This window comes from Streptomyces sp. AC558_RSS880 (assembly GCF_019049255.1).
GTDB lineage: Bacteria > Actinomycetota > Actinomycetes > Streptomycetales > Streptomycetaceae > Streptomyces.
In genome coordinates this window covers 341,785-397,274 of sequence record NZ_JAGMUJ010000030.1, presented here as the reverse complement: position 1 = coordinate 397,274, position 55,490 = coordinate 341,785, and the positions used below count along the sequence as shown (strand labels likewise).

The window sequence follows — 55,490 nt, the reverse complement described above, 5'->3', positions numbered from 1 at the left end:
CATCCCCTCGTACTACGAGAAGGCGGGCTCCGACCCGAAGGTGACGGCGAGGCTCCGGGACCGGTGGGAGTGGGTGCTCGACGCGATGGAGGCCGCCGGCGACATCACGGGCGAACAGCGGGCGGCCGCGCGTTTCCCGGCGTTCCGGTTCTATCCGCCGGGTGGGACGGAGGGGCAGCGGCAGTATCTGATCGACGTGGCCGCGCAGGAGGCCGCCGACCGGCTCGGGATCACCGGGGACCAACTGGCGCGCGGCGGTTACACCGTGCACACCACCTTCGACCTGGCGTTGCAGGACGCCACCGCCGAGTCGGTGAAGGACCGGGCGGAGGGCTCCGGCGACGGTGGCGTCCGGGTGCACACGGCGGTGGTGGGGATCGAACCGGGTGACGGGGCGGTGCGGGTGCTGTACGGCGGGGCGGACTACGCCCGGCAGCCGTTCAACGACGCGGTGAGCGGGGCGGTGGAGGCGGGCTCGGTGCTCGATCCGTTCGGCGGCGTACGGCTCGGCGGTCCGCTGCGCGGGCTGCACCGGTCCGCGGCTCCGACGCCGCTGCGGCTGGCCTCGGCGTACGCGGCCGTGGCGGCGGACGGGGTGTACGCGAAGCCCCACACGGTGACCCGGATCACCCGTGAGGGGCGGACCGTGCACACCGCGCGCCCGGAGACCCGGCGGGTACTGGACGGGAAGGGCACGTTCGCGGTGACGGCCCGGGCGCGGCAGGACTTCGGCGGGCAGGCCGTTCCCCTCCTCCCCGCCCGGGCCGGCGGGGAGGAGGGGAACGGCACGTTCCTCACCGCCGGGGCAGGGGGTGGGATCACCCGGCGCACCGTCTGGTCCGTCGGGTACGACTCCCGGCTCACCCTGGCCGTGGCGCTGTTCGCCGACCGGCCGGGCGCGAAGAAGAACACCACCGTGCCCGCGCAGTTGCCGAACGATCCGTCCCCGACGGGATACGCGGGGGAACTGGCGGGGGAGATATGGCGGCTGGCGGGCGGTTCGTGACGTTTTACACACGCGACCCACGGCCGGGCAACTCGTCGGATCCGCGCACGGATTGCCGGATGTGTCTCCCGTCACCCACCTGGTAGAACATGGCAAATCGGACATGCTCCGGATGCGGCCATGGCCCGTTCGCACGTCGTACAGAACACTCGTAACCGCCCTCAGTACGACAGTTCGGATCGAAGAGAGCATGCGCGGCCATGACCCACTCCCCCGAAACGCCTGAAGTACCCATACGCCCGTACGCGGTCACCGCCGCCGAGGTGGTTCCCGGTGATCTGTTCGCCCTGTCCCACGAGGAGGCGGTGCGGCACCGGTGGCACGTGGTGACGCACACACTGCCCGAGGGCCCGGAGGTGATCCGGGTCACGCTGCGGCCACCGCTCGGCGGGGTGGACCACGAGGAGGTGCTGCGCCGCGACCAGCGGGTGACCGTCGCCGGGCGGCGGATGGACGCGGCCGCGGTCCCGCGGGTGAGCTCGCCGTCCCTCGACGGCGTGGAGTTCCGGGACGGGGACCGGGTACGCACCCTGCGCGCCGTCGACCCGCGGGCCGAGGAGGTGACGTACGTCCGCCGCTGGGGCGGCTGGCACGCCGACGGCGAGGGCCCGGCCGGGCCGGTGTCCGACGCCGAGGTGCGCCGGTGGGCCGCCGGGGCCGACCGGGAGGGACACCTCGTACGGCACGAGCCGCGCCCCGTGCGGGCGGCTGAGGCGGCAGGGGCGCGGCGGGTCGTCGTCACCGGGCTCGGTGCCGTCACCCCGCTGGGCGTCGGCGCGGGCGAGTTGTGGCAGGGACTGCTCGACGGGCGGCACGGCATACGGGAGTTGACGGGCGAGGAGTTCGACGGGCTGCCGGTGCGGATCGCCGGGACCGTGCCGGTGGACCCGGCCGGGCTGCTGCCCCGGCAGGCGGCGCGGCGGATGAACCGGGCCGCGCAGTTCGCCGTGCTGGCGGCGCGGGAGGCGTGGGCCGACGCGGGGTACGCGCAGGGTGGCACGCGCGAGAGCGGGCTCGACCCGGAACGGGTCGGGGTGAGCCTCGGCGCCATCCTCGGGGACGCGTCGGTGCTGGTCGGCGGGGACCGCAGGCTGCGGGAGAAGGGGCCGCGCGGTGTCTCACCGCTGACCACGCCCATGACGGTGCCCTCGCAGGCGGCCTCGCAGGTCTCCCTCGACCTGCACATCACCGGTGAGGCGCGCACCGTGACCAGTGCGTGCGCCTCCGGGACCGAGGCGATCGGGCAGGCCGTCGACCGCATCCGGTACGGGCGGGTCGACGTCGCCCTCGCGGGCGGTGCCGAGGCGGTCGTGACGCCGGCGATCATGGCGTCCTTCGCCGCGATGCGGGCGCTGGCCGAGGGGGACCCGTCCGGGGGCTCGCCGTCACGCCCGTTCGCCGAGGACCGTGACGGGTTCGTCAACGGGGAGGGGGCGGGGGTGCTCGTCCTGGAGTCCGAGGAGCACGCACGCGCCCGCGGGGCCCGTGTCTACTGCGAGGCCGCCGGATGGGGACTGTCCGCCGACGCCCACCACGTCGCGGCGCCGGATCCGTCCGGCGACGGCATCGCGCTCGCGCTGCGGCGGGCCGTGCGGGACGCGGGGGGCCGGGTGGCGGACGTGGTCCACGTCAACGCGCACGCCACCGCGACGGTCGACGGCGATCTCGCGGAGGCCCGGGCGCTGCGGAGCGTGCTCGGACGGCGGGAGGTGCCGGTCACGGCCCTGAAGGGGCACCTGGGGCACCTCCAGGGGGCCGCGGGCGGAGTGGAGGCGGTCGCCGCGGTGCTCACGCTGCACCACGGGGTGATGCCGCCGACGGTGGGCTGCGGGGAGGTCGACGGCGCGATCGACCTGGACGTGGTGCGGGGGGAACCGCGGATGCTGCCGGACACCGGTGACCTGGTGCTGAGCAACTCGTTCGGGTTCGGGGGGCACAACGCGGTGCTGGCGCTGAGGCGGGTGGCGTAGGCGGGGACGGTGGCCCGCGCGCCGGCGCCACGAGCGCGGCGTGCGGGCGGTCCCCGCGGCGGGTCAGGCCGAGCGCTTGCGGGACGCCGCCGTCTTCTTCGCCTTCGCCGGGGTCTTCTCCGCGGGTGCCTTCCCGGCCGTGCCCTTGGCCGTGCTCTTGACTGTGCTCTTGGCCGTGTCCCCTGCCGTGCTCTTCGCCGTCGTCCTCTTCTCGGCCCGGCTCGTCCTCGACGTCGACTTCCGTGCCGGGGACGCCGTCTTCTTCTCCGCCGTCGACGTGGACTTCCTGCCGCCGGTCTCCTTGGGGGACGAGCGGGACGTCCCGCGCCGCGGCGACCGCTCGGCCCCGGCCTCCTCCGGCTCACCGCGGGCCGCGCGGACGCTCCGTTCCAGGGCCGTCGTCAGGTCCAGGATCTCGACGCCGCGCTCCGGTTCGGGCACCTCGGGCAGGGCCTCACCCGAGATCTTGGCGGCGACGACCTCCTCCACCGCCTCGCGGTACTCGTCGCGCAGGTCCTCCAGGCCGACCTCGCCGAGGGCGTCCATCAGGGCGTCCGCGAGGTTCAGCTCCTTGTCGTGGAGGGTGACGTCCGCGGCGGGGGCGATCCCTTCGGGGGCCCGGACCTCGTCCGGCCAGAGCAGGCCGTGCAGGGCGATCGCCTCGCCGACCACGCGGAGCATGCCCAGGCGCTCCCTGCCCCGCAGCGCGAACTTCGCGATGGCCACCCTGTTGCCGCGCTTCAGGGCCTCCCGCAGGAGCGTGTACGGCCTGGCGGCCGGCGCCCTGCCCGCCGCCAGGTAGTACGCGGCGCCCAGCTGGAGCGGATCGATCCGCTCCTCGGGAACGAAGGTGACGATCTCGATCGTCCTGGCGGTGGGGATCGGCAGGTGGGCCAGGTCCTCGTCGGTGATCGGGATGATCGTGCCGTCCGCCTCCTCGTAGCCCCTGCTGATCTCCTGGGCGGTGACCTCGCGGTCCTCCAGCTCGCAGAACTTGCGGTGCCGGATCCGGCCGCCGTCCTCCGTGTGGATCTCGCGGAAGGGGACCGCGTGGCTCTCGGTGGCGTTCACGAGCTTGATCGGGATTCTGACCAGGCCGAACGAGATCACGCCGTTCCAGATGGATCTCATGTGCGACACCTCTCCGGTCGCCCGCCGATCACAGTCGGGGAATTTGTCGCATTTTGCGCGAGATTTCCATCCTATGATGCCCGCCACCGGGACGGGGGGCGACGGCTCGCGCCCAGCGGTCCGGAGAAAGTGCCGCACCGGCCGGCCCGGGGTCCGCGGCCCCGGTCACTCCGTGACGCCACGAGAAGCCGCCCCACGGCCCCGGCCGGTCACAGCCGGGCCCAGGTGTTCCGGTCCCGGGCCATCGCGTGCAGGGCCTCCACGTCGGCCGGTTTCAGGACTCCGCCCGTGCGGGTCAGGGACTCCACGTCGGCGTCCGTCAGGACGCGCACCTCGCGGGGCGGGGCCGGGATCGTCACGGCCGACGCGCCGACCAGGACGAGCACCGGGCGGACCTCGGCCGTCAGGGCGTAGGAGGCACGGTCGGCGTCGGCCCGGACCCGGCGCAGCAGAGGGCGCGGTTCGTGCCGGCCCAGGCCGACCCGGGGGTCGGCGACCGTCACCCGCTGCCGGTGGGCGTACAGGGCGTGGACGGCGTACAGACCGCCGGGACCGATCAGCAGGTGGTGGATGCGGTCGCCGCCGGGGAGCGGAACCGAGTGCAGGGCGTGCCAGCCGGCGCCGTCCGTGCGGTCCAGGGCCTCGCCCACCGTCCGCTCCGCCGTGAGCGCCCTGCGGCGCGGGTCGGGGCGGAGGCGGCGGGCCGGGCCGGGGTTACGGTCGAGATCGATCAGCAGGGCCTCACCGGGGCGGTTCGGCGCGAGGTCGTCGTCGGGGTGCAGGGACAGACGTGCCAGCTCGGCGGGGGTGGGAACCGGGGGCGGGCCGACCGAGACCGGGCCGGTGAGGAAGGGGCCCAGCGCGGTGAGCACGTCCTCCTCGTGGTCCTCGCCGAGCAGGTTCACCCTGGCCGTCTCACGGTCGTACCAGGCGACGTTCCTGCCGTCCGGGAGGCAGACGTACAGCCTTTCGCGGCCGTACCGCCAGGTCGGTATGACGCGCAGTCGCTCCATGCACCATCACCCCATGTCCATGGGAACAGGCGGGGTGCTCCAGGGGCAAGAAGCCGGTTACCTTTGAGAGGAGTTGGGCGGTGAGGGTGGGGAGGCGCCGTTGCGTACCCGCAGGAGGCAACCCGACATACCGGCTCCGGACAGTCCGTGGAACGAGATCGTGCCCGGTCTGTGGATGGGCGGGCACGAGTTCCGGGGCCTTTCCGGCCGGCTGGAGTTCGCTGTGGTGAACCGGCAGTTCGATCTTGTGCAGACGCTGTTGCGGCTGCCCGGACACGGCCCGGACCCCGGGGTCGAACACCATGTGTGGCCGATCCCCGACGGGCCGCTGGACGGGACACAGCTCGCGGGCGTGATCCGGCTGGCCGAGGCGGCGTGCGAGGCACTGGACGGCGGCCGTACGGTCCTCGTGCGCTGTTACCACGGGTACAACCGCTCGGGCCTGGTGACCGCGCACGCGCTGATGCGGCAGGGCAGGACCGCCGAGGCGGCGATCCGGCTGATCCGCTCCCGCCGCTCGCCCTGGGCCCTGCACAACGACCTGTTCGTCGACTACCTCCGCGCCGGGCTGCCCACGGCACGGCTGCTGGAGGAGCTGACGGAGTAGGCGGGGCGGGCGGCACCGTCTCCGATGGCGCAGCAGGGCGGGCGGGCACGGAGGGTCGCTCCTAGTGTGGCGATAAGTCTCCTTCGACCCGTTTCACCGCATGTGGAGGTACTGTCATGTCCCTGCGCCCCCCGCGCCCCCCGCTCACCCGCCGTCTGCCCATAGCTCTCGCCGCCGGGGCCCTCGCGGCCGCGACCGCCGTCACCCCCGCCGTCGCCGCCGACGACCCGAACCAGGGCGGCGGCCAGTGGAACTGGAGTCAGCAGGGCGGCAACGGAAACTTCAACAACCAGGCCGGCGGCAACGGCTACCAGCAAGGCGGTAACGGCAACGGCAACCAACAGGGCGGCGGCAACCAGCAAGGCGGCAACGGCAACCAGCAAGGTGGCAACGGCTACCAGCAAGCCGGCAACGCGAACCAACAGGGCGGCAACGGCAACTTCAACAACCAGGCCGGCGGCAACGGCTACCAGCAAGGCGGTAACGGCAACGGCAACGGCAACCAACAGGGCGGCGGCAACCAGCAAGGCGGCAACGGCAACCAACAGGGTGGCAACGGCTACCAGCAAGCCGGCAACGCGAACCAACAGGGCGGCAACGGCAACTTCAACAACCAGGCCGGCGGTAACGGCAACTTCAACCAACAGGCCGGCGGCAACAACCACCAGCAGGGTGACAACGGAAACCAGCAAGGTGGCAACGGCAACGGCAACCAGCAGGGCGGCAACGGCAACTTCGACAACCCGGCCGGCGGCAACCACGGCGACCAGGGCGAGTACAAGGGTGTCGTCACGGCGGGGTCCCTGCCCCTGCGCAGCGCCCCGAACCGGGGTTCGCAGATCATCCGGTACGTCCACAAGGGCGACGTCGTCTCGATCTTCTGCAAGGTCCCGGGCGACAAGGTGGAGGGCAACCCGCTCTGGTACCTCCTCACGGACGGCACCTGGGCGTGGGGCCCGGCCGCCCACATCGACAACATCGGCCCCGCGCCACGCTGGTGCTGACGAGCGAAGCACGCAAGGCGCCCCATTCGGTTAAGTTCCGGACATGAGCAAGGCCGGTATCACCCTGGCGACGGCGGATCCGCCCGCGCCCGCCGTCCGCCTCACCGGGCGCCGTGGCGTCGAACTCGCCCTGATCGTCCTGGCCGTCCTGCTGTCGGTGTACGGCTACTGCGCCGTCGGCCTCGCCAGGAACGGCACCGTCCCGCCCGGCGCCGCCGGTTACGGCGCCGGGCTCGGCGCGCTCGCGCTGGTCGCCCATCTGGCGGTGCGCCGGCGCGCCCCGCGCGCCGACCCGGTGCTGCTCCCCATCGGGGTGCTGCTCAACGGCCTCGGCCTGGTGCTGATCTACCGGCTCGACCTGGAGACGCCGGGCGATCCGGCGGCCCCGACCCAGCTGGTCTGGTCGACGCTGGGCGTGGCGCTGTTCACCACGGTCGTCCTGGTGCTGCGCGACCACCGGGTGCTGCAGAACTACACCTACGTCTGCGTCACCACCGCGCTGGTCCTGCTGACGGTCCCGATCCTCTTCCCGGCGGTGAACGGGGCCCGGATCTGGATCCGGGTCGCCGGCTTCTCCATCCAGCCCGGCGAGTTCGCGAAGGTGCTGCTGGCGGTCTTCTTCGCCGCGTACCTCGCCGCGAACCGGGGCGCCCTCGCCTACGCCGGCCGCCGCGCCCGGTGGCTGCGGCTGCCCACCGGGCGGGTGCTCGGCCCGATCGTCGCCGTCTGGCTGGTCAGCGTGGGCGTGCTGGTGCTGGAGCGGGACCTCGGCACCTCGCTGCTGTTCTTCGGTCTGTTCGTGGTCCTGCTGTACGTCGCCACCGGCCGGACGGGCTGGATCGGGGTGGGGCTGCTGCTGGCCTCGCTGGGGGCGGTGGCGGTGGGCCGGCTGGAACCGCACGTGCACCACAGGATCGAGACCTGGCTGCACCCGTTCGGCTCCATCGAGGCGGGTGAGGGCCCGAACCAGATCGCCCAGTCCCTGTTCGCCTTCGCGGAGGGCGGGACGCTCGGCACCGGGCTCGGGCTCGGACACTCGGTGCTCATCGGCTTCGCGGTCAAGTCCGACTTCATCCTGGCGACGGCCGGTGAGGAGCTGGGCCTGGCCGGGCTGTCCGCGATCTTCCTGCTCTACGGGCTGTTGGTGGAGCGCGGCTACCGGGCGGGGCTGGCCCTGCGCGACCCCTTCGGACAGCTGCTCGCGGTGGGGCTCGCCTCGCTCGTGGCGCTCCAGGTGTTCGTGATCGCGGGCGGGGTGACCGGGCTGATCCCGCTGACCGGGATGGCGATGCCGTTCCTGGCGCAGGGCGGCTCGTCGGTGGTGACCAACTGGGCGATCGTGGCGCTGCTGGTCCGGCTGAGCGACTCCGCGCGGCGGCAGGACGGCGGGGGTGCCGTCCGATGAGCCGCCGCGTCCGGCGCGGCGGCGGGGGTGCGCCCCGGTGACCCGGCACATCCGGCATGCCGCGCTGTTCTGCGCCCTGCTGTTGGTGGCGCTGCTGGTGAACGCCGCCCGCGTCCAGGTCCTGCGGGCCGACGCCTACGACGACAACCCGGCCAACCGCCGGGACGCCATCGCCCGCTACCAGCAGCCGCGCGGCGACATCCTGGTCGGCGGGCGGCCGGTCACCGGCTCCCGGGACACCGGGGAGCACCTGCGCTACGAACGGACGTACCGCGACGGGCCGTTGTACGCCCCGGTGACCGGCTTCGCCTCGCAGGAGTACGGGACGACGCTGCTGGAGCACACGGAGGACGAGCTGCTGTCCGGGGCCGCCCCGGTCCTCGCGCCGCTGCCGCTGTGGAACGAGTTCACGCGCTCCCGCAACGCGGGCGGCCACGTGGTGACGACGATCGATCCGGCGGCGCAGCGGGCGGCGTACGAGGGGCTGCGTTCCCGGAAGGGCGCGGTGGCGGCGGTGGAGCCGTCGACCGGGCGGATCCTGGCGCTGGTGTCGGTCCCGTCGTACGACCCCGCGCTGCTGTCCGGGAACGGCAGGGCGGCGCGGGACGCCTGGGCGCGGCTGAACGCCGACCCGGACCGGCCGATGCTGAACCGGGCGGTGCAGCGGACGTATCCGCCGGGTTCGACGTTCAAGGTGGTCACCGCTGCGGCGGCGCTGGACGCGGGCGTGGTCGAGGACCTGGACGCGCCGACCCGCTCCCCCGACCCGTACACCCTGCCGGGGACGAGGACCCGGCTGACCAACGGGTCCGAGGGCTGCGAGAACGCCTCGGTGCGGAAGGCGTTCGTCTGGTCCTGCAACACGGTGTTCGCCAAGCTGGGGGTGACCACGGGAGTGGCGGAAATAAAGACGACGGCCGAGAACTTCGGCTTCAACGACTCCGACATGCGCGTTCCGTTCCAGGTGGCGCGCAGCACCTTCGACACCACGGTGGACCGGGCGCAGCTCGCGCTGTCGTCGATCGGGCAGTACAACACCCGGGCGACACCGCTGCAGATGGCGATGGTCGCGGCGGCCGTCGCGGGCGGCGGGCAGATGCGGGAGCCTTACCTGGTGGAGCGCACCACGCGGGCGGGCGGTGGCACGGTGTCGACGGCCGGTTCCCGTCCGGTGCGGCGGGTCATGCATCCGGCGACGGCGATGCGGATGCGGGAGCTGATGCGGGGGGTGGTGGAGGACGGCACCGGCACGAAGGCGGCGATCCCCGGCGCGATCGTCGGTGGCAAGACCGGCACCGCCCAGCACGGACTGGGCAACTCCGGTACGCCGTACGCCTGGTTCATCTCCTGGGCGCAGGGCGGTGCGGACATGGAGGCGAAGGTGGCGGTCGCGGTGGTGGTCGAGGACGCGGCGGCGAACCGGCGGGAGATCAGCGGCGGCGGGACGGCGGCACCGATCGCGCGGGCGGTGATGGAGGCGGTGTTGAAGTCGTAGGCGTCACGGACCACTTGGTGAGACAGGGGTGTCGGAGCGCCGCGCTCCCGACCTAACGTTCGGTACATGACCGAGACCGCGTACGAACTCGCCCAGGTGAACATCGCCCGTCTCAAGGCCCCGCTGGACTCCCCGCAGCTGAAGGACTTCGTCGACGGCCTCGACCCGGTGAACGCGGACGCCGACGCCGCCGACGGTTTCGTCTGGCGCCTGCAGAGCGAGGGGGGCGACGCGACGGACATCGCCGTCTTCGGCGACTCCTGGCTGATCATCAACATGTCGGTGTGGCGGAACACCGACGCCCTGACGGCGTTCATGTACCAGGGCCGCCACCGCGAGATGCTGGCGCGGCGCCGGGAGTGGTTCGAGCGCGTCGAGGAGGCGATGGCGGCGCTGTGGTGGGTCCCCGCGGGCCACCGCCCGACGGTCGCGGAGGCCGAGTCCCGCCTCCTCCACCTCCGCACCAACGGCCCGACCCCGTACGCGTTCACCCTGCGCACGTCGTTCCCGCCCGGCGGCGCGCAGCCGCTGATCGGGGAGGTGCCGGAAGGGCTGGGCTGCTCGGTCTAGCGGCGGCGGTCGACGGCGGTGAGGTCGATGTCGACGGGGAACGGAACGGTCGGCTTGAGCCGGTTGTGGAAGATGCCCACGGGTACGTACGACTTGGCCATGGGGTCCAGTTCGTGGACGTAGACCACGGGGAGTCCGTTCAGCCCGGCAAGCGCACCCAGAGCAACAGACAGGATCCGCCGTCAACAAGTCCCGCCCGAGGGATTGACGACCTTGCTGACAGGCAGTCTCATAAGTGGGTGACCCGCCGGTAACCCGAGACGCCCCCGAGGTGGAACCGTCATGACGCCCCTGTCGGAAGCCGACGCGCTCGATGGTCTGCGGGACGCGCTCGGGCTGCTCAAGAACCGGGAGCAGGTGGCCCAGCGGCTGCTCGAGTCGTCCGCCAGGCACTCCTTCGACCCGGACAAGGAGCTGGACTGGGAGGCCCCCTTCGAGGAGGGCAAGTGGTTCTGGCCGCCGGAGCTGGTGTCGCTGTACGGCACCCCGATGTGGAAGCGGATGAGCGAGGAGCAGCGCCTCCTGCTCTCGCGGCACGAGGCCGCCGCGCTCGCCTCGCTCGGCATCTGGTTCGAGCTGATCCTGATGCAGCTGCTGGTGCGGCACATCTACGACAAGGCCGCCACGAGCGCGCACGTGCGCTACGCGCTCACCGAGATCGAGGACGAGTGCCGGCACTCCAAGATGTTCGCCCGGGTGATCACCCGCGGCGGCACCCCCTGGTATCCGGTGAGCCGCGTCCACCAGAACCTCGGCCGGCTGTTCAAGACGGTCTCCACCACCCCCGGCTCCTTCACCGCGACCCTGCTCGGCGAGGAGGTCCTGGACTGGATGCAGCGGCTGACCTTCCCGGACGAGCGGGTCCAGCCGCTGATCCGGGGCGTCACGCGCATCCACGTCGTGGAGGAGGCCCGGCACGTGCGCTACGCCCGTGAGGAGCTGCGGCGCCAGATGGTGACCGCGCCGAAGTGGTCGCAGGAGTTCACCCGGGTCACCTCGGGCGAGTTCGCCCGGGTGTTCTCCGTGGCCTTCGTGAACCCCGAGGTGTACACGAACGTCGGCCTGGACAGGCGTGAGGCCGTCGCCCAGGTCAGGGCGAGCACCCATCGCCGGGACGTGATGCAGCAGGGGGCGAAGAAGCTCACTGACTTCCTGGACGACATCGGCGTGCTGCGCGGGGTCGGACGGAAGCTCTGGCAGTCGTCCGGACTGCTCGCGTAGACAGGCGCTCGCACCAGACCACCACGATCCCCGAACGGCTCACCGCCATGCGCCGCAGCCGCACATCGAGCACAGCCTGGACGACATCGGCGTGCTGCGCGGGGTCGGACGGCGGTGGTGGAAGTCGTCGGGACTGCTCGCGCAGCCGGGCGGGCGGTTACCCTGCGGGCATGACCCCGCAGGCCCCCACCCCCGCCTACCGGCGGCTCAGCGTCGAGGAGCGCCGCAGCCAGCTGCTCGAGGCCGCGCTGTCCCTCTTCGCCCACCGTGCCCCGGAGGACGTCTCCCTGGACGACGTGGCGGAGGCGGCCGGCGTGTCGCGTCCCCTGGTGTACCGGTACTTCCCGGGCGGTAAGCAGCAGCTGTACGAGGCCGCCCTGATGTCCGCCGCCGACCAGCTGCGGCACTGCTTCGACGAGCCGCACGAGGGCCCGCTGCTGCCCCGGCTGTCCCGGGCCCTCGACCGCTACCTCGCCTTCGTCGACCAGCACGACACCGGGTTCAGCGCGTTGCTCCAGGGCGGGAGCGTCGTGGAGACCTCCCGTACGACCGCCATCGTGGACGGCGTGCGGCGGGCCGCCGCCGAGCACATCCTCAGCCACCTCGGGGTCGCCGGGCCCGGACCCCGGCTGCGGATGACGATCCGGATGTGGATCACCGCCGTGGAGGCGGCCTCGCTGATCTGGCTCGACGAGGACAAACAGCCGCCCCTGGACGAGCTGCGGGACTGGCTCGTGGAGCAGTTCGTGGCGGTGCTGGAGGTGACCGCGCGGCGCGACGCGCAGACCGAGGCTCTGGTGCGGGAGCTGGCCACGGACCTCTGACGGCCCGCGCGTCGCGCGACACTGGGGGCGTGAAGAGCGAAGACACCCCGTTCGAGGGCGGGCCCATGGACGGGCGCGTCCTGCCCGTGCTGCTGGGCATCACCGGGCACCCGCCGAAGACGTACCGCATCCCCGTCCCGGCCCCGGACGGCGGCCCGCCCACCGTGCTGGTCTACCGGCGGGTGCCCCGGGCGCGGAGCGCGCGGACCGGGCTGACCCGGGGCTGGAAGTACCTGTACGACCCCACGGGGCGGGCCGGCGACCGCCGGAGGTGGCCGTGGTCGAAGGCCGCGCCCGGTCCGGACGCCACGCCGGAGGGCAAGCCGGACGACGCCGACGGGTGACCGGGTTGCGCCGAACCGCGCACACTCGGCGCGCGGACCGCGCACACCCGCCTGATGCTCGCGATGCGGAGCGGACGAGCCGCCCCGCATCGGAGGTGATGGAGTGTCAGGAAGGCTTCTGCGTCTGGTGTGCGCGGCGGCGCTGGCGGCCGGGGCCGTTCTCGCGCCCGCGCCCGCGACGGCCGTCCCGGAACCGGGCGGCGGCACCGGCGAGCGTTCCGTCGCCGAGTTGCTGACGGAGCTTCAGACCCTGTACCGGGAGGCCGAGAAGGCCACCGAGACCTACAACGCCACCGAGGAACGGCTGAAGAGGCAGCGCGCCGAGGCCGAGCGGCTGGAGGGGGCCCTCGCCCGCACCCGGCTCTCCCTGCACGACAGCCGGGGCGCCGCCGGACGGCTGGCCCGCCAGCAGTACCAGAGCGTCACCGGCCTCTCCCCTTACGTACGGCTGCTGCTCGCACGCGATCCGCAGCGCGCGCTCGACCAGGGGCACGTGATCGGGCGGCTGGCGCGGGAGCGGGCCCGGACGGTGGGCCGGCTGACCGGCGACGAGAAGGAGGCCGGCGCCCTGGCCCGCCGGGCCCGCAAGGCCCTCGACGTCCGGCTCGCCCTCACCGAGCGGCGCGGGAAGGAGCGGGACGAGGTCCTCGCACGGCTCCGCGCGGTCGAGGAACTCCTCGCCTCGCTCACCGCCGAGCAGCTCACCGCGCTGGCCGAACTGGAGCGGGACAACGTGGCCGAGGCGCAGGAGGAGCTGGTGTCCTCCGGTGCGCTGGGCAGCGGCGGCACTCCTCCCTCGGCGGCGGGCGAACGGGCCGTGCGGTACGCCGTGGAGCAGCTCGGGAAGCCGTACGAGTGGGGCGCGGAGGGGCCCGCCGCGTACGACTGCTCGGGGCTGACGTCGAAGGCGTGGGGCGCCGCCGGGACGCCGATCCCCCGGACCAGCCAGGAGCAGTGGGCACGGCTGGAGCGGGTGCCGCTGGCGGAGCTGCGGCCGGGGGACCTCGTCGTGTACTTCCCGGAGGCCACGCACGTCGCCCTCTACCTCGGCGACGGCATGGTGGTGCAGGCGCCCCGCCCGGGTGCGCGGATCAAGGTCTCCCCGATCGCGGCCAACCCGGTGCTGGGCGCCGTACGCCCCGACCCGGCCGGGGAGCCCGTACGGCGGTACGTGCCGCCGGAGCTCCCCGCGGGGGCGACGGAGGGGTCCGACGAGGGGTACGCCTCGGGTCACGCGCCGGACGCGCCCGAGACCTCCATCAGGTAGCCCTCGGTCTTCTCCGGCTCGTAGAAGAAGTTCTCGAAGTCGGCCGGGTCGTTGAAGCCGTTGGCGAAGCGGTCCGCGACCGGCTGGAGCTGTCCGGCCGCGCCGATCAGGTTCAGGACGTGCTCCGGCGGCGGGGCGAGCATGGCGTTCGTCCACTTGGTGACGTGCCGCGCCGTCTCCCAGTAGCGGTCGAAGGTGCCCTGCATCCAGGTCTCGTCGAACTCCTTCTCCCCGTGCTCCAGGATCGAGGCGAGGTAGGAGGCGGCGCACTTGGAGGCGGAGTTGGAGCCCTGGCCGGTGATCGGGTCGTTGGCGACGACCACGTCGGCGACGCCGAGGACGAGGCCGCCGGAGGGCAGCCGGCCGATCGGGTTGCGGACGGTGGGGGCGTAGCGGCCGGCGAGGGTGCCGCCGGCGTCGGTCAGCTCGACCTTGGTGGCCCGCGCGTACTCCCAGGGGAGGAACCTCTCCATGAGTTCCAGGGTCAGGGAGAGGTGCTCCGCCGGGTCCTTGACGTCCTTGAAGGCGTCCAGCGGGCCGCCGGGTATGCCCTCCCAGAACAGGATGTCGGCGCGGCCCGAGGTGGTGAGGGTCGGCATGACGAACATCTCGCCGACCCCGGGGACCAGGTTGCAGCGGACCGCCTCCGTGTCCGGGTGCTCCGGACGCGGGCCGAGGCCGTGGACGTAGGCGACGGCGAGGGCGCGCTGCGGCGTGCTGTACGGGGAGCGCTCCGGATCGCGGGCGAACATCTGCACCAGCTCGCCCTTGCCCGCCGAGACGAGCACGAGGTCGTACGTGCGGGAGAAGTAGTCCAGGTCGCCGACCGCCGCGCCGTGGATGACCAGCTGGCCGCCGCGCTGGGCGAAGGTCTCCATCCAGCCGGCCATCTTCACCCGCTGGTCCACCGACTGCGCGAACCCGTCGAGCCGGCCCAGCCAGTCGATCGCGCGCTGCGAGGGGCCCGGGTCGAAGGAGCCGGGGGCCGCGACCGAGACGCCGAGTCCTTCGATCTTCGGGGCCTGGGACTCCCAGAAGTTCAGCTGGAGATCGCGCTCGTGCTGCAGGGCGGTGTGGAACATGCACTGCGTCGACATCACCCGTCCGGTGCGGATCTCGTCCGCGGTCCGGTTGGACATCAGGGTGACCTCGTACCCGTGCGACTGAAGGCCGAGGGCCAGCTGGAGACCGGACTGGCCGGCTCCGACGACGAGTATCTTCCGCATACGGGGGACGCTCCTAAGAGGGCTGCTCGGGGGCTGCTCGAGAGTTACTCGGGGGTTTCGTCGAGTGCGTGGCCCACGAGGGACAGGAGGGTCTCGATGACCGAGATCCGGCGGCGGGCATCCATGATCATGACAGGTATGTGCGCGGGGATCGTCAACGCCTCCCGCACGTCCTCGGCGTCGAACCGCTCACTGCCGTCGAAGTGGTTGACCGCGACGACGTACGGCAGTCCGCAGCTCTCGAAGTAGTCCAGCGCCGGCCAGCAGTCCTTCAGGCGGCGGGTGTCGGCCAGGACGACGGCGCCGATCGCGCCGCGCACCAGGTCGTCCCACATGAACCAGAACCGCTGCTGGCCGGGGGTGCCGAAGACGTAGAGCACCAGGTCGTCGTCGAGCGTGACGCGGCCGAAGTCCATGGCCACGGTGGTGGTGAGCTTGTCCGGCGTGGCGGTGAGGTCGTCGTGCTCCGCACTCGCCTCGGTCATCAGCGCCTCGGTCTCCAGGGGCGTGATCTCCGAGACCGTGGTGACCAGCGTGGTCTTGCCGACGCCGAAGCCGCCCGCCACCACTATCTTCGTGGCGACGGGTGCCCGGGTGCGGTCCGTCTGCCAGGGCAGCAGGGGCTCGTCGTCCTCGACGAGCGGGGAGACGCCGTGAGCGGCATCAGAGACGGCGGAGTCCACTCAGCACCCTTTCCAGCAGCGCGCGGTCCGGGCGGCCCGTGCCGTGGCCGGTCCCCGTTCCGTAGACACGGATCTTTCCCTGGTCCGCGAGGTCGCTCAGGAGCACGCGGACCACGCCGAGCGGCATCTTCAGCAGCGCGGCGATCTCGGCCACCGTTCGCATACGGCGGCACAGTTCGACGATGGCCCGCATCTCCGGCATCACGCGGGAGGTGAGGTTGCCGTTCGTCAGTTCCCTGCGCTCCTCGGCGGCTTCGAGCGCGGCGGTGGCGCCGACGAACGTCTCGACGAGCAGGACGTGGCCGAAGCGGGTGCGGCCGCCGGTGAGCGAGTAGGGGCGGACCCGGGCGGGTTTGCGGTCGCCGCCGCGGACCGGGAGCTGTTTCCTGGACTTGCTCATCGGGGACTCCCGGTGGACTCGCTCTCCAGGGACTGGCGCAGCTCGCTGCGGAGTTCCGGGGTCAGGACATGGCCGGCGCGGCCGACGAACAGGGCCATGTGGTACGCCACCACGCTCATGTCGCAGTCCGCGGAGCCGTGCACGCCGAGCAGGGAACCGTCACTGATGGACATCACGAACAGGCTGCCCTCGTCCATCGCCACCATCGTGTGCTTGACCGGACCGAAGTCCATCAGCTTCGAGGCGCCGACGGTGAGGCTGCCGATGCCGGAGACGACGGTGGCCAGGTCGGCGGCGGAGCCGCGGGGGCCGGTGCGCTTCGCGCCCCGCGCCTCGCGGGCGGCGGTGTTGCGGGAGTCGTCGGAGGAGAGCAGGAGCAGGCCGTCGGAGGAGACCACCGCGACGGAGAGGATGCCGGGCACCTCCTCGACGAGATTGCTCAACAGCCAGTGCAGGTTGCGGGCCTCACTGCTCAGTCCGACAGTACCGGTCGCGGTCAACTGCTTGCCTCCTCGACTGTGCCCCCCGTGGTCTCTTCGGATGTGGCGGCCGGGTCGGACGGCGCCCGGTGGCCACCGGTCCGTTCGGCGAGTTCCGCCTCGACGTCCCGGCGCCCGGCGTCCGCCCCCTGACGGAAACCGCCGAGCCGGCGGCGCAGGGCCTCGGCGTCCACGGCCCCGGTACGCGGGCGCGGGGCCGCGGCGGGCGCGGTGATCCTCGGCGTGCGCTTGGGCAGTCCCTTGGCCGTGACCGGCTCCCCGTCCCCGTCCCCGTCGGCGACGCGCGCGTGCTCCGCGTCGGCGCCGCCCCCGGACCCGGCGTCCGCTCCGGCGTGCTCCCCGGACCCGGCGCCCGGCCGCCGCGGAAGCCCTGCCGGGTCCCCGGCGCCGGCTGCGGGGCCGCCCTCGGAGGCGGCGTCCGCTGCGGACCGGCTCTCGGACCCGGCGCCCGCTCCGGCGTGCTCCCCGGCCCCGGCGTCCGCTCCGGGTACGTTCCCGTGGGCCGTGGTCGGGCGGGCGGCACCCTCCGTGTCCTCGCCGGCCGGCCGGCGCGCGGCGCCGGACGGGGTCTCCTCGTCTCCGGCCGCGTGACCGGCGCCCGGACGGACGGCGGCGTCCGCGCCCGCGCCGAACGGCTGTGAAGCGGCGTCCGCGGCCCCGGCCGAAACATCGTTTCCGCCCGCGTGACCCGCCCCCGGGCGAACGCTCTCGCCCTCCGGCTGTGCCGGGATCAGCAGCTCCATCGTGACCTCGGCGGGCCGCTCGGCCGGCGCGTCGGCGCCCTCCGCGTCCTCGTGCCCCGCACGGTCCGGTGCGGCCTCGTCCCCGCCGCCCGGCGCGGAATCCTCCGCCGCCCCGGCGGAAGCCTCCGCCTCCGCCGGCCCGCCGGCACCGTCCGCCGCCGCCTCGGCGCGGGCCTCCCCGGGCCGCCCGGCGGGGCTTCCCGCCGGTTCCTCCGCGGGGGCCGGCGAGGAGTCGTCCGCGCCGTCCGCCGCCGGTGTCTCCATCGGCTCGCCCGGTGTCTCCCCACCGGGCGAGCCCTGGTGGCGTACCGCCTTCTCCGCCAGGGCGACCAGCGGGTCGTCCGACTCCGTGCGGCCCTGCAGGACGTTGGAGTTGGCCTCGGCGTCGGCGCCCGGGAGGGAGTACGCGGGGGTGCCGCCGGCGACGGAGGCGGGGACCGCGTCGGGGGTGGCGGGCGCCAGGAGGGGGTCGGGGAGGACGACGACCGCGGCGATGCCGCCCTGCTTCTGCTCCCGCAGCCGGACCCGCACCCCGTGCCGGTGGGCGAGCCGGGCCACGACGTACAGGCCGAGACCGAGACCGTCCTCGGCCTCCGCGTCGTACGTGACCTCCGGGTCGAAGTCGGACAGCCGGGAGTTGAGCCGCTCCAGCCGCTCCCCAGTCATGCCGATGCCCTCGTCCTGGACGGAGAGCATGACCTCGCCGTTCTCCAGCAGCCAGCCGGAGACCTCGACGGGCAGGTCGGGCGGGGAGAAGGAGGTGGCGTTCTCCATGAGCTCGGCCAGCAGGTGGGACAGGTCGTCCGCGGCGAACCCGGCGATGTGCGCGTGCGGCGGCAGCGCGGCGATACGGACCCGCTCGTACCGCTCGATCTCGCTGACCGCGGCCCGTACGACGTCCACCAGCGGAACCGGGCCCGCCGCGTGCTGCACGTGCTCGGTACCGGCCAGGACGAGGAGGTTCTCGCTGTGCCGGCGCATCACCGTGGCGAAGTGGTCGAGCTTGAACAGGGTGGCCAGCCGGTCCGGGTCGTCCTCCCGCTCCTCCAGCCCCTCGATGACGCCGAGCTGGCGCTCGACCAGTCCGAGGGTGCGCAGCGCGAGGTTGACGAACGTGCCGCCGATGCCGGCGCGCAGCCGCTCCAGGTGGGCGGTGGACTCGGCGAGTTCGGTGCGCAGTTCCTCGCGGGCGTCGGCCATCTTCTGCCGCTGGCCCACGAGGTGCTTGCGGTCGGCCTCCAGCGTGGCGATCCGCTCGGCGAGGGCGGCGGCGCGCGCGTGCAGGGCGTTGACGGAGCGGACGACCTGGGCGAACTCGTCGTTGCGGCCGGTGAAGGCGATCGGCTCCTGGCCGGTGAGGTCCTCCGCCTCGGCGAGGCGGGCGGAGCCACGGCGCAGCACCGACAGCGGACGCGTCAGGGTGCGGGCCATCGCCGTGGCGATGCCGATCGTGAGCAGCATCAGGGCGCCGAGGACGGCGATCCGGATCTCCAGCGCGGTGACGTCGTCGTCGCGCAGCTGGGCGAGGTCCTTGGTGCGCTTGTCGAAGAGGGCGGACTCCACCCCGCGCATCGTCTCGACCCGCGCGGTGAGCGCGGCCCGCAGCTTCTTGGCGCTGGTGGCGAGGTCGTCGTCGGAGAGCGTCGGCTCGTCGGTGAGGCGGGCGAGGTACTTCTCGGCGGACTCGACCTCGGGGCCGGTGACCGTGGAGTCGTAGGAGGCGCGGGCGGCCTTGGGCGCGGTCTCGCGGAAGTCGGCGAGGGCCGCGTCGGAGCGCAGCCGGGCCTGGAGCGCGGCGGCGGTCAGCGCGTCGCGCCGCTCGGTGTCGGCGTCCGAGGTGCTGGTGGTGGTGGACGGCAGGCCGGTGATCGGGTCGATCACGGTCCGGGTGGTGCTCGGCACGTTCAGCGCGGCGAGCAGCAGTCCGCGGGTGGCGGCGGCCTGCTGGACGGCGGAGTCCAGCTCGGTGAGCGCGTAGGCGCCGGAGCCGGCGCGGGGCGGGGTCTGCTCCGCCAGCTGTTCGGCGAGCCGGTGCAGTCGCGTGATGGCGGTGGAGTACGCCTGGTGCGCTTCGAGCGGGCTGCTCTTGCCCGTGAGCGCCGCTCTGCGCACGGCGGCGACGGCGTCGAGGCCGTCGTGCAGTTCCTGGGGGATGTCCGTGTCGGCGCGCAGTTCCTCGACCTGCCGGTCGACGCGGGCGCTGTGCTCCTCGGAGGGCGCCTCGGACTTGGGGCGGCCGGCCGCGATGTAGGGGACGACCTCGTCGCGCTCGTCGGCGAGGGAGTGCGCCAGGGTGAGGGCGTCCTGGGTCTGCTCGGCGAGCGTCACCAGGTCCTGCGCGTCCTTGAGCTGCCCGGAGGCCGTGAGCACGGAGGGCGCCCCGGCCGCGGCGATCGCGGCGGCCACCACGGCCACGGCGACGATGAGCCGGTTGCGCACATGGGTGGGGCGGCCCCTGCCTACGCCGGTCGTCTGCTCCGCGTCCCCCTTGGGGGCCGTCTGCTTGCCTGTGCGACGAGGCCGCGACTTCTGCACCGGTGCTCGCATTCCTGACTCGTGTACCCGTGGGTCCGGGTGACGCTCCGTCAACGGGTGCGGGCGTTCACCCCGAGCTCTTGACCGCGCTCGGACAGCGAGGCGCCCCCATCGCTCCCCGACCCTCCCAGTGACCGTGGACAGTGGATGCGCATCACCTGACCCGCCACTCGAAGGAGTGAACCCCGGAGGTGAGTTGAGGGGCAAGTTCCGCCGCCTCTCGCAGCGGCTCCGCGCGGCACGCCGGTTGGACGTCTGCGGCGGGCGGTGGCAATATTCGCCGCCACGTCTTCCCGGAGCACTGCATTCCCTCCCAAATCAGGCGTCTGACCTGCGCGGCTTCGGTGATCCGGTGATCGGCGAAGGCCTTTCGCGGCCCTGGTGAAGGGCTCGTGCAGACTGGCGGGATGCGTACGGAGCTTGTGTCGGAGCCCGGTGATCCCGGCCGCCCCAACGAGGACTTCGCGAGTGTCGGACTTCCGGCCTCCGGACAGGGCGGTTCGCTCGTGCTGCTGGACGGGGTCACACCACCGGGGGACGGCGGCGGATGTCTGCATTCCGTGCCCTGGTTCACCGCGCGGCTGGGCGGGGCGCTGACCGAACTGACCGTTTCCCTCCCGGATGTTCCGCTGGCCGAGCTGCTGTCCCGGGCCCTCACGCGTACCGCCGGGAGCCACGCGGCAACCTGTGACCTTTCTCACCCTCGTACGCCTCAGGCAACGGTGGTGCTGGCCCGCTGGTCACCGGCCTCGGTGGACTACCTGGTGCTCTCCGACTCGGCCCTGCTCGTCGAGTCCCCCGGCGGCTCGGTCACGGCGCTGCTGGACGACCGGCTGGACCGGCTGCCCCGCTCGGCCCTGGCCAGCCACACCTTGGTGGACACCACGCTGCGCAACAAGGAGGGGGGCTTCTTCACGGCGGCGGCGGATCCCTCGGTGGCCTCCCGCGCGGTCACCGGTTCGCTGCCGCGCGACGAGGTGCGCGCCCTGGCCGCCCTGACGGACGGTGCGGCGCGCTGGGTGGAGAGGTTCCACGAGGGCGACTGGGCGGACTGCCTCACCCTGGTCCGCGAGGAGGGCGCCCGGTGCCTGGTGGAGCGCGTACGGACCCTGGAACGGGCGGACGCGGACCGGGTACCGCCGCGCCGCGGCAAGACGCACGACGACGCGACGGTGGTGTACGCCGAGCTGTCACCCCGTTAGCGGTACTCCGTACGGGGTCAATTCTCCATGCCCCGGTTCAGCTGGTTCAGCAGCCGGGCGAGTTCCGTGACCTCGGCGGGGTCCCAGTCGGCGAGCCGGCCGGCGTAACGGGCGCGGCGGGCCTCGCGGACCCTGCGGACCCGTGCGTGGCCCTCCTGCGTGAGGGTGATCAGCCAGGCGCGGCCGTCGGCGGGGTCCGGCTCGCGGGCGACGAGACCGAGCTCCTCCAGCGCGCGCAGCTGGCGCGACATCGTGGCCTTGCCGACGCCGATGTAGGCGGCCAGCTCGGTGGCCCGCTGCCGGCCGCACTCATCCAGACGGACCAGCAGCCCGTACGCGGACGGCTCCAGGTCGGGGTGGACCGCGCGGGCCATCTCCCCCTGGCTGGCCCGGGCACGCCGCAGCAGCACCGTCAACTCGCGTTCCAGCGCGAGGAATCCGGGCCGGTCCACACCCGGCGCGGGCTCCGGGGAGTCGGCACGCTCTTCGTCTCGGTGTCCTTGTTCGTGCACGTCTGCCCCTGCTTCGGTTTTCCGGTCCGACGAGTTTCCCGCCAAGTGGCGACGTCGCCGCAGCTCCACCAGTATTTCGCAGGCGTAGACCAACGGCGGCCGGGGGCACCTCCCACGTCCTTCGGACCGTGGGGGAGGACACCCCGCCCCGCCGCGGTCCACGTGCGCAGTTTCCTCACCAGGCGATTGCGTGGCATGCCCACTACATGGGACGTGGGTCACATTCCGGGTTCGCCCCACACCGATCTTTCGGAGATGCGTCATGCCTGTGCACAGATCCGGCCTCCCCCGCATACGCGCACTCGCGACCGCCGGCGCGGTCCTGCTCGCGGTGGTCTCCCTCCCCCGCACGGCCGCCGCGGCCGAATCCGCTCCCGCTGCCCCTCCGCGCGGCTCCGCCCGCATGGGCGCGGGCGTGCTCGCCCACGACGGCCGCGGCGGACTCCCCACCGTCCGCGCCACCCGGACGGAGGGCGTGGACGTCTCCAGTCACCAGGGCGACGTCGCCTGGACGACCCTGTGGAACAGCGGCGTCCGCTGGGCCTACACCAAGGCCACGGAGGGGACGTACTACACCAACCCGTACCACCCCCAGCAGTACGACGGCTCCTACGACGTCGGCATGGTCCGCGGCTCCTACCACTTCGGCACGCCCGACACGGCGAGCGGCTCCGCCCAGGCCGACTACTTCGTCGACCGCGGCGGCGGCTGGTCCGCGGACGGCCGGACCCTGCCGGGCGTGCTCGACATCGAGTGGAACCCGTACGGCGACGCCTGCTACGGCAAGTCGCAGAGCGCGATGGTGAGCTGGATCCGCGACTTCCTGGACCAGTACCGGTACCGCACCGGCCGGGACGCCGTCCTCTACACGGCCACCAGCTGGTGGAAGCAGTGCACCGGCAACTACGCCGGCTTCGCCGCCACCACTCCCCTGTGGATCGCCCGGTACGCCTCCACCGTGGGCGAACTGCCCGCCGGCTGGGACACGTACACGATGTGGCAGTACACCTCGACCGGGCCGACCGTCGGGGACCACGACCTCTTCAACGGCACCCCGGACGGGGTACGGGCCTTCGCGCTGGGCTGACCGGCCGGCCCCGGACGCGGTGAAGGCCCGGGCCTCCCTCACGGGACCCGGGCCTTCCCTCATCCGGCCGCCTCCGTCACGCGGCGACCGGAACCTCGGGCGCCGCGCCGCTGGTGGCCGGCGACAGCGCCAGCTCCAGGACCTGGCGGACGTCGGTGACGGCGTGGACGTCCAGCTTGTCCAGCACCTCCGCCGGGACGTCGTCCAGGTCGGGCTCGTTGCGCTTGGGGATGATCACGGTGGTGATCCCCGCGCGGTGCGCGGCGAGCAGCTTCTGCTTCACCCCGCCGATCGGCAGCACCCGCCCGGTCAGCGAGACCTCACCGGTCATCGCCACGTCGGTGCGGACCAGCCGGCCGGAGAGCAGCGAGGCCAGGGCGGTGGTCATCGTGACGCCCGCGCTCGGGCCGTCCTTGGGCACCGCGCCCGCCGGGAAGTGGATGTGCGCGCCCCGGTCCTTCAGGTCGCCCACCGGGAGCTCCAGTTCGGCGCCGTGACTGCGCAGGAAGCTCAGCGCGATCTGCGCGGACTCCTTCATCACGTCACCCAGCTGGCCGGTCAGGGTCAGCCCCGCGGCGCCCGTCTCCGGGTCGGCCAGGGAGGCCTCCACGTAGAGGACGTCCCCGCCGGCGCCGGTCACCGCGAGGCCGGTGGCGACACCGGGGACGGCGGTGCGGCGCTCGGCCGGGTCCTGGGCGGACTCGGGCACGTGGTGCGGCCGGCCGATCAGATCCCGCAGGTCGCCCTCGGTCACGGTGAAGGGCAGCTTCCGCTCACCCAGTTCGTGCTGGGCCGCGATCTTGCGCAGCAGCCGCGCGACGGACCGCTCCAGGGTGCGCACGCCCGCCTCGCGCGTGTACTCGCCGGCCAGCTTGCGCAGCGCGCCCTCGTCGATCGTGACCTCGTCCTCGTCCAGTCCGGCGCGCTCCAGCTGGCGCGGGAGCAGGTGGTCGCGGGCGATGACGACCTTCTCGTCCTCGGTGTAGCCGTCGAGGCGGACCAGCTCCATGCGGTCGAGCAGGGCCTCCGGGATGGCCTCCAGGACGTTGGCCGTCGCGAGGAACACGACGTCGGACAGGTCGAGCTCGACCTCCAGGTAGTGGTCCCGGAAGGTGTGGTTCTGCGCCGGGTCGAGGACCTCGAGCAGCGCGGCGGCCGGGTCGCCGCGGAAGTCCGACCCCACCTTGTCGATCTCGTCGAGGAGCACGACCGGGTTCATCGACCCGGCCTCCTTGATCGCCCGCACGATCCGGCCGGGCAGCGCGCCGACGTACGTGCGGCGGTGGCCGCGGATCTCGGCCTCGTCGCGGACGCCGCCGAGGGCGACGCGGACGAACTTCCGGCCCATCGCGTGGGCGACGGACTCGCCGAGGCTGGTCTTGCCGACGCCGGGCGGGCCCACCAGGGCCAGCACGGCGCCGCCGCGCCGGCCGCCGACGACGCCCAGGCCCCGGTCGCTGCGCCGCTTGCGCACCGCCAGGTACTCGGTGATCCGCTCCTTCACGTCCGCCAGGCCCGCGTGCTCGGCGTCCAGGACCGCTTGGGCGCCCTGGATGTCGTAGGCGTCCTCGGTGCGCTCGTTCCACGGCATCTCCAGGACCGTGTCGAGCCAGGTGCGGATCCAGGAGCCCTCGGGCGACTGGTCGGAGGAGCGCTCCAGCTTGTCGACCTCCTTGAGCGCGGCCTCGCGGACCTTCTCCGGCAGGTCGGCGGCCTCCACGCGGGCCCGGTAGTCGTCGGACTCCTCGCCCTCCTTCTCGCCGTTGAGCTCGCGCAGCTCCTTGCGGACGGCCTCGAGCTGGCGGCGCAGCAGGAACTCGCGCTGCTGCTTGTCGACGCCCTCCTGGACGTCCTTGGCGATGGTCTCGGCGACGTCCTGCTCGGCGAGGTGGTCGCGCAGCTGCTGGGTGGCGAGCCTCAGCCGGGCCACCGGGTCGGTGGTCTCCAGCAGGGCGACCTTCTGCTCGGTGGTCAGGAACGGCGAGTAGCCGGAGTTGTCGGCGAGCGCGGAGACGTCGTCGATGGCCTGGACCCGGTCGACGACCTGCCAGGCGCCGCGCTTGCGCAGCCAGGCGGTGGCGAGCGCCTTGTACTCCTTGACCAGCTCGGTCACGTGGCCGGGCAAGGGCTCGGGCACGGTCTCGTCGATGCGGGTGCCCTCCACCCACAGCGCCGCGCCCGGCCCGGTGGTCCCGGCGCCGATCCGCACGCGGCCCCGGCCGCGGATCAGGGCGCCCGGATCGCCGTCGGCCAGCCTGCCGACCTGCTCGATCGTGCCCAGCACGCCGGTACCGGCGTAGGTCCCGTCGACGCGTGGCACCAGGAGCACCCTGGGCTTACCCGGCTCGGTCCGGGCGGCGGCCTGGGCGGCCTCCACCGCGGCGCGCACCTCGGAGTCGCTCAGGTCCAGCGGAACCACCATCCCGGGCAGCACGACCTCGTCGTCGAGCGGCAGCACAGGCAGGGCGAGCGGTGTGGACTCAGCAGCCATGATCTCCCCTTCGGCAGTCAAGTTGAGTTATGCCGACTCAATGCTTGTGAGCCGCCGAATGTTCCCGGAGCCGCGTTCGCTCTGAGCGATCACCTTCCGGGGCGCGGAAGGGCATGACCGCCGCGTAAAAGGGCTGCCAGGATGAACGCATGTCCACCCCGTACGACATTCCCGAATCCCCCGAAGTCCTGGACCGCCGCGAGGGCCCGTACGGCGAGGTCGTGCTGCGCAGGCACGGTGACCTGCTGCAGATCATCGCCAACGGCTGCTTCCTGATGGACACCTCCGACGGCCGTTCGGAGCGGCGCCTCGTCGACGCCGCCCTCGCGGCCCTCGACGCGCGCACGGCGGACCCGCACGTCCTGATCGGCGGCCTCGGGGTCGGCTTCTCGCTCGCACACGCCGCCGGGCAGCCCCGCTGGGGACGGATCGCCGTGGTGGAGCGCGAACCGGCGATCATCGAGTGGCACCGCGCGGGGCCACTGTCCGGGCTCTCCGCGGAGGCCCTCGCCGACCCGCGCACGGAGATCGTCGAGACGGACCTCGTCCATTACGTCAATGAGACATCGGACACGTTCGACGCGCTCTGCCTCGACATCGACAACGGGCCCGACTGGACCGTCACCGAGGACAACGACGGTCTCTACTCACCGGCCGGACTGGCCGCCTGCACAAGGGTGTTGAGGCCGCTCGGGGTACTCGCCGTGTGGTCGGCCAAGCCCTCCCCGGATTTCGAAGAAACCTTGCGGAATGCCGGGTTCCAACAGGTGCGTACCGAAGAGATCCCCGTTGCCCGGGGCGTTCCGGACGTCGTGCACATCGGCGTCCGCCCTGGATAGCAAAGGCGCGGTGACTCCCCGTACGCTGCTGCTCTGGCGCGGATCATTCAAGCGTCAATCGCAGTGATGCGCAGACGACGGATCACCCCACGGATTCCGGAAAAAGCACACCTCAGGGGCGGGCGATGGAGCAGACACAGACCTCCCACAACGGCACGGCCACGACCACCCCCGGCGCCCAGCGCAGGGTTCTGGTGGTGGAGGACGACGCGACGATCGTGGACGCCATCGCGACGCGCCTGCGCGCCGAGGGATTCCTGGTGCAAACGGCGGGCGACGGTCCGTCCGCGGTCGACACGGCGGAGGCCTGGCAGCCCGACCTGCTGATCCTCGACATCATGCTGCCCGGCTTCGACGGCCTGGAGGTCTGCCGGCGCGTGCAGGCCCAGCGGCCGGTGCCGGTGCTGATGCTCACCGCGCGCGACGACGAGACCGACATGCTGGTCGGGCTGGGCGTCGGCGCCGACGACTACATGACGAAGCCCTTCTCCATGCGGGAGCTGGCGGCACGCGTGCACGTGCTGCTGCGACGCATGGAGCGGGCGGCCCTCGCGGCGACGACCCCGCGCAGCGGCATCCTGCGCCTGGGCGAACTGGAGATCGACCACGCGCAGCGCAGGGTGCGGGTGCGCAGCGAGGACGTCCATCTGACCCCCACCGAGTTCGACCTCCTGGTGTGCCTGGCGAACACCCCCCGCGCGGTGCTCTCCCGTGAGCAGCTGCTGGCCGAGGTGTGGGACTGGGCGGACGCCTCCGGCACCCGCACGGTCGACAGCCACATCAAGGCGCTGCGCCGGAAGATCGGCGCCGAGCGCATCCGCACCGTGCACGGCGTGGGGTACGCCCTGGAGACGCCGACGCCATGAGCGACGGGCCGGCCGGACGCAGAGGCCCCGGGGCGCGGCAGCCCTGGGGCGGTGTACGCCCGTTCTCGATCCAGACCAAGCTGGGCGCGCTGGTCGTCGTCTCGGTCCTGATCACCACGGGGCTGTCGGTGATCGCCGTGCACACCAAGACGGAGCTGCGCTTCATCACGATCTTCTCGATGATCGCGACGCTGCTCATCACGCAGTTCGTGGCGCACTCGCTCACCGCGCCGCTGGACGACATGAACGCCGTGGCCCGCTCCATCTCGCACGGCGACTACACCCGCCGGGTGCGGGAGAACCGCCGGGACGAGCTCGGCGACCTGGCCCAGACGATCAACGTCATGGCCGACGAGCTGGAGGCCCAGGACCTCCGGCGCAAGGAGCTGGTCGCCAACGTCTCGCACGAGCTGCGCACGCCCATCGCGGGTCTGCGCGCGGTGCTGGAGAACATCGTCGACGGCGTCACGCAGGCCGATCCCGAGACGATGCGCACGGCCCTGAAGCAGACCGAGCGCCTCGGACGCCTCGTGGAGACGCTCCTCGACCTGTCCCGCCTGGACAACGGCGTGGTCCCGCTGAAGAAGCGGCGGTTCGAGGTGTGGCCGTACCTGTCCGGCGTGCTGAAGGAGGCCAACATGGTCGCCTCGGCCCGCGCGGGCATGGCCTCCGGATCGGGCAGCCACACCCGTACGGACGTCCATCTGCACCTCGACGTGTCGCCGCCGGAACTCGTCGCGCACGCCGATCCCGAACGCATCCACCAGGTCGTCGCCAACCTGATCGACAACGCGGTCAAGCACAGCCCGCCGCACGGCCGGGTGACGGTCCGGGCGCGACGCGGGGACCGGCCGGAGTCGCTGGAGCTGGAGGTGCTGGACGAGGGGCCCGGCATTCCGCGGGCCGAGTGGCACCGCGTCTTCGAGCGGTTCAACCGGGGCAACGTCAACCGGCCGCACGGTCCGGGCAGCGACGGCGGCACCGGTCTCGGCCTGGCGATCGCCCGCTGGGCCGTCGATCTGCACGGCGGCCGGATCCGCGTGGCCGAATCCGAGCGGGGCTGCCGAATGCTCATCACCCTTCCGGGAGCGTCGTCCGCACCAAGTTGACGTAAAGTTCGAAGCGGAGCCGCAAGATCCGTCCGTGTTCGCGCTGACGGACACGTGTGATCAGGCAGAGGCCCGCGCGAGCTGCGCGCCGGGGCCCGCCCGGGCGATCCCTGACATCGGTCGAAGAATCGAAACCAGGGTTGTTTCCCGCCATTTCCCGCGCCGAAACACCTGCCGCAATGTGACTTACGCGACGATGAACGGGCCCGGCCTGACCTTCTCGCTCTTGGGGGCGTAGCCTTTATTTCCGCTGTCCATCATCTTGCGAAGCGGAAGAGGGCGGTTGACGCCGTGTCGCCACAGTCCCCCAGTAACTCGAGCATCTCGACCGACACCGACCAAGCGGGTAAGAACCCCGCTGCGGCCTTCGGTGCCAACGAATGGCTCGTCGACGAGATCTACCAGCAGTACCTCCAGGACCCGAACTCGGTGGACCGAGCCTGGTGGGACTTCTTCGCCGACTACAAGCCGGGCGCGCCTGCCGCCTCGGCTCCGGCGGGTACCGCGGCCGCGGGGGCCGCGGGAACCACCACCCCGGCCCAGCCGGCCGCTCCGGCCCAGCCGGCCGCTCCGGCCCGGCCCGCCGCGCCCGCTCCTGCGGCCGCGCAGCCCGCCGCCGCTCAGCCGGCCGCCCAGGCGCCCGCCGCCCCGGCCCAGGCTCCCGCCCCGGCGAAGGCCGCCGCGCCTGCCGCGCCCGCCGCCAAGCCGGCCGCCGCGAAGCCGAAGGCCGAGCCCGCCACCGAGGCCAAGGCCGGTCCCGAGCAGGTCACCCTGCGCGGCCCGTCCGCCGCCGTGGCGAAGAACATGGACGCCTCCCTGGAGCTGCCCACGGCCACGTCCGTGCGCGCGGTCCCGGTGAAGCTGCTGTTCGACAACCGCATCGTCATCAACAACCACCTCAAGCGGGCCCGGGGCGGGAAGATCTCCTTCACGCACCTCATCGGCTACGCGATGGTCCAGGCCATCAAGGCCATGCCGGCGATGAACTACTCGTTCGCCAAGGTGGACGGCAAGCCCACCCTGGTGAAGCCGGAGCACGTCAACCTCGGTCTGGCCATCGACCTGGTGAAGCCCAACGGCGACCGCCAGCTGGTCGTCGCGGCCATCAAGAAGGCCGAGACGCTGAACTTCTTCGAGTTCTGGCAGGCCTACGAGGACATCGTCCGTCGTGCCCGCGACAACAAGCTGACGATGGACGACTTCACCGGCGTCACGGTCTCCCTGACCAACCCCGGCGGCCTCGGCACCGTCCACTCCGTGCCGCGTCTGATGCCCGGCCAGTCGGTGATCATGGGCGTCGGCTCCATGGACTACCCGGCGGAGTTCCAGGGCACCTCCCAGGACACCCTGAACAAGCTCGGCATCTCCAAGGTCATGACGCTCACGTCGACCTACGACCACCGGGTGATCCAGGGCGCCGCCTCCGGCGAGTTCCTGCGCGCGGTCGCCAACCTCCTGCTCGGCGAGAAGAACTTCTACGACGAGATCTTCGAGGCGCTGCGCATCCCCTACGAGCCGGTCCGCTGGCTCAAGGACATCGACGCCTCCCACGACGACGACGTCACCAAGGCCGCCCGCGTCTTCGAGCTGATCCACTCCTACCGGGTCCGCGGCCACGTCATGGCCGACACCGACCCGCTGGAGTACCGCCAGCGCAAGCACCCCGACCTGGACATCGTCGAGCACGGCCTCACCCTGTGGGACCTGGAGCGCGAGTTCGCCGTCGGCGGCTTCGCCGGCAAGTCCCTGATGAAGCTGCGCGACATCCTCGGCGTGCTGCGCGACTCGTACTGCCGCACCACCGGCGTCGAGTTCATGCACATCCAGGACCCCAAGCAGCGCAAGTGGATCCAGGACCGCATCGAGCGCTCGCACACCAAGCCGGAGCGCGAGGAGCAGCTGCGCATCCTGCGCCGGCTGAACGCGGCGGAGGCCTTCGAGACCTTCCTGCAGACGAAGTACGTCGGCCAGAAGCGCTTCTCCCTGGAGGGCGGCGAGTCCGTCATCCCGCTGCTGGACGCGGTGCTGGACTCGGCCGCCGAGTCCCGCCTGGACGAGGTCGTCATCGGCATGGCCCACCGCGGCCGGCTGAACGTGCTGGCCAACATCGTCGGCAAGTCGTACGCGCAGATCTTCCGCGAGTTCGAGGGCAACCTCGACCCGAAGTCGATGCACGGCTCCGGCGACGTGAAGTACCACCTGGGCGCCGAGGGCACCTTCACCGGCCTGGACGGCGAGCAGATCAAGGTCTCCCTGGTCGCGAACCCCTCGCACCTGGAGGCGGTGGACCCGGTCCTGGAGGGCGTCGCCCGCGCCAAGCAGGACATCATCGGCAAGGGCGGCACGGACTTCACCGTCCTGCCGGTGGCGATCCACGGCGACGCGGCCTTCGCGGGCCAGGGCGTGGTGGCCGAGACCCTGAACATGTCGCAGCTGCGCGGCTACCGCACCGGCGGCACGGTCCACGTCGTCATCAACAACCAGGTCGGCTTCACCGCCGCCCCGGAGTCGTCGCGCTCGTCGATGTACGCGACGGACGTGGCCCGCATGATCGAGGCCCCGATCTTCCACGTGAACGGCGACGACCCGGAGGCCGTGGTCCGCGTCGCGCGGCTCGCCTTCGAGTTCCGCCAGGCGTTCAACAAGGACGTGGTGATCGACCTCATCTGCTACCGCCGCCGCGGTCACAACGAGTCGGACAACCCGGCCTTCACCCAGCCGCTGATGTACGACCTGATCGACAAGAAGCGCTCGGTGCGCAAGCTGTACACCGAGTCGCTCATCGGTCGCGGCGACATCACCCTGGAAGAGGCCGAGCAGGCGCTCCAGGACTACCAGGGCCAGCTGGAGAAGGTCTTCACGGAGGTCCGTGAGGCCACCTCGCAGCCGGCGACGGTCGAGCCGTCGGACCCGCAGGCCGAGTTCCCGGTCGCCGTGAACACCGCGGTGACCACGGAGACCGTCAAGCGGATCGCCGAGTCCCAGGTCAACATCCCCGACCACATCACCGTCCACCCGCGCCTGCTGCCGCAGCTGCAGCGCCGGGCGGCGATGGTCGAGGACGGCACGATCGACTGGGGCATGGGCGAGACCCTCGCCTTCGGTTCGCTGCTCCTCGAGGGCGTCCCGGTCCGCCTGGCCGGCCAGGACTCCCAGCGCGGCACCTTCGGCCAGCGCCACGCGGTCATCATCGACCGCAGCACGGGCGAGGAGTACACGCCGCTGCAGTACCTCTCCGAGGACCAGTCGCGGCTGAACGTCTACAACTCCCTGCTGTCCGAGTACGCGGCGATGGGCTTCGAGTACGGCTACTCGCTGGCCCGCCCCGACGCGCTCGTGCTGTGGGAGGCGCAGTTCGGCGACTTCGTCAACGGCGCGCAGACGGTCGTGGACGAGTTCATCTCGTCGGCGGAGCAGAAGTGGGCCCAGACCTCCGGTGTGGTCCTGCTCCTCCCGCACGGCTACGAGGGCCAGGGCCCGGACCACTCCTCGGCCCGCCCGGAGCGGTTCCTGCAGCTCTGCGCCCAGAACAACATGACGGTCGCGATGCCGACCTCGCCGTCGAACTACTTCCACCTCCTGCGGTGGCAGGTGCACAACCCGCACCACAAGCCGCTGGTCGTCTTCACCCCGAAGTCGATGCTGCGCCTGAAGGCCGCGGCCTCGAAGGCGGAGGAGTTCACCACGGGCCAGTTCCGCCCGGTCATCGGCGACGCCTCGGTCGACCCGGCCGCGGTGAAGAAGGTCGTCTTCACGGCCGGCAAGGTCTACTACGACCTGGAGGCCGAGCGGCAGAAGCGCGGCGCGACGGACACGGCGATCATCCGCATCGAGCGCCTGTACCCGCTGCCGGGTACGGAGCTCCAGGCGGAGATCAAGAAGTACCCGAACGCCGAGAAGTACCTGTGGGCCCAGGAGGAGCCGGCGAACCAGGGTGCCTGGCCGTTCATCGCGCTCAACCTGATCGACCACCTCGACCTGGCGGTCGGTGCCGACCTCCCGCACGCCGAGCGTCTGCGCCGCATCTCGCGGCCGCACGGCTCGTCGCCCGCGGTCGGCTCCGCGAAGCGCCACCAGGCCGAGCAGGAGCAGCTGGTGCGCGAGGTCTTCGAGGCGTAACCGGAGGCCTTACGCGGGCGGGCCGCACCCCTCTCACGGGGGTGCGGCCCGCCCGTTTTCCTGCACATATCCTTGTCCTCATGTACTTCACGGACCGTGGCATCGAGGAACTGGAGAAGCGGCGCGGGGAGGAGGAGGTCACCTTCGAGTGGCTGGCCGAGCAGCTGCGCACGTTCGTCGACCTCAACCCCGACTTCGAGGTCCCGGTGGAACGCCTGGCCACCTGGCTGGCCCGTCTGGACGACGAGGACGACGAGTAACCGCGGTACCCGCGTACTCGCGTACCCGCGTACCCGCGCATCCGCGTATCCGCGTATCCGCGGGCAGTCGTGCCGCAGGGCGGCACGGGTGGGTGCGACGGCACCCCGTGAGCGCCGGGCTGCGCGAACGCCCCCGCCCAGTACCAACACGGTGCACACCGGCGCAGGCACACATCACCCTCGGCACGGTCACACCTCACAGGCCGACGGATCACCAGAACGAGTGTCTTGACTTTCCCCTGCCGCGATATATCGTGAATCACGTAAGACGCGATATGCCGCGTAGTCGTCGACCGCTTCGTTCCCAGGAGGTCCACCCATGCCCGAATGGTCCGTCGCGGAACCCACGAAACTCACCTTCGACACCCCCGTGAGCGACCTGCACGTCCGCATCGTCAACGGCACCGTGAACGTCGTGGGCACCGACGAGGACTCCGCCCACCTCCAGATCTCCGAGGTCGAGGGCCCGCCCCTGGTCGTCACCCAGAAGGGCGGCACCCTCACGGTGGCCTACGACGACCTCCCCTGGAAGGGCTTCCTCAAGTGGCTGGACCGCAAGGGCTGGCGCCGCAGCGCGGTGGTCTCCCTGGCCGTTCCGGCACGGACCCGGGTCGAGGTGGGCGTGGTCGGCGCCGGCGCCGTGATATCCGGCATCCGGGGCCCCGCCGCGGTGAGGGGCGTCGCCGGCGACACCACCCTGGTCGCCCTGTCCGGCCCGGTCCGCGCGGAGACCGTGTCCGGGAGCGTGGAGGCCCAGTCCGTCACCGGCGACCTCCGCTTCGCCTCCGTCTCCGGCGACCTCACCGTCGTCGAGGGCTCCGGCTCCTCCGTGCGGGCGGACACGGTCGGCGGATCCATGATCGTGGACCTCGACCCCGACGGCCCCACCGACGTCAAGCTGACCAGCGTCTCGGGCGAGATCGCCATCCGGCTGCCGGACCCGGCGGACGCCGAGGTGGAGGCCAACACCGCGAGCGGCGCGATCTCCAACGCCTTCGACGGCCTCCGGGTGCAGGGCTTGTGGGGCGCCCACAAGCTCACCGGCCGGCTCGGCGCGGGCAGCGGCAAGCTGCGCGCCACCACCGTCTCCGGCTCCATCGCCCTGCTGCGCCGCCCGGCCGGGGAGGACGAGCCCGAACCGCGGGACGGCTCGGGGGACAATGCCGGTACGACCGAGAAGAAGGTGCTCTGACATGCCTCCCGTCTTCGCCCACGGACGCCTCCGCCTCTACCTGCTGAAGCTGCTGGACGAGGCCCCGCGCCACGGCTACGAGGTGATCCGCCTCCTCGAGGAGCGCTTCCAGGGGCTGTACGCACCGTCGGCGGGCACGGTCTATCCGCGCCTGGCCAAGCTGGAGGCGGAGGGTCTGGTCACCCACACCACCGAGGGCGGCCGCAAGGTGTACTCCATCACGGACGCCGGACGCGCCGAACTGGCCGACCGCAGCGGCGAGCTGGCCGATCTGGAGCTGGAGATCCGGGAGTCGGTCGCCGAACTGGCCGCCGAGATCCGGGCCGACGTCAGCGGCGCGGCGGGCGATCTGCGCCGCGAGATGCGGGCCGCGGCCGGCAAGGCCCGCCAGAGCCGTACGGGCGGGGCGTCCGTCGAAGAGGAAGGCCTTTTCGGCGAGTTCGGGGTGTTCGGCAACAAGGACGCCTGGCACGCCGCCAAGGAGGAGATGCGCCGCGCCAAGCAGGAGTGGAAGGAACAGGCCCGCCGCGCCAAGGACGAGAGCCGGCGCTCCCGCGAGGAGGCGCAGCGCGCCCGCCGCCAGGCCAAGGAGGCCCAGGACAGGGCACAGGAGGAGGTGCAGCGCATCGCGCGCCAGGTCCAGGAACAGGTGCAGCACCACTTCGCCCGGGGCGACTGGCCGACGGGGCTGCGTGAGGGCCTCGGCGAACTGGCCAAGGAGATGAGCGAGTTCGGCAAGGACTTCGCCTTCGGCCGTACCGGCGCGGGGACCTCCGGCAAGGCCTCGGAGCCGTCGTACTCCCGGACCCCCGAGGATTTCCCCGCCGACTACGCCCCGTCCTGGGCGCACGAGGACGCCTCGGACTCCACCGGCGACCCGGCCCGCGACCTGGACCGCCTGCTGGACCGCTTCCGGGACGACATCCGTGACGCGGCCCGCGACCACGGCGTCACGGCGGACCAGCTCCGCGACGCCCGCCGCCATCTGTCCACGGCGGCGGCCCACATCGGGGTGATACTGCGCGCGCCGAAGCGGTGAGTCTCCTGGCCCGGCCCACTCCGACCGGGCCGGGCCCGCGTCGGCGTCAGCCCGCCTTGGCCTCGCCGCCCCCGTGAAGGACCCGGGTCACGGACTCGTACGTCACGCCGTGGTCGGCGAGGACCTCGGCGGGGACGCCGGGTCGGGCGGTGAGGGCGAGCAGAATGTGCTCGTCGCCGATACGGCGGTCGCGCAGGGCGGTGGCGGCGCGCAGGGCGCCCGTGAGGACGTCCTTGGCCGCACGGTCGAAGGGTCGGTGTCCCGACCTCCGCCCCCCGGCCTTCCGGTGGCCGGACAGGGCCCCGGTCCCGTGCGTCTCCTCCACCCGGGCCACGATCTCCGACACGTCGATGCCGAGCCCGGCGAGGGCGTCGGTCTCGGCCTGCGTCAGCCCGGCCCGGCGCCGGGCCTCCCCCAGCGCCGCCCGCACCGACTCCCGTCGCTCACCGGCACCGAGGGCGGCCAGTGCGAACGAGGCCCGGCTCCCTTCCCGGTCGAGCAGGGCCAGCAGCAGATGCTCGGCACCGACCCGTTCGGCTCCCGTCCCCTCCGCGTGCTCGACCGCCCCCTTCACCACGTCCCGGGCGTCCTTCGTGAACCGCTCGAACATCAATGCCTCCCGTACTTCTTGTGCACGGCCTGCCTGCTGACCCCGAGCTCGGTGGCGATCTCCTGCCACGACCAGCCCTGATGGCGCGCGTTGCGCACCTGCACGGTCTCCAGTTGCTCCAGCAGCCGGCGCAGGGCGGCGACGGCCCGCAGGCCGACCCGTGGGTCGCGATCGCCCGCCCGCTCGGCGAGGTCGGTTGCCTCAGTCATGATGTCAACTTACGTTGACACCCTCTCGATGTCAACTCGAGTTGACATGCCGACGGCCGGCCCGGAGACCCGGACCGGCCGTGAGAAGAGCGGGCGGAACCCCGCCGTCAGGGATGCGTGAGCACGATCTTGCCGAACTGCCCCCCGGACTCCATCCGTTCGAAGCCCTCCCGCGCCCGGTCCATGGGCAGCGCCTCGTCGATGACGGGCCGTACACCGGTGGCGGCGCAGAAGGAGAGCAGGTCCTCCAGCTCGTCCTTGGTGCCCATGGTCGACCCGACGACCTTGAGCTCCAGGAAGAAGATCCGGGTCAGCTCGGCGTGCGAGGGCCGGTCACCGCTGGTGGCGCCGGAGATCACCAGCGTGCCGCCGGGGCGCAGCGACTTCACCGAGTGGGACCAGGTGGCCGCCCCCACGGTCTCGATCACGGCGTCGACCCGCTGCGGCAGCCGCGCCCCGGGCTCCACCGCCTCCACGGCGCCGAGCTCCAGCGCCCGCTTGCGCTTGGCCTCGTCCCGGCTGGTGGCGAAGACCCGCAGCCCCGCGGCCCTGCCGAGCACGATCGCGGCGGTGGCGACGCCACCCCCGGCCCCCTGCACCAGGACGGAATCCCCGGGCCGCACCCCGGCGTTGGTGAACAGCATCCGGTACGCGGTCAGCCAGGCGGTCGGCAGACAGGCGGCCTCCTCGAAGGAGAGCTCCTTCGGCTTGGGCAGGACGTTCCAGGTGGGCACGGCGACCTGCTCGGCGAACGTGCCCTGGTAGCGCTCGGTCAGGATGGACCGGGGCTCGCGGGGGCCCACCCCGTGGCCACTCTGTCCGATCACCGAGTGCAGGACGACCTCGTTGCCGTCCTCGTCGACGCCGGCGGCGTCACAGCCGAGGATCATCGGCAGCTTGTCCTCCGCGAGGCCCACGCCCCGCAGGGACCAGAGGTCGTGGTGGTTGAGGGAGGCGGCCTTGACCGTGACGGTGCTCCAGCCGGGCCGGGACTCGGGAGCGGGACGCTCTCCCAGCTCCAGACCCGCGAGCGGCTGGTCGCGGTCGATTCGGGCGGCGTAGACGGCGAACATGACCTTGACGATAGGTTCCCCGCCCCGCCGAAGGAACCAGGCCCGACTGTGAGACACGCCCTCTTGCCACCCGGCGGGCCCCGCCACCCGGGCGGCCCAAGCCCCCGGCAAAGAAATGGGCCCCGCCCACCCGGGGACGGGGCCCATCGGCGATCCGCGCGTCTCAGCGGCGGGCGACACCCTCCGCCCGGGCTGCCGCGGCCACCGCCGCCGTCACCGCGGGGGCGACCCGCTCGTCGAACGGGGACGGGATGACGTAGTCGGCGGCGAGATCGTCACCGACCACCGAGGCCAGCGCCTCGGCGGCGGCCAGCTTCATCCCCTCGGTGATCCGGGAGGCCCGCACCTGCAGCGCGCCCGCGAAGATCCCGGGGAACGCCAGCACGTTGTTGATCTGGTTCGGGAAGTCCGACCGCCCGGTGGCCACGACCGCCGCGTACTTGTGCGCGACCTCCGGGTGCACCTCGGGGTCGGGGTTGGCCATGGCGAAGACGAACGCGCCCTCGGCCATCGACGCCACCGCCGCCTCCGGCACCGTGCCGCCGGAGACCCCGATGAAGACGTCGGCACCGGCCAGCGCCGACTCCAGCGAGCCCGAGAGGCCGGCCTTGTTGGTGAACGACGCCAGCTCCGCCTTGATCGGCGTGAGGTCCTCGCGGTCCCGTGACACGACGCCCTTGCGGTCGGCCACGGCGACATCGCCGACACCGGCCTCGATCAGCATCTTGGCGATGGCGACACCCGCGGCGCCCGCGCCCGAGATCACGGCGCGCAGATCACCGAGGGCGCGTCCGCTCAGCCGCGCGGCGTTCCGCAGCGCGGCCAGCGTCACGACCGCCGTGCCGTGCTGGTCGTCGTGGAAGACCGGGATGTCCAGCCGCTCCTGCAGCCGCTTCTCGATCTCGAAGCAGCGGGGCGCGGAGATGTCCTCCAGGTTCACCCCGCCGAAGGACGGGGCGAGCCGGACCACGGTCTCGACGATCTCGTCCACGTCGGTGCAGTTCAGGGCGATCGGGACCGCGTCCACGCCGCCGAACTGCTTGAAGAGGATGGCCTTGCCCTCCATCACCGGGAGGGACGCCTCGGGCCCGATGTCACCGAGCCCCAGCACGGCCGTGCCGTCCGTCACGACGGCGACGACCTGTGACTTCCACGTGTAGTCGTGGACGAGCTCCGGCTGCTCGGCGATCGCGCTGCACACCTTCGCGACGCCGGGCGTGTACGCCAGGGACAGATCGTCCTTGTCACGGATCGGCACAGTGGCCTGCACAGCCATCTTGCCGCCGCGGTGCAGCGCGAACGCCGGGTCGAAGGAGTCGAGGGGCTCGGCCCCGTCGCCCTGCTCCGTATGACCGTTCCGGCTTTCGCTGTCGCTGCGAGGATTGACAATCTCCGCTGCCACTTGGTTTTACCCCTTAAGTATTCATGGTTTGAGGGTTGCCACTCCTGGTGAGGGGTGGGCGGGACCGCGCAAGGCCCGGAGGGTTGATGCGTACGGGCCGAACACGACGGGCGCGCCGCACACGCGCCCTGAGCCCCGGATGAGGGGTGTAAAGAACCTTCTTACCGGACGGACGCCACCGGCGACGAGTCCATAACGCGAAGGTCACATACCGCCGCCCCGCATTGTCACCCGATACAAGGACAAGGTCGGCGTCCACCACCGGCAAGCCCACAATCGGAACAAAAGCCACGGCGAACGAGTCCACATCCTGGAATGAGCCGAAGATCTTCCGGCTGGAGTGAAGGATTCCCGCAGACTGTCCGGTCGGATGTCCTGGAGTGATGCGGTTCGGGTGTCGCCCGTTATCTGATTTTGACATCGCGGGCCCCCTGAATGGCTCAGACCGAATGGCAAGATGCCGTAATCGCACGAGGTCGCGACACTCGAAGACGTGTGTTCTCGTCGACCTGCGGCGCTGCCGATACCCGTCGGCAGTGGCCCACCCATCGGCATCTCCACCCATCCGCCGGAGGAACCCACCATGACCGCAAGCACCACCCGTCGTACCACCGCCGCGAGGTCCCGGACAGCAGCGGTCGGCGCGATCGCGGTCGCAGGCGCACTGCTTCTCACCGGTTGCGGTGACCAGACGGACGAGGGCAACGACGTCAGCACCTCCGAGACGTCCGCCGCTCCCCTCGCCGACAAGCTCCCGGACGACATCCGCAAGGCGGGCGTCATCAAGGTGGGCTCGGACATCGCGTACGCCCCGGTCGAGTTCAAGGACGGTTCCGGCAAGACCGTCGGCATCGACCCCGACCTCGCGGACGCCATGGGCAGGCAGCTCGGCGTCAAGTTCGAGTTCGAGAACGGCACCTTCGACACCCTGATCACCGGTCTGCGCTCCGACCGGTACGACATCGCCATGTCCGCGATGACCGACACCAAGGACCGCCAGGAGGGCGTCGACTCCGAGACCGGCAAGAAGGTCGGCGAGGGCGTCGACTTCGTCGACTACTTCACCGCGGGTGTCTCGATCTACACCAAGAAGGGCGACGACCAGGGCATCAAGACCTGGTCCGACCTGTGCGGCAAGAAGATCGTGCTCCAGCGCGGCACGGTCTCGGAGGACCTCGCCAAGGCCGAGGCGGAGAAGTGCCCCACGGGCGAGAAGCTCACCATCGAGGCCTACGACAACGACCAGCAGGCCCAGACCCGCCTGCGCGCGGGCGGTGCCGACGCCGGTTCCTCCGACTTCCCGGTCGCCGCGTACGCCGTGAAGACCTCGGGCGGCGGCAACGACTTCCAGCTGGTCGGCGAGCAGGTCGAGGCCGCCCCGTACGGCATCGCGGTCGCCAAGGAGGACACGCAGCTGCGGGACGCCCTCAAGGCCGCGCTGGACGAGATCATCAAGAACGGCGAGTACCAGAAGGTCCTGGACAAGTGGGGCGTCGCGGAGGGCGCCGTGAAGGAAGCCACCATCAACGGCGGCAAGTGACCGCGGCCGAGCGGCGCTGAAAGGCAACACCCGTGACTGACATCGACAAGACGACGGGCCCGGCCGGCACACCCCCGGCCGGTCCGGAGGCCATCAGGGCCATCCCGGTCCGGCACTACGGGCGGTACGTCTCCGCCGTCATCGCCCTCGTCCTGCTCGGCGGGATCGTCTACGCGTTCTCCCAGGGCAGGATCAACTGGGACGCGATCCCCGAGTACTTCCTCGACGACCGCGTCCTCGACGGCGTCGTCAAGACGCTGCTGATCACCGTGCTGGCCATGGCGATCGGTATCTTCGGCGGCATTCTGCTGGCCGTGATGCGCCTGTCGAAGAACCCGGTGACCTCGACGATCGCGTGGTTCTACATCTGGTTCTTCCGCGGCACCCCGGTCCTGGTGCAGCTGGTGGTCTGGTTCAACCTGGGCCTGGTCTTCGAGTACATCAACCTGGGACCGGTCTACAAGGACGAGTGGTCGCAGTTCATGACCCCGCTCCTGACGGTGCTGCTGGGTCTCGGCCTCAACGAGGCCGCGTACATGGCGGAGATCTGCCGGGCCGGTCTGCTCTCGGTCGACGAGGGCCAGACCGAGGCGTCGCACGCGCTGGGCATGAGCCACGCGAAGACGCTGCGCCGGATCGTCATCCCGCAGGCGATGCGCGTGATCGTGCCGCCGACGGGCAACGAGGTCATCAACATGCTGAAGACGACCTCGCTGGTCTCGGTCGTCCAGTACTCCGAACTGTTCCGGGTCGCGCAGGACATCGGTCAGAGCTCCGGTGCCCCGGCCGAGATGCTGTTCCTCGCCGCGGCCTGGTACCTGCTGCTGACCTCGGTCTTCAGCGTCGGCCAGTACTACCTGGAGCGCTACTACGCCAAGGGCTCCACGCGCCAGCTGCCGCCGACGCCGTGGCAGAAGGTCAGGGCGAACATGCTCTCCCTCGGCCGCCCGAAGGGAGGCATGGCATGAGCGGGCAGAAGCTCGGCAGGACGGACACGCCCGTGAAGGGTTCCGTCGTCCCCATGGTCAAGGCGGAGGGCGTGCACAAGTCCTTCGGCCACGTCGAGGTCCTCAAGGGCATCGACCTGGAGGTGAAGACCGGCGAGGTGTTCTGCCTCATCGGCCCCTCCGGCTCCGGCAAGTCCACCTTCCTCAGGTGTATCAACCACCTCGAGAAGATCAACGCCGGACGTCTGTACGTCGACGGGGAGCTGGTCGGCTACCGCCAGAAGGGCGACAAGCTGTACGAGCTCAAGGACAGCGAGGTCGCCCTGAAGCGCCGGGACATCGGCATGGTCTTCCAGCGCTTCAACCTGTTCCCGCACATGACGGCCGTCGAGAACGTCATGGAGGCGCCGGTCCAGGTCAAGGGCGTGAGCAAGGGGCAGGCCCGGGAGCGCGCGATGCAGCTCCTGGAGCGCGTGGGCCTCGGCGACAAGGCCGGGAACTACCCCGCGCAGCTCTCCGGCGGCCAGCAGCAGCGCGTGGCGATCGCGCGGGCGCTCGCCATGGATCCCAAGCTGATGCTCTTCGACGAGCCGACCTCGGCGCTCGACCCGGAGCTGGTCGGTGACGTCCTCGACGTCATGCGCGACCTCGCCGAGTCCGGTATGACGATGGTCGTCGTCACCCACGAGATGGGCTTCGCCCGTGAGGTGGGCGACAGCCTGGTCTTCATGGACGGCGGTGTGGTGGTCGAGTCGGGCCATCCGCGCGACGTCCTGACCGACCCGCAGCACGAGCGCACGAGGGCGTTCCTGTCCAAGGTGCTCTGAGCGGACACGCGAAGGGGCGGTACGGAGTCCGTACCGCCCCTTCGCGTTCTCCTCCGGCTACTTCAGTGCCAGCAGCAGGGTGTCCGACGGCGAGCACCACACCGGCCGCGCCTCCCCGAACCCCTTCTCGCGCAGCACGCGCGCGTGCCAGGCGGCCGACGGCATGTCGCCTTCGGCGTGCTCGCCGTAGATCTCGAACCGGCGGGCCGTCGGTCCGGCGAGGACCGGGTCCTTCGCGGCGAGCTGCCACCACTGGGCCCAGTCGAGGGCACCGTCCCGCTTGGCCTGATCCATGCGGGTGTGGCGCAGGGCGCGCTCGGCCGCGTTGATCCGGGGCGTGGTGTCGTCGATCATGTGGTCCGCGTTCATGAAGACACCGCCGTCGCGGACGAGCCCCGCGATGTGCCCGTAGAGGTCCGCGAGAGGTTCCCGGTGCAGCCAGTGGAGGGCGGTCGCGGTCAGTACGGCGTCGTAGGAGTCGTGGGGCAGCTTCGCCGGCCACTCGGGGTCCTTGAGGTCGGCCGTCACGAAGGAGACCCGCTCGTCCCCCGCGAACGTGCCCTCCGCGATGGCGAGCAGCGCCGGGTCCAGGTCGACGCCGGTGCTGGTGGCGTCCGGGAACCGGTCGAACAGCCGGGCGGTGATGCTGCCCGTGCCGCAGGCGAGGTCGAGCACGCGCGGCGCGGTGCCGACGAGGGCCTCCACCATGTCGAGCATGACCCGGAAGCGTTCCTCGCGGTCCGGCATGTACCACTCCTGCTGCCGGTCCCAGCTCTCCTGCCAGGCCCGCCAGTCGGCGGTGGCCGTGGTGGTGTCCGCGTCCGTCATCGAGCGCCTCCCTCACGTACGTCCCGTAATACCCTGGATGCGGAATCGTCTGTTACCCGACCGCGCTCATGACGATAGATCTCCTGCGTAAGGACTACAAGTGGAACTGGCCTATTACTCGGATTACGCCGTACGCCTCGTCAACACCGAGGAACCGGCCCGGGGCAAGGACACGCTCACCTCCGTCGAGGCCGTCCGCGATCTGTTCGGCGCCAACCAGTCGGCCGCCCGGCGCACCACCGACGCCGATGTGACGCGGTTCCGCTCGGTCCGGGCCAGGCTCCGCTCGGTCTTCGAGGCGGCGGACGGCGGCGACGAGACCCTCGCCGTCGACCTGCTGAACTCACTGCTGCTGGAGTTCCCGGTCAGCCCGCAGATCTCCGGCCACGACTTCCGCGACGACGACGGCCGCCCGCTGTGGCACATGCACCTGGCCGACCACCCGTCCAACGCCACCGCCGGCTACGCCGCCATCGCCGCGATGGGCCTGGCCTTCCACCTCACCGAGTACGGCGTGGACCGCCTCGGCCTGTGCGAGGCGTCGCCCTGCCGCAACGCCTACCTGGACACCTCCACCAACCGCTCCCGCCGCTACTGCTCCGACCGCTGCGCCACCCGCGCCAACGTGGCCGCCTACCGCGCCCGCAAGCGCCTGGAGGCCGACCGGCCGGAGAGCACGGGCCGGGCCGACGACAGCGCCCAGCCCACCACGGCCAGCGGCGAACGCCGCTCGGAGCCGCGCGGCCGGTAGCGGAACCGGACCCGGCCGAGCACCAGCTCGTCGGGCACCACCCCGTAGTCGGTGCTGTCACCGCCCGCGAACGCGTTGTCCCCGAGCACCCACCAGCCGCCCTCGCGTCGCTCGGCGGCCCGCTTGACGACGAGCAGGTCCTGCTGGAACGGATGCCGCAGCACGATCACGTCCCCGCGTTTGACCCGGGCGCCGTAGTGCACCAGGAGCCGGTCCCCGTGGTGCAGCGTGGGCACCATGGACGGCCCGGTCACCTCGGCCACCCCGAAGGGCAGCGGCGCCCTCGCCCGCTCGGCGTCCTGCGACAGCTCCGGCATCACCCGGCACCTCCCCGGTTCGTCCTCCACCAGTCCCAGTCTCACCCCGGACTTTTGTCCTAAGCCCGCGGGGGCACCCGCGAAAAGCCGTCCGCCACGGAGTAATCTCCCGTGTGAGAAGACGATCACGAGGAAGGAAACGCTCCATGCTTTCCCGCCTGTTTGCCCCCAAGGTCAAGGTCAGCGCCCACTGCGACCTGCCCTGCGGCGTGTACGACCCGGCCCAGGCCCGCATCGAGGCGGAGTCGGTGAAGGCCGTCCAGGAGAAGATGGCCGGCAACGACGACCCGCACTTCCAGGCCCGCGCCACGGTCATCAAGGAGCAGCGCGCCGAGCTGGCGAAGCACCACGTCTCCGTGCTGTGGAGCGACTACTTCAAGCCCCCGCACTTCGAGAAGTACCCGGAGCTGCACCAGCTGGTCAACGACACCCTGAAGGCCCTCTCGGCCGCCAAGGCGTCGACGGACCCGGCCACCGGCCAGAAGGCGCTGGACTACATCGCCCAGATCGACAAGATCTTCTGGGAGACCAAGAAGGCCTGATCTTCGATCGTGCCTTTTGACCTGCGATTTCCTTGGTTGCAGTGTCTCCGAGTCCGCACCCGGTCCGCAGGCCGCCGAGCACGGCGGCCATGACGGCCCGGGTGCGGTCTTCTTCGCCCGGCCGCGGGTGGGCGTGGATCCGCGGTGTGACGACGGCGGACGCGTGGCCGAGGACGAGGACGAGCCGCACCTGCTCGACGCCGGCGACACCGGCGCCACCCTCCGCTTCCGCGTCGAGCGCACGGTCCGGCCGATTGCCGCTCCCGGACCTCTAGCCCTGCGACGGCGCGGTCCGGCGGCGGTAGTAGGCGATCCCGAGAGCGATGGTGATGGGTCCCCATGCGGCGATGGGGGTGACGCACACCGTCGCAAGCGCCTCCCAGGCGTCGTTGGTGTATCCGGCGTTGTCGGCGATGCCGTACAGGGTGAGCTTGCGACCGTCGCCGATCGGGATGTTGGTGAACAGCAGGGTGAGGATCAGGCCGCCGAGGATGGCGGGGACGGCGGCCGCCATCGGCCGGACGCGTTTGCCGCCGATGATCGGGATCCAGGTGGGTGCCACCTCTCCCCAGCCCCGGACCAGCCCGATGGTCAGGATCGCGATCACTTCCGATAACACGCTGAGCCCGAGGACGTACGGGATGCTCGCCCAGTAGGGCGGCATGTCGAGATCCTGAACCTGCCCCATCTCGAAGTGCAGGGCGAAGGGCAGCCGCCACAGGCACGACGGCAGCAGAATCAGCGGAAGCGCGTAGGCCAGGCGCATGGCCCAGCGGGGAACGGGCCGCTCGGTGTCGCTGACGGGCGGGGGCGTGTGAAGGATCTCCAGCTTCATGGCCTCATCCTCGCAAAGCAGGCACAGTCGGGGATCACCCCTACGGGCCGAACCGCTACCCCGCGCGAAGGACGCCTTACCGGGCGGCATCCCCCGCAGGGGGGATGCTCGCCGTGTCGGCCTCGAGGTGCTTCGTGAGCGGACGCAGGGGGTGCTGGGCGGTCCGTTGTCCGACCTGCTTCCTATGCTTCGCCGCATGCCGAACGAACTCACGTCACGTCATGGCGTCGACGAGCCGATCTCCTGGTCGGCCTCCGAGATGGTGGTCCACTACTCTGTCGCCGCTCCGAGCGAAGCGGACGCTCGCTCGGTGGCCTCGGAATTGACGCGCCGTGGACACCGGTGGGTGACCGTGCGCCCGGTGTACCTTCCGCATCTGGACCCCGGGAACCGGCTGTTCGGCAAGCCCGAGTTCTCCCGGCCCGAGCTGGAGGGTTGGTGGAGCGTCGACAGCCTCGTGGACGAGGAAGCTCCCGACCGGGCCTCGGAGTTCCACCAGCACGACTGCGAGAAGGCGGCTGTCGAAGCCGTCGGCAGGGCGCACGGCGGTTTCTGGAACGGCGGATCCCAGGCCAACCGGGAGACCAAGCTGTCCGGATTCGACCGCCGAGGGCTGGTCCACGAACTCGACCAGAAGCACGCCCACCGCGTTCGGCGCGACGTGGTCTCGGGCTTCCCTCCACCGGTGAAAGAGCCGGCTCCGGCCACGCCGCTTCAGCGCACCACCGCCGAACGTCCCTTTCCACCCGTGCTCGAGTGTGTGCGGCAGGTCGCCCGTGACCAGGAAGCTCAGCAGGGCAGGCTGCCCGACGGAATCGCCTGGTGGCTCACCGCCGAGGCCGACGGCTTCTCCGACGATCGCGAAGTCGTCTTCGAACTGGCCGACTCGGTCATGCATCAGGGCACCTGCTACCCGCACACCGCCGACGAGATTCCCCTGCTGGCCGGTCTCGCAGGCCACGAGGACATCCGTCCCGCGCACCGAGCCGTCCTCACCACGTTCTTGTTCGAAGCGGCCACCATCGGGCAGCGCCTGGCCGCTTCCGGGGCCGACCGCAGGGTCGCCCTGGGCCTTCCGCTGGAGGAGACGGTGGACGAACTCGCCGCCCGCCGTGCGGTCGAAGCCGCAGCGCCGTGTCTTCTGGGCCGCTGGGACAGCGAGGACGAAGCCGTACGGTTCACCCTCGCCGCCCTCGCGGCGGCAACCCGGCACAGCGCCTCGAGCACACGCATCCGGCACCTGGCCGAGCGCTGGACCACGGGGCCCCGGAGGGACGCTCTGCGTCTTGCGGCCGTCCTGGCCGAAGCCGACGACGCGGAGGTGGCCACCGTTCTCCGCGACATCGTCGAGAGCGGTGTCGTTCCTCCCAGCAGGGTCCCGAGTCCTCTCGCGCCCACCCGCGGCGCGGCGCTCAACCTGCTCAAACCCCTGGTCGAGCGGGAGATGTCTCCTCTGCCGGCCCCATGAGGCAGCGCTGCGGGCCCCGCCCTGATCCGCCTTTCCGTGACGGCGCACCGTCGCGGGGCGTGGGATGCTGGGCGGATGGAGCTGGAGGATCTGGTGCGGCTGCGGCGGGCCCGGGACCGGATGGACCGGGAGTACGCCGAGCCGCTCGACGTCACGGAGCTGGCACGGACCGCGCTGATGTCGCCCGGTCACTTCCAGCGCAGCTTCCGCGCGGCGTACGGGCAGACGCCGTACTCCTATCTCATGACCCGGCGCGTCGAGCGTGCCAAGGCGCTGCTGCGGCGGGGCGACCTCACGGTGACGGAGGTGTGCATGGCGGTCGGCTGCACCTCGCTCGGGTCGTTCAGCTCGCGGTTCACCGAGCTGGTCGGGGAGACGCCGAGCGCGTACCGGGCCCGGTCGCACGAGGAGAGCGCGGTCATCCCGCCGTGCGTGGCGCGGATGTACACCCGGCCGGTCCGGGGCCGGGCGCGGGTCGATCCGAGCGAAACCTTTTAGCGTGGGCACATGGACACAGGAAACGATGTACGGCTCGCCCAGTGCTTCATCGCCGTCGACGACCACGACAAGGCGCTGGCCTTCTACCGTGACGTGCTGGGTCTCGAGGTCCGCAACGACGTGGGGTTCGAGGGGATGCGCTGGGTGACGGTCGCCTCGCCGGAGCAGCCGGACGTGGAGATCGTGCTGGAGCCGCCCGCCGCGAACCCGGACGCCTCCCCCGGTGACAAGCAGGCGATGGCCGAGCTGTTGGCCAAGGGCATGCTGCGCGGGGTCAACTTCACCACCACCGACTGCGACGCCCTCTTCGAGCGCGTCCGCGCCGCCGGTGTGGACGTGCTCCAGGAGCCGGTGGACCAGCCGTACGGGGTGCGTGACTGCGCGTTCCGCGACCCGGCGGGGAACATGCTGCGCTTCATGGAACGTCCCCGGCGGTGAGCGTCCGCTGGACGTACGCCTTCATCGACCGGCCCGCGTCCGGGGCCGGCCGGGCCGGTGAGTTCTGGACGGCCGTCACCGGGACGCGGCTGTCCGAACCGAGCGGCGGCAGCGGGGAGTTCGTGACCCTGCTGGCGGACGGTGCCGATGCCTGCGTGGGGATGCAGAGGATCGTTTCGGGCCGGGGCGGCGCTCATCTCGACTTCTCCGTGGACGACCTGCCCGGGTTCGTCGCGGACGCGCTGCGGCTGGGCGCGGAGACGGTCGGCGAGCACGAGGGGTGGGCCGTACTGCGGTCGCCCGCGGGGCAGTTGTTCTGCGCGGTGCCCTGGCGCGGGGAGTCGGTACGGCCGCCCGTCGTCCACGGCAGCCGTCTGGACCAGGTGTGCCTCGATCTCCCGCCGTCCGGCTACGACGCGGAAGTCGCCTTCTGGAGCGGGCTGTTGCCCGGCTGGGACGCGGTGCCCGGTTCACTCCCCGAGTTCCATGTGATCAGACCGCCGGCCGGGCTGCCCGTACGCATCCTGCTCCAGCGGCTGGAGGAGGAACGGCCGGTCGCCGCACATCTGGACCTCGCCTGCGCCGACATCGGTGCGACCCGGGAACGGCACGAGGAGCTCGGCGCCGTGTGCGTGGCCGTGTTCGGCCACTGGACGGTGATGCGGGACCCGGCGGGCGGTACGTACTGTCTGACCGGCCGGGATCCGGAGACGGGCGGACTCCCCCGCCGGCCGGACTAGTCGGTGGTGAGGAGGCAGGCGGTGACCACCGCGCCGTCCTCGACGCCGGGCGGCGGCTCGGGGACGGGGCACCTCGCCTCCCGGTCCTCCGGGAGGTCGGGCGTGGGGCTGGGGTCCGTCCTCTCCCAGCCGGCCGGGGGCGGCGGTTCGGCCGTGTCCCGCAACCACAGGGTCAGTCCGCCCCCGACGATCACGACGGCCGTCCAGATGCCCACGCCCCACCGCCACACCGCGCCCATGCCGCAACGTTAGCGCCGGGTGGGGGCCTGACGCACGGCGTCCTTCCGCGTCGGTCCCGCCTCGGTGTCACCGGGGCGTTCGGCTCGTCCGCTCTCCCCGGCCTCGTGGGATTCCTTGCATCTCGGGTTGCGGCACGGGCCGCGCACCCACACCGGGACCCACGCGCCCAGCGTCTTGTGGCGCCGGACCACCGTCTCCACCGGCTGCCCGCAGGCGGGACAGACGGGTCGTTCGCTGTCCATGTCCCCAGGGTAGGCCCGGAGCGGGTTCAGCGCTTCCTGCTGTACGACCGCACCAGCACGCCGTTGCCGAACGAGCGCACCGACTCCAGGGCGAAGTGCGTGATCGCGAAGCCGGAGCCGAACATCGGCATGCCGGAGCCCTGCACGATGGGGTACGTCTTGATGACCAGCTCGTCGATCTCGTCGACCAGTGCGCCGGCGAGTTCGGCCCCGCCGCACAGGTAGATGTCGTACGCGCTGTCCTCCGCCTTCAGCGCGCGCACCCGGCCGACCAGGTCGTCCGCGATGATCTCGACGTTGGGGTCGGGCGACTCCCCCAGTGTGCGGGAGGCGACGTATTCGCGCAGGTGGGCATAAGGGCTGGTGATGCCCTCCTTCAGGGCCAGGTCGTAGCTGGCCCGGCCCTGGATGATCGTGTCGAACCGCTTGTTCGGCAGGTCGTCGATGTTCATCTGCCTGCGGCCGTGGGTCGGAATGGTCTCCGGGTACTCCGCCGCGATGAATCCGAAGAGCTCCTCGTCGACGTAGGCGAACATCGCCGACGCGTCACCCTCCGGGTCCCCGATGAAGCCGTCGATGGAGCAGGCGATGTAGTACGTGAGCTTGCGCAAAGCGGCCTCTTTCCGTGGACTTCCCTCTTTCGAACAACTCCAGTTGTAGTACTTCAGTTGTAGTGAAGCAAGGGGATAAGCGGAACCCGGGGCAAGTAAGAAGAGGGATTCCGTATGTGTCGGTACTAGGTCCTGGGCGACCGCTCGCCATCCCGGGCGGCCCCCGCGGGCCACACGATCTCCACGGGGACGCCCCGGGCGCGGGCGTAGGTCACCAGGTGGGCGGTGGCGTCGCGGCCGTTGGACGGGGAACCGTCCCAGACGGCCAGGAGGAGGCAGCCGGCGGTGACGAGCCGTTCGTCCGCGCCGACGCAGGAGTCGCGGTCCCCCGGGTCGTAGGTCAGCAGGCGCACCTCGTCGGCGAGGGTCAGCAGCTCGCCGGACGCCATCCGGTCCCGCCGGGGCGGCATGGCCGGGACCCCGATACGCGTGGGGATCACCACGGCCAGCGGGCACCCCGCCGCCCACGCGGCCCGGCCGGACGCCAGTGGCGTTCCCGCGCCGGTGCGCACCATGGCCACGGCCGGGGCGGGCCGCCGCGCCGGCCGGGCCCGCAACGCGTTCTCCACCAGCAGGAGCGTGGCAGGGGTCAGGTCGGCGTGTCCCACCACCGCGATGTTCCCGCCCGTCGTGCCGTCGTCGCCCGCCGTTGTCATCGTCCCGCCCCCGCCGGCCTCGTCGTCCGACACTCGCCGGACCCCTCGGTACGGCCGGCGGGCGCTGTCCACGAGCCAGTGAAGTCCGGACGCACGCCGGCCGCCAGGACCGAACGTCCCTTTCGAGGACCCGGCCCCCGCCGACAGCCGGCCGCGCGGCCTCGGACCGGGAGCACGGGGCGGGAGCACGGGGCTGGAACCGGTCCCTCCCGGCCGGTCCGTCAGCCGGTGGTACGGGGTTCGCGCCACATGGGCCACATGCGCGGGCCGTCCGGGAGGGCCAGGGGCTCACCGGACGCCTCGAAGCCGAGGCGCCGGTACAGCCGGGCGCTGCGCTCGCTGCTCGCCTCCAGGTACGCCGCCAGCCCTTCCTGGTCGCAGCGGTCGAGGACGGAGCCGATCAGCGCGGTGCCGAGTCCCTCGCCCTGGCGACCGGGTGCCACGCCGATCATCCACAGGTACTCGTGGGCCCTCCCCGAGGGGTGGATGCCCGCGGTGAGCCGGCCGATCAGCTCCACGCGCTCGTTGTCCGGGTCGACGGCCTGGCGCATCCGTGCGAAACCGTCGTCGTCCGGCCGCTCCTCGCCGTGCCCGGGCTCGTCCGCCGGTACGGACATCCAGAGGGCGCATGCCGAGCCGTCCTCGGTGAGGTCGACACGCCCCTCGGCGAGCACGACGTCGGTGAAGGCGGCCATGAGCCTGTGGTGCGTCGTACGGCGGTACTCGTCGCCGGGGAAGACCCAGCCACTGACCGGGTCGTCCTGGAACGCCTCGTCCAGGAGCCGGACGACCAGCTCCCGGTCCCCGTCCCCAGCCGTCCGGATCGCCACGCCCATGTCCGCCCCTTCACCTCAACCGACTTCGTCCGTACGGACGTTGAGCGTAGTGGGACTGCCGTCGTGGAGAGGGCGGGCCCCGCACACCGTGGGGAAGTGCGGGACCCGCCGGGCCGGAGCCACGGTGCCGTGCGAGGTCAGGAACCGCACGGCACCCTGTGGCTCCGGGGCCGGGGAGACGGCCGGCGGACCGTCAGGTGGTGCGCCGTGTCACGAACTCGGCCAGGGCCAGCAACCCGCCCGCCGCCTCCGGGTCGGGAACCGCGCGGGCCACTTCCTGCATCGCCCGGGCCATCCGGTCGGCCGCCTGGGTCTGCGCCCAGTCCCGGCCGCCCGCCCGTTCCACGGCCAGCGCGAGCTCCTCCAGATCGTCCTCCTCGTGATACGGGATCGCGTACACGGCGGCGAGTTCCGCGGCCTCCGGGGTGCCGGAGGTGAGCGCGGCGACCACCGGAAGTGACTTCTTGCGGGCGGCCAGGTCCGCGCCGGCCGGCTTGCCGGTGCGGCGCGGGTCACCCCATATGCCGATCACGTCGTCGATGAGCTGGAAGGCCAGTCCCGCCTTCCGGCCGAACCCGTCCAGTGCCGCCACGTCCGCGTCCCCGGCGTCCGCGTACAGCGCCCCGATCGCGCAGGCGCAGCCGAGCAGCGCGCCGGTCTTGGACTCGGCCATGGCGAGCGTCTCGGCGAGGGTGACCTCGTCGGGGCCCCGCTGCTCCATGGCCGTGTCGGCGTGCTGCCCCGCGCACAGCTCGACCACGCAGTGCGCGAGCCGGGCCGCCGCTGCCGAGGCCGCCGGGTGGGGGTCCTCGGCGAGCAGCCGCAGGGCGAGCGCCTGGAGGGCGTCCCCGGCGAGGATCGCGCCGGCGTCCCCGAACACCGTCCAGGCGGTGGGCCGGTGGCGGCGGGTGGTGTCCCGGTCCATCACGTCGTCGTGCAGCAGCGTGAAGTTGTGGACCAGTTCCACGGCGGCCGCCGCCCGTACGGCAGCCGCCCGGGCCGCGGGCCCGCCCAGGGCGGAGGCCGCGGCGAGCACCAGGGCGGGGCGGATCGCCTTGCCCGAACCGCCCCCGGCCGGGGTGCCGTCCGTCTGCTCCCAGCCGAAGTGGTGGAGCGCGATGCGGCGCATCGGGCCGGGCAGCGAGCCGACGGCGGCCCGCAGCACCGGGTCGACCGCGGCCCGCGCCCGCTCCAGCAGCACCGTCGCCTCGTGCCCGTCACCGGGCCGCTGCTCCGGCACGGCCGGCATCGTGGCCGTGCCCTCCGTCGCAAGCCCCGTCTTCGGCTCCGTGATGGACTCCGTCATCGACTTCCCCCTGGGACCGACTCGGTGAAGGAGCGGAAGGATGGCGCCTCCGCACCCGTCGAGCGCACACCTCCGAGGTGTACCCGCCCGGGCGGGCGGGGACACGGTGTGCGGGACGGGAGCCGGCGGCAGGTCATCGCCAACGGCCGATCTCGACGTTCTCCAGGACGCCGAGCGCGTCCGGTACCAGGACCGCGGCCGAGTAGTAGGTCGTGACCAGGTACTTGATGATGGCCTGTTCGTTGATGCCCATGAACCGCACGGACAGACTCGGCTCGATCTCGTCGGGGATGCCGGCGGCCCGCAGTCCGATGACGCCCTGGTCCTCCTCACCGGTACGCAGGGCGATGACGGAGGTCGTCCGGGCCTCGGTCACCGGGATCTTGTTGCACGGGAAGATCGGCACCCCCCGCCAGGTGGGGATGCGGTTGCCGCCCATGTCGATGGTCTCCGGGACCAGTCCCCGCTTGTTGAGCTCACGGCCGAACGCGGCGATCGCGCGCGGGTGGGCGAGGAGCAGCCTGGTCCCGCGCCGCCTGCTGAGCAGTTCGTCCATGTCGTCGGGGCTCGGCACGCCGTTGTGGGGCTGGATCCGCTGGTCGTACTCGCAGTTGTGGAGCAGACCGAAGTCGCGGTTGTTGACGAGTTCGTGCTCCTGGCGCTCCTTCAGTGCCTCGACGGTCAGCCGGATCTGCTGTTCCGTCTGGTTCATGGGCTGGTTGTAGAGGTCGGCCACGCGGGTGTGGATGCGCAGCACGGTCTGGGCGACACTGAGTTCGTACTCGCGCGGCCTGGCCTCGTAGTCGACGAAGGTGTGCGGGATGTCCGGCTCTCCGCTGTGACCGGCCGCGAGGTCGATCTCCTTCTCGCCGTATTTGTTGGCGCGCTGCCCCGGGACCGTGCGTTGCCGGCGGAGGTGTTCACGCAGGGTGTCCGACCGCTCGGCGACCTGTTCGACGGCCTCGCGCGGCAGCACGAGCACGGTGCAGGCGGTGAGGGTGCGGGCGGTGTACTCCCAGATGGCGTCCTCGCCCAGCAGCGCCTGTTCGCCGAAGTAGGCGCCGTCGGCGAGGACTCCGAGGGACTCGTCCTCGCCGTAGGGTCCGGTGCCGACCCTCTCCACCCTGCCGTGCGCCAGCAGGTACACCTCGTCGGCCGGGCTGCCGAAGGAGGCGATGACCTGACCGGCCCCGATCTCCCGCTGCCGGCAGCGGGTGGCCAGCTCGGTCAGCACCTCCTCGTCCTCGTACGACCGCAGCACCGGAAGCTCGCCCAGTTCCGCGGGGATGATCTCGACGCGGTCGCCGGTCTTCACGAACGTCATCCGGCCATCACCCACGGCGTACGTCAGCCGCCGGTTGACACGGTACGTACCGCCCTGCACATCGACCCAGGGCAGCATGCGCAGCAACCAGCGCGAGCTGATCTCCTGCATCTGCGGCACGGACTTGGTCGTGGTGGCCAGGTTCCGCGCGGCCGCCGTACCGAGGCTCTGCTGCTGCCTGGCCTGCTCCGAACGGACCTCTTCGCCTACCGACATAGAGAATGCCCTCCCCAATGGTGATCCCGCACCCGGTCGTGCCGGACGCGGCATTGCGCGATCAAGCCTTCCTCACGGAGCGTGCGCACACCATTACACGATCGAGCGGGATTGGATCTTGGGAGGGCTGGGCACACATGGGGCACCCGTCCGATGGCGCCGTACCGGAAGGAAATTGTCCGGATCGGCTCGCACAGGAGACGAACCAGTAGTTGAACTCGCTCCTTTTCGGTATAGGCCCGGTAGCGAGCGGTCGCGAAGGGCGGCCGCCGCCCGGCACGAAGGAGGGCGGTCATGGCCCCACCCATGTCCGCGAGCGCGTTCCTGCGCGCGCTGAAGGCGGAAGGACTCACGGTCGTCGAGGTCGGCGACTGGCGCGACCACAACCGCAACCACAAGGGCCCGTGGGGCCCGGTCCACGGCGTGATGATCCACCACACCGTGACCAAGGGCAGCGCCCGCACGGTCGACATCTGCCGCAAGGGCTACGAGGGCCTGCCCGGACCCCTGTGCCACGGCGTCATCACCAAGGACGGCCGGGTCCACCTCGTCGGCTACGGCAGGGCCAACCACGCGGGGCTCGGCGACGACGAGGTGCTCCGGGCGGTGATCGCCGAGCGGACGCTGCCGAAGGACAACGAGGCGAACACCGACGGCAACCGGCACTTCTACGGATTCGAGTGCGAGAACCTGGGCGACGGCGAGGACCCCTGGCCGGCGGCCCAGCTGGAGGCCGTCGAGAGGGCCGCGGCCGCCGTGTGCCGCCATCACGGCTGGAACGAGCGGTCGGTGATCGGGCACAAGGAGTGGCAGCCGGGGAAGGTGGACCCGCGCGGGTTCACGATGGGCTCGATGCGGAAACGGATCGGCGACCGGCTGAAGTGACGCGCGGGCGCGACGGCGCGCGGCCCGCCTGGCGACAACCCGTTGGAAGCTGTCGCCCGCTCCCCTGGGGCCCGCGGCGGTCCGCTCCTAGCGTGGTGAACCGTCCCTGACGGTCCCAGGAAAAGGCCTCGCCATGCAGTACGTCGCCCCGGTCGGCATCGGTGTCCTCTACGCCCTGCTGATGTCCCTCGTCCGCGAACCGCACCGGCGGCGCCTGAACGCCCTCATGGTCGCCGGTGCGGGCGCCGCCTACCTCAGCGGCGGCGGGCTGGGCGGCTGGGAGTTCGCCTTCACGGCGCTGGTCACGTATGTCGCGTTCCGCGGCCTGGAGTCCTGGACGTTCATCGGCGTCGGCTGGCTGCTGCACACCGCGTGGGACATCGTCCACCACGTCAAGGGCAATCCCATCATCCCGTTCGCCCACACGTCCTCCCTGGGCTGCGCGATCTGCGACCCGGTGATCGCGCTGTGGTGCCTGTGGGGCGGTCCCTCCCTGATCGAGGTGCTCCGCGACCGCGGCCGCGGCCGCGAGGAGCCGCGGGCGACAATGGCCCCGTGACCGGCTCCGACACCTCCGTCCCCCGCGACGCCCTCGCGGGCCTGCGTCCACGGCTGCCCTCCCCGCTGCGGGAGGTCGCGGACGGGCGGTTCGAGCGGCACGGGGTGCGGCTGCTGCTGAAGCGGGACGACCTGATCCACCCCGAACTGATCGGCAACAAGTGGCGCAAGCTCGCGCCGAACCTCGACGAGGCGGCCGGGCGGACCGTGCTCACCTTCGGCGGCGCGTACTCCAACCATCTGCGGGCCACGGCCGCCGCCGGCCGGCTGCTCGGCCTGCGCACCGTCGGCGTGGTGCGCGGGCAGGAACTCGCCGACCGCCCGCTCAATCCCTCGCTGGCCCGGTGCGCGGCCGACGGGATGCGGCTGCACTTCGTCGACCGGTCGACGTACCGCCGCAAGGCCGAGCCGGAGACCCTGGCGGCCGTGCTGCGCGCGGCGGGCGCCGAGGACGCGTACGTCGTGCCCGAGGGCGGCAGCAACCCCGCCGCCGTGCGCGGCTGCCGGGCGCTCGGGGAGGAGCTGGCCGGCCGGGCGGACGTGGTGGCGGTGGCCTGCGGCACCGGCGGCACGCTGGCCGGACTGGCCGCCGGGCTCGGCGGCAAAACGCGCGCGCTGGGCATACCCGTGCTCAGGGGCGGCTTCCTCGCCGATGACATACGGGCCCTGCAGGGCGAGGCGTTCGGCGGCCCTCGCGGCGACTGGAGCCTCGACGACCGCTTCCACTTCGGCGGCTACGCCCGTACCACCCCGGAACTCGACACGTTCGCCGAGGACTTCGAGCACCGCCACGGCATCCCGGTCGAACGTCTCTATGTCGCCAAGTTGCTTTACGCCCTTGTCGTCCTGGCGGAGGAGAACGCGTTCCCGCGCGGGAGCGAGGTCGCCGCGGTGATCACCGGCCGGCCCTTCCCGTGAGCGGTCAGGTCGT

56 protein-coding genes and 1 pseudogene (2 of these 57 only partly in view) are annotated in these 55,490 nt (G+C 71.8%); 32 read left to right on the top strand and 25 right to left on the bottom strand.

Features of this window, described 5'->3' with window-relative positions; genetic code table 11:
• Positions 1–1,006, top strand: partial view of a transglycosylase domain-containing protein gene (locus KUM38_RS13800; protein ID WP_217129619.1) — the 3' portion only. It extends 683 nt beyond the left edge of the window; the window shows 1,006 of its 1,689 coding nt (coding positions 684–1,689); its start codon lies beyond the left edge, outside the window; it ends in the stop codon at positions 1,004–1,006.
• Between the two features lie 200 nt (positions 1,007–1,206).
• A complete protein-coding gene (locus KUM38_RS13795; RefSeq protein WP_217129618.1) occupies positions 1,207–2,976 on the top strand; it encodes a beta-ketoacyl synthase in 1,770 nt (589 codons plus the stop codon).
• Between the two features lie 63 nt (positions 2,977–3,039).
• On the opposite strand, the gene KUM38_RS13790 is transcribed toward KUM38_RS13795, so the two are convergent.
• Both KUM38_RS13790 and KUM38_RS13785 read right to left on the bottom strand, forming a co-directional pair.
• Positions 3,040–4,107, bottom strand: a complete 1,068-nt coding sequence (locus tag KUM38_RS13790) for a Ku protein (protein ID WP_217129617.1) — start codon at positions 4,105–4,107, stop codon at positions 3,040–3,042.
• A 209-nt stretch (positions 4,108–4,316) separates the two neighbouring features.
• Positions 4,317–5,120 (bottom strand): nuclease-related domain-containing protein, encoded by an 804-nt coding sequence (locus tag KUM38_RS13785; protein WP_217129616.1) that lies wholly within the window; start codon positions 5,118–5,120, stop codon positions 4,317–4,319.
• Positions 5,121–5,220: 100 nt separating this feature from the next.
• On the opposite strand from KUM38_RS13785, the gene KUM38_RS13780 reads away from it, so the two are divergent.
• The 5 genes from KUM38_RS13780 (at position 5,221) to KUM38_RS13760 (ending at position 10,201) form a co-directional block, all read left to right on the top strand.
• Entirely contained in the window at positions 5,221–5,727 is a 507-nt protein-coding gene (locus KUM38_RS13780; protein ID WP_217129615.1) for a dual specificity protein phosphatase family protein, read from the top strand.
• Between the two features lie 116 nt (positions 5,728–5,843).
• Positions 5,844–6,731 carry an SH3 domain-containing protein gene (locus tag KUM38_RS43270; protein WP_217129614.1) on the top strand — a complete coding sequence of 296 codons (888 nt, stop codon included), beginning with the start codon at positions 5,844–5,846 and terminating at the stop codon, positions 6,729–6,731.
• Between the two features lie 43 nt (positions 6,732–6,774).
• On the top strand, positions 6,775–8,136 hold the full coding sequence (locus tag KUM38_RS13770; RefSeq protein WP_217129613.1) for an FtsW/RodA/SpoVE family cell cycle protein: 1,362 nt from the start codon (positions 6,775–6,777) through the stop codon (positions 8,134–8,136).
• Positions 8,137–8,173: 37 nt separating this feature from the next.
• On the top strand, positions 8,174–9,631 hold the full coding sequence (locus tag KUM38_RS13765) for a penicillin-binding transpeptidase domain-containing protein (protein ID WP_217129612.1): 1,458 nt from the start codon (positions 8,174–8,176) through the stop codon (positions 9,629–9,631).
• Between the two features lie 66 nt (positions 9,632–9,697).
• Positions 9,698–10,201 carry a DUF3291 domain-containing protein gene (locus KUM38_RS13760; protein WP_217129611.1) on the top strand — a complete coding sequence of 168 codons (504 nt, stop codon included), beginning with the start codon at positions 9,698–9,700 and terminating at the stop codon, positions 10,199–10,201.
• Here the strand turns inward: KUM38_RS13760 and KUM38_RS13755 are convergent.
• A pseudogene (locus KUM38_RS13755) lies at positions 10,198–10,341 on the bottom strand (Uma2 family endonuclease); the annotation flags it as partial. The gene KUM38_RS13760 and the pseudogene KUM38_RS13755 overlap by 4 nt on opposite strands.
• Before the next feature lie 142 nt (positions 10,342–10,483).
• Here KUM38_RS13755 and KUM38_RS13750 point away from each other — a divergent pair.
• The 4 genes from KUM38_RS13750 to KUM38_RS13735 all read left to right on the top strand — a co-directional run bounded on the left by KUM38_RS13750 (position 10,484) and on the right by KUM38_RS13735 (position 13,857).
• Positions 10,484–11,422 (top strand): diiron oxygenase, encoded by a 939-nt coding sequence (locus KUM38_RS13750; RefSeq protein ID WP_217129610.1) that lies wholly within the window; start codon positions 10,484–10,486, stop codon positions 11,420–11,422.
• Between the two features lie 170 nt (positions 11,423–11,592).
• Entirely contained in the window at positions 11,593–12,246 is a 654-nt protein-coding gene (locus KUM38_RS13745; RefSeq protein ID WP_217129609.1) for a TetR/AcrR family transcriptional regulator, read from the top strand.
• Positions 12,247–12,275: 29 nt separating this feature from the next.
• A complete protein-coding gene (locus KUM38_RS13740; RefSeq protein WP_217129608.1) occupies positions 12,276–12,590 on the top strand; it encodes a hypothetical protein in 315 nt (104 codons plus the stop codon).
• 103 nt (positions 12,591–12,693) lie between these two features.
• Positions 12,694–13,857: a C40 family peptidase gene (locus tag KUM38_RS13735; protein WP_217129607.1), complete on the top strand. Its 1,164-nt coding sequence runs from the start codon at positions 12,694–12,696 to the stop codon at positions 13,855–13,857.
• On the opposite strand, the gene KUM38_RS13730 is transcribed toward KUM38_RS13735, so the two are convergent.
• The 5 genes from KUM38_RS13730 to KUM38_RS13710 are packed head-to-tail and all read right to left on the bottom strand — an operon-like array spanning position 13,821 to position 19,956.
• The gene (locus KUM38_RS13730) at positions 13,821–15,083 is read right to left on the bottom strand and encodes a styrene monooxygenase/indole monooxygenase family protein (protein WP_217129606.1); all 1,263 of its coding nucleotides are present in this window, start codon (positions 15,081–15,083) and stop codon (positions 13,821–13,823) included. The two genes, KUM38_RS13735 and KUM38_RS13730, sit on opposite strands and share 37 nt — an antisense overlap.
• Positions 15,084–15,127: 44 nt before the next feature.
• A complete protein-coding gene (locus KUM38_RS13725) occupies positions 15,128–15,766 on the bottom strand; it encodes an ATP/GTP-binding protein (RefSeq protein WP_217129605.1) in 639 nt (212 codons plus the stop codon).
• Positions 15,747–16,166 (bottom strand): DUF742 domain-containing protein, encoded by a 420-nt coding sequence (locus KUM38_RS13720; protein ID WP_217129604.1) that lies wholly within the window; start codon positions 16,164–16,166, stop codon positions 15,747–15,749. The genes KUM38_RS13725 and KUM38_RS13720 overlap by 20 nt, the downstream gene beginning before the upstream one ends.
• A complete protein-coding gene (locus KUM38_RS13715; protein WP_217129603.1) occupies positions 16,163–16,666 on the bottom strand; it encodes a roadblock/LC7 domain-containing protein in 504 nt (167 codons plus the stop codon). The genes KUM38_RS13720 and KUM38_RS13715 overlap by 4 nt, the downstream gene beginning before the upstream one ends.
• On the bottom strand, positions 16,663–19,956 hold the full coding sequence (locus KUM38_RS13710; RefSeq protein ID WP_254397080.1) for a nitrate- and nitrite sensing domain-containing protein: 3,294 nt from the start codon (positions 19,954–19,956) through the stop codon (positions 16,663–16,665). The genes KUM38_RS13715 and KUM38_RS13710 overlap by 4 nt, the downstream gene beginning before the upstream one ends.
• 395 nt (positions 19,957–20,351) lie before the next feature.
• Here KUM38_RS13710 and KUM38_RS13705 point away from each other — a divergent pair, with 395 nt between their 5' ends.
• Positions 20,352–21,146: a protein phosphatase 2C domain-containing protein gene (locus KUM38_RS13705; protein WP_217129601.1), complete on the top strand. Its 795-nt coding sequence runs from the start codon at positions 20,352–20,354 to the stop codon at positions 21,144–21,146.
• A 17-nt stretch (positions 21,147–21,163) separates the two neighbouring features.
• Here the strand turns inward: KUM38_RS13705 and KUM38_RS13700 are convergent, their stop codons facing one another.
• Positions 21,164–21,658, bottom strand: a complete 495-nt coding sequence (locus KUM38_RS13700) for a MarR family transcriptional regulator (protein WP_217129600.1) — start codon at positions 21,656–21,658, stop codon at positions 21,164–21,166.
• Between the two features lie 262 nt (positions 21,659–21,920).
• On the opposite strand from KUM38_RS13700, the gene KUM38_RS13695 reads away from it, so the two are divergent.
• Complete coding sequence (locus tag KUM38_RS13695; RefSeq protein WP_217129599.1) at positions 21,921–22,745, top strand: lysozyme; 825 nt, start codon at positions 21,921–21,923, stop codon at positions 22,743–22,745.
• A 76-nt stretch (positions 22,746–22,821) separates the two neighbouring features.
• Here KUM38_RS13695 and lon read toward each other — a convergent pair whose 3' ends face one another.
• Positions 22,822–25,236, bottom strand: a complete 2,415-nt coding sequence (gene lon, locus KUM38_RS13690; protein WP_217129598.1) for an endopeptidase La — start codon at positions 25,234–25,236, stop codon at positions 22,822–22,824.
• A gap of 149 nt (positions 25,237–25,385) precedes the next feature.
• Between lon and KUM38_RS13685 the strand changes: the two genes are divergently transcribed.
• The 7 genes from KUM38_RS13685 (at position 25,386) to KUM38_RS13655 (ending at position 34,660) form a co-directional block, all read left to right on the top strand.
• Positions 25,386–26,075, top strand: a complete 690-nt coding sequence (locus tag KUM38_RS13685) for a spermidine synthase (protein WP_217129597.1) — start codon at positions 25,386–25,388, stop codon at positions 26,073–26,075.
• 125 nt (positions 26,076–26,200) lie between these two features.
• Positions 26,201–26,941 carry a response regulator transcription factor gene (locus tag KUM38_RS13680; RefSeq protein ID WP_028959305.1) on the top strand — a complete coding sequence of 247 codons (741 nt, stop codon included), beginning with the start codon at positions 26,201–26,203 and terminating at the stop codon, positions 26,939–26,941.
• The gene (locus tag KUM38_RS13675) at positions 26,938–28,050 is read left to right on the top strand and encodes a HAMP domain-containing sensor histidine kinase (protein ID WP_217129596.1); all 1,113 of its coding nucleotides are present in this window, start codon (positions 26,938–26,940) and stop codon (positions 28,048–28,050) included. The genes KUM38_RS13680 and KUM38_RS13675 overlap by 4 nt, the downstream gene beginning before the upstream one ends.
• A 291-nt stretch (positions 28,051–28,341) precedes the next feature.
• Positions 28,342–32,169, top strand: coding sequence for a multifunctional oxoglutarate decarboxylase/oxoglutarate dehydrogenase thiamine pyrophosphate-binding subunit/dihydrolipoyllysine-residue succinyltransferase subunit (locus KUM38_RS13670; protein WP_217129595.1), 3,828 nt, complete (start codon positions 28,342–28,344; stop codon positions 32,167–32,169).
• Positions 32,170–32,249: 80 nt separating this feature from the next.
• Positions 32,250–32,429 carry a DUF6104 family protein gene (locus KUM38_RS13665; protein WP_003992906.1) on the top strand — a complete coding sequence of 60 codons (180 nt, stop codon included), beginning with the start codon at positions 32,250–32,252 and terminating at the stop codon, positions 32,427–32,429.
• Between the two features lie 319 nt (positions 32,430–32,748).
• Positions 32,749–33,621 carry a DUF4097 family beta strand repeat-containing protein gene (locus tag KUM38_RS13660; protein WP_217129594.1) on the top strand — a complete coding sequence of 291 codons (873 nt, stop codon included), beginning with the start codon at positions 32,749–32,751 and terminating at the stop codon, positions 33,619–33,621.
• 1 nt (position 33,622) lies between these two features.
• Complete coding sequence (locus KUM38_RS13655) at positions 33,623–34,660, top strand: PadR family transcriptional regulator (RefSeq protein WP_217129593.1); 1,038 nt, start codon at positions 33,623–33,625, stop codon at positions 34,658–34,660.
• 46 nt (positions 34,661–34,706) lie between these two features.
• Here the strand turns inward: KUM38_RS13655 and KUM38_RS13650 are convergent, their stop codons facing one another.
• The 4 genes from KUM38_RS13650 to KUM38_RS13635 form a co-directional block, all read right to left on the bottom strand.
• Complete coding sequence (locus KUM38_RS13650) at positions 34,707–35,270, bottom strand: Clp protease N-terminal domain-containing protein (RefSeq protein WP_217129592.1); 564 nt, start codon at positions 35,268–35,270, stop codon at positions 34,707–34,709.
• A complete protein-coding gene (locus KUM38_RS13645) occupies positions 35,270–35,479 on the bottom strand; it encodes an HTH domain-containing protein (protein WP_030219802.1) in 210 nt (69 codons plus the stop codon). The genes KUM38_RS13650 and KUM38_RS13645 overlap by 1 nt, the downstream gene beginning before the upstream one ends.
• A gap of 107 nt (positions 35,480–35,586) precedes the next feature.
• Complete coding sequence (locus KUM38_RS13640; RefSeq protein ID WP_217129591.1) at positions 35,587–36,552, bottom strand: zinc-binding dehydrogenase; 966 nt, start codon at positions 36,550–36,552, stop codon at positions 35,587–35,589.
• Positions 36,553–36,715: 163 nt separating this feature from the next.
• The gene (locus KUM38_RS13635) at positions 36,716–37,954 is read right to left on the bottom strand and encodes an NADP-dependent malic enzyme (RefSeq protein WP_217129590.1); all 1,239 of its coding nucleotides are present in this window, start codon (positions 37,952–37,954) and stop codon (positions 36,716–36,718) included.
• A gap of 583 nt (positions 37,955–38,537) precedes the next feature.
• Between KUM38_RS13635 and KUM38_RS13630 the strand changes: the two genes are divergently transcribed.
• Genes KUM38_RS13630 through KUM38_RS13620 form a run of 3 tightly spaced genes read left to right on the top strand, consistent with a single transcriptional unit; the run spans position 38,538 to position 41,268 of the window.
• Positions 38,538–39,494, top strand: a complete 957-nt coding sequence (locus KUM38_RS13630; RefSeq protein ID WP_217129589.1) for an ABC transporter substrate-binding protein — start codon at positions 38,538–38,540, stop codon at positions 39,492–39,494.
• A gap of 32 nt (positions 39,495–39,526) precedes the next feature.
• Positions 39,527–40,462: an amino acid ABC transporter permease gene (locus tag KUM38_RS13625; protein WP_217129588.1), complete on the top strand. Its 936-nt coding sequence runs from the start codon at positions 39,527–39,529 to the stop codon at positions 40,460–40,462.
• Positions 40,463–40,515: 53 nt separating this feature from the next.
• The gene (locus tag KUM38_RS13620) at positions 40,516–41,268 is read left to right on the top strand and encodes an amino acid ABC transporter ATP-binding protein (RefSeq protein ID WP_217129650.1); all 753 of its coding nucleotides are present in this window, start codon (positions 40,516–40,518) and stop codon (positions 41,266–41,268) included.
• A 57-nt stretch (positions 41,269–41,325) separates the two neighbouring features.
• On the opposite strand, the gene KUM38_RS13615 is transcribed toward KUM38_RS13620, so the two are convergent.
• Positions 41,326–42,096 carry a trans-aconitate 2-methyltransferase gene (locus tag KUM38_RS13615; RefSeq protein WP_217129587.1) on the bottom strand — a complete coding sequence of 257 codons (771 nt, stop codon included), beginning with the start codon at positions 42,094–42,096 and terminating at the stop codon, positions 41,326–41,328.
• A gap of 100 nt (positions 42,097–42,196) precedes the next feature.
• On the opposite strand from KUM38_RS13615, the gene KUM38_RS13610 reads away from it, so the two are divergent.
• Positions 42,197–42,847, top strand: coding sequence for an ABATE domain-containing protein (locus KUM38_RS13610; RefSeq protein WP_073932419.1), 651 nt, complete (start codon positions 42,197–42,199; stop codon positions 42,845–42,847).
• Here the strand turns inward: KUM38_RS13610 and sodX are convergent.
• Complete coding sequence (gene sodX, locus KUM38_RS13605; protein ID WP_217129586.1) at positions 42,730–43,164, bottom strand: nickel-type superoxide dismutase maturation protease; 435 nt, start codon at positions 43,162–43,164, stop codon at positions 42,730–42,732. The two genes, KUM38_RS13610 and sodX, sit on opposite strands and share 118 nt — an antisense overlap.
• Positions 43,165–43,310: 146 nt before the next feature.
• Between sodX and sodN the strand changes: the two genes are divergently transcribed.
• Positions 43,311–43,706 carry a superoxide dismutase, Ni gene (gene sodN, locus KUM38_RS13600; protein ID WP_004983535.1) on the top strand — a complete coding sequence of 132 codons (396 nt, stop codon included), beginning with the start codon at positions 43,311–43,313 and terminating at the stop codon, positions 43,704–43,706.
• A 271-nt stretch (positions 43,707–43,977) separates the two neighbouring features.
• Here sodN and KUM38_RS13595 read toward each other — a convergent pair whose 3' ends face one another.
• Complete coding sequence (locus tag KUM38_RS13595) at positions 43,978–44,541, bottom strand: hypothetical protein (RefSeq protein WP_217129585.1); 564 nt, start codon at positions 44,539–44,541, stop codon at positions 43,978–43,980.
• A 196-nt stretch (positions 44,542–44,737) separates the two neighbouring features.
• Between KUM38_RS13595 and KUM38_RS13590 the strand changes: the two genes are divergently transcribed.
• From KUM38_RS13590 to KUM38_RS13575, 4 genes are all read left to right on the top strand, one after another.
• Entirely contained in the window at positions 44,738–46,009 is a 1,272-nt protein-coding gene (locus KUM38_RS13590; protein WP_217129584.1) for a hypothetical protein, read from the top strand.
• 75 nt (positions 46,010–46,084) lie between these two features.
• A complete protein-coding gene (locus KUM38_RS13585; RefSeq protein ID WP_217129583.1) occupies positions 46,085–46,507 on the top strand; it encodes a helix-turn-helix transcriptional regulator in 423 nt (140 codons plus the stop codon).
• Between the two features lie 9 nt (positions 46,508–46,516).
• Positions 46,517–46,945, top strand: a complete 429-nt coding sequence (locus KUM38_RS13580; protein WP_217129582.1) for a VOC family protein — start codon at positions 46,517–46,519, stop codon at positions 46,943–46,945.
• The gene (locus KUM38_RS13575; protein WP_217129581.1) at positions 46,942–47,685 is read left to right on the top strand and encodes a VOC family protein; all 744 of its coding nucleotides are present in this window, start codon (positions 46,942–46,944) and stop codon (positions 47,683–47,685) included. The genes KUM38_RS13580 and KUM38_RS13575 overlap by 4 nt, the downstream gene beginning before the upstream one ends.
• Here KUM38_RS13575 and KUM38_RS13570 read toward each other — a convergent pair.
• From KUM38_RS13570 to KUM38_RS13540, 7 genes are all read right to left on the bottom strand, one after another.
• Complete coding sequence (locus tag KUM38_RS13570) at positions 47,682–47,924, bottom strand: hypothetical protein (protein WP_217129580.1); 243 nt, start codon at positions 47,922–47,924, stop codon at positions 47,682–47,684. The two genes, KUM38_RS13575 and KUM38_RS13570, sit on opposite strands and share 4 nt — an antisense overlap.
• A 9-nt stretch (positions 47,925–47,933) precedes the next feature.
• Positions 47,934–48,167 carry an LITAF-like zinc ribbon domain-containing protein gene (locus tag KUM38_RS13565; protein ID WP_217129579.1) on the bottom strand — a complete coding sequence of 78 codons (234 nt, stop codon included), beginning with the start codon at positions 48,165–48,167 and terminating at the stop codon, positions 47,934–47,936.
• Positions 48,168–48,193: 26 nt separating this feature from the next.
• Positions 48,194–48,778 carry a dihydrofolate reductase family protein gene (locus KUM38_RS13560; RefSeq protein WP_217129578.1) on the bottom strand — a complete coding sequence of 195 codons (585 nt, stop codon included), beginning with the start codon at positions 48,776–48,778 and terminating at the stop codon, positions 48,194–48,196.
• A 125-nt stretch (positions 48,779–48,903) separates the two neighbouring features.
• Positions 48,904–49,434, bottom strand: a complete 531-nt coding sequence (locus KUM38_RS13555) for a hypothetical protein (protein WP_217129649.1) — start codon at positions 49,432–49,434, stop codon at positions 48,904–48,906.
• 221 nt (positions 49,435–49,655) lie between these two features.
• Positions 49,656–50,270 carry an N-acetyltransferase gene (locus KUM38_RS13550; protein ID WP_217129577.1) on the bottom strand — a complete coding sequence of 205 codons (615 nt, stop codon included), beginning with the start codon at positions 50,268–50,270 and terminating at the stop codon, positions 49,656–49,658.
• Positions 50,271–50,463: 193 nt separating this feature from the next.
• Positions 50,464–51,576 (bottom strand): family 2 encapsulin nanocompartment cargo protein polyprenyl transferase, encoded by a 1,113-nt coding sequence (locus tag KUM38_RS13545; protein WP_217129576.1) that lies wholly within the window; start codon positions 51,574–51,576, stop codon positions 50,464–50,466.
• Positions 51,577–51,709: 133 nt separating this feature from the next.
• Entirely contained in the window at positions 51,710–53,116 is a 1,407-nt protein-coding gene (locus KUM38_RS13540) for a family 2B encapsulin nanocompartment shell protein (protein ID WP_217129575.1), read from the bottom strand.
• 294 nt (positions 53,117–53,410) lie between these two features.
• Here KUM38_RS13540 and KUM38_RS13535 point away from each other — a divergent pair, with 294 nt between their 5' ends.
• The 3 genes from KUM38_RS13535 (at position 53,411) to KUM38_RS13525 (ending at position 55,477) form a co-directional block, all read left to right on the top strand.
• A complete protein-coding gene (locus KUM38_RS13535; protein WP_217129574.1) occupies positions 53,411–54,001 on the top strand; it encodes an N-acetylmuramoyl-L-alanine amidase in 591 nt (196 codons plus the stop codon).
• Positions 54,002–54,134: 133 nt separating this feature from the next.
• A complete protein-coding gene (locus KUM38_RS13530; protein WP_217129573.1) occupies positions 54,135–54,560 on the top strand; it encodes a DUF6010 family protein in 426 nt (141 codons plus the stop codon).
• Positions 54,557–55,477 (top strand): 1-aminocyclopropane-1-carboxylate deaminase/D-cysteine desulfhydrase, encoded by a 921-nt coding sequence (locus tag KUM38_RS13525; RefSeq protein ID WP_217129572.1) that lies wholly within the window; start codon positions 54,557–54,559, stop codon positions 55,475–55,477. Before KUM38_RS13530 ends, KUM38_RS13525 begins: the two co-directional genes overlap by 4 nt.
• A gap of 4 nt (positions 55,478–55,481) precedes the next feature.
• On the opposite strand, the gene KUM38_RS13520 is transcribed toward KUM38_RS13525, so the two are convergent.
• A protein-coding gene (locus tag KUM38_RS13520) for a Na+/H+ antiporter (RefSeq protein ID WP_217129571.1) crosses the window boundary here: on the bottom strand, positions 55,482–55,490 show its end. The gene runs 1,584 nt beyond the window's last position; the window shows 9 of its 1,593 coding nt (coding positions 1,585–1,593); its start codon lies off the right edge, out of view; its stop codon occupies positions 55,482–55,484.

Coding starts and splice junctions, on each gene's coding strand:
- KUM38_RS13795 (WP_217129618.1), top strand. CDS start 1,207: ATGACCCACTCCCCCGAAACGCCTGAAGTACCCATACGCCCGTACGCG.
- KUM38_RS13790 (WP_217129617.1), bottom strand. CDS start 4,107: ATGAGATCCATCTGGAACGGCGTGATCTCGTTCGGCCTGGTCAGAATC.
- KUM38_RS13785 (WP_217129616.1), bottom strand. CDS start 5,120: ATGGAGCGACTGCGCGTCATACCGACCTGGCGGTACGGCCGCGAAAGG.
- KUM38_RS43270 (WP_217129614.1), top strand. CDS start 5,844: ATGTCCCTGCGCCCCCCGCGCCCCCCGCTCACCCGCCGTCTGCCCATA.
- KUM38_RS13770 (WP_217129613.1), top strand. CDS start 6,775: ATGAGCAAGGCCGGTATCACCCTGGCGACGGCGGATCCGCCCGCGCCC.
- KUM38_RS13760 (WP_217129611.1), top strand. CDS start 9,698: ATGACCGAGACCGCGTACGAACTCGCCCAGGTGAACATCGCCCGTCTC.
- KUM38_RS13750 (WP_217129610.1), top strand. CDS start 10,484: ATGACGCCCCTGTCGGAAGCCGACGCGCTCGATGGTCTGCGGGACGCG.
- KUM38_RS13745 (WP_217129609.1), top strand. CDS start 11,593: ATGACCCCGCAGGCCCCCACCCCCGCCTACCGGCGGCTCAGCGTCGAG.
- KUM38_RS13730 (WP_217129606.1), bottom strand. CDS start 15,083: ATGCGGAAGATACTCGTCGTCGGAGCCGGCCAGTCCGGTCTCCAGCTG.
- KUM38_RS13720 (WP_217129604.1), bottom strand. CDS start 16,166: ATGAGCAAGTCCAGGAAACAGCTCCCGGTCCGCGGCGGCGACCGCAAA.
- KUM38_RS13710 (WP_254397080.1), bottom strand. CDS start 19,956: ATGCGAGCACCGGTGCAGAAGTCGCGGCCTCGTCGCACAGGCAAGCAG.
- KUM38_RS13705 (WP_217129601.1), top strand. CDS start 20,352: ATGCGTACGGAGCTTGTGTCGGAGCCCGGTGATCCCGGCCGCCCCAAC.
- KUM38_RS13695 (WP_217129599.1), top strand. CDS start 21,921: ATGCCTGTGCACAGATCCGGCCTCCCCCGCATACGCGCACTCGCGACC.
- lon (WP_217129598.1), bottom strand. CDS start 25,236: ATGGCTGCTGAGTCCACACCGCTCGCCCTGCCTGTGCTGCCGCTCGAC.
- KUM38_RS13685 (WP_217129597.1), top strand. CDS start 25,386: ATGTCCACCCCGTACGACATTCCCGAATCCCCCGAAGTCCTGGACCGC.
- KUM38_RS13680 (WP_028959305.1), top strand. CDS start 26,201: ATGGAGCAGACACAGACCTCCCACAACGGCACGGCCACGACCACCCCC.
- KUM38_RS13675 (WP_217129596.1), top strand. CDS start 26,938: ATGAGCGACGGGCCGGCCGGACGCAGAGGCCCCGGGGCGCGGCAGCCC.
- KUM38_RS13665 (WP_003992906.1), top strand. CDS start 32,250: ATGTACTTCACGGACCGTGGCATCGAGGAACTGGAGAAGCGGCGCGGG.
- KUM38_RS13660 (WP_217129594.1), top strand. CDS start 32,749: ATGCCCGAATGGTCCGTCGCGGAACCCACGAAACTCACCTTCGACACC.
- KUM38_RS13655 (WP_217129593.1), top strand. CDS start 33,623: ATGCCTCCCGTCTTCGCCCACGGACGCCTCCGCCTCTACCTGCTGAAG.
- KUM38_RS13650 (WP_217129592.1), bottom strand. CDS start 35,270: ATGTTCGAGCGGTTCACGAAGGACGCCCGGGACGTGGTGAAGGGGGCG.
- KUM38_RS13645 (WP_030219802.1), bottom strand. CDS start 35,479: ATGACTGAGGCAACCGACCTCGCCGAGCGGGCGGGCGATCGCGACCCA.
- KUM38_RS13640 (WP_217129591.1), bottom strand. CDS start 36,552: ATGTTCGCCGTCTACGCCGCCCGAATCGACCGCGACCAGCCGCTCGCG.
- KUM38_RS13630 (WP_217129589.1), top strand. CDS start 38,538: ATGACCGCAAGCACCACCCGTCGTACCACCGCCGCGAGGTCCCGGACA.
- KUM38_RS13620 (WP_217129650.1), top strand. CDS start 40,516: ATGGTCAAGGCGGAGGGCGTGCACAAGTCCTTCGGCCACGTCGAGGTC.
- KUM38_RS13615 (WP_217129587.1), bottom strand. CDS start 42,096: ATGACGGACGCGGACACCACCACGGCCACCGCCGACTGGCGGGCCTGG.
- sodX (WP_217129586.1), bottom strand. CDS start 43,164: ATGCCGGAGCTGTCGCAGGACGCCGAGCGGGCGAGGGCGCCGCTGCCC.
- sodN (WP_004983535.1), top strand. CDS start 43,311: ATGCTTTCCCGCCTGTTTGCCCCCAAGGTCAAGGTCAGCGCCCACTGC.
- KUM38_RS13595 (WP_217129585.1), bottom strand. CDS start 44,541: ATGAAGCTGGAGATCCTTCACACGCCCCCGCCCGTCAGCGACACCGAG.
- KUM38_RS13590 (WP_217129584.1), top strand. CDS start 44,738: ATGCCGAACGAACTCACGTCACGTCATGGCGTCGACGAGCCGATCTCC.
- KUM38_RS13585 (WP_217129583.1), top strand. CDS start 46,085: ATGGAGCTGGAGGATCTGGTGCGGCTGCGGCGGGCCCGGGACCGGATG.
- KUM38_RS13580 (WP_217129582.1), top strand. CDS start 46,517: ATGGACACAGGAAACGATGTACGGCTCGCCCAGTGCTTCATCGCCGTC.
- KUM38_RS13570 (WP_217129580.1), bottom strand. CDS start 47,924: ATGGGCGCGGTGTGGCGGTGGGGCGTGGGCATCTGGACGGCCGTCGTG.
- KUM38_RS13565 (WP_217129579.1), bottom strand. CDS start 48,167: ATGGACAGCGAACGACCCGTCTGTCCCGCCTGCGGGCAGCCGGTGGAG.
- KUM38_RS13555 (WP_217129649.1), bottom strand. CDS start 49,434: ATGACAACGGCGGGCGACGACGGCACGACGGGCGGGAACATCGCGGTG.
- KUM38_RS13550 (WP_217129577.1), bottom strand. CDS start 50,270: ATGGGCGTGGCGATCCGGACGGCTGGGGACGGGGACCGGGAGCTGGTC.
- KUM38_RS13545 (WP_217129576.1), bottom strand. CDS start 51,576: ATGACGGAGTCCATCACGGAGCCGAAGACGGGGCTTGCGACGGAGGGC.
- KUM38_RS13540 (WP_217129575.1), bottom strand. CDS start 53,116: ATGTCGGTAGGCGAAGAGGTCCGTTCGGAGCAGGCCAGGCAGCAGCAG.
- KUM38_RS13535 (WP_217129574.1), top strand. CDS start 53,411: ATGGCCCCACCCATGTCCGCGAGCGCGTTCCTGCGCGCGCTGAAGGCG.
- KUM38_RS13530 (WP_217129573.1), top strand. CDS start 54,135: ATGCAGTACGTCGCCCCGGTCGGCATCGGTGTCCTCTACGCCCTGCTG.